Annotated in this window: 71 protein-coding genes (2 of these 71 only partly in view); 65 read left to right on the top strand and 6 right to left on the bottom strand. The window is 66.3% G+C overall.

Going from position 1 to position 53661, the window contains the following annotated elements:
• The 36 genes from E3O46_RS10235 to E3O46_RS10055 form a co-directional block, all read left to right on the top strand.
• On the top strand, window positions 1–18 hold the final stretch of the coding sequence (locus E3O46_RS10235; RefSeq protein WP_338145024.1) for a prepilin peptidase. 852 nt of this gene lie to the left of the window's left edge; only the last 18 of its 870 coding nucleotides appear in the window; its start codon lies beyond the left edge, outside the window; it ends in the stop codon at window positions 16–18.
• A 37-nt stretch (window positions 19–55) separates the two neighbouring features.
• On the top strand, window positions 56–1105 hold the full coding sequence (pilM, locus tag E3O46_RS10230; protein WP_134561642.1) for a type IV pilus assembly protein PilM: 1050 nt from the start codon (window positions 56–58) through the stop codon (window positions 1103–1105).
• Window positions 1102–1767, top strand: coding sequence for a hypothetical protein (locus E3O46_RS10225; RefSeq protein WP_134561641.1), 666 nt, complete (start codon window positions 1102–1104; stop codon window positions 1765–1767). Before pilM ends, E3O46_RS10225 begins: the two co-directional genes overlap by 4 nt.
• Before the next feature lie 2 nt (window positions 1768–1769).
• On the top strand, window positions 1770–2501 hold the full coding sequence (locus E3O46_RS10220) for a hypothetical protein (RefSeq protein WP_134561640.1): 732 nt from the start codon (window positions 1770–1772) through the stop codon (window positions 2499–2501).
• Window positions 2502–2621: 120 nt separating this feature from the next.
• The gene (locus tag E3O46_RS10215; RefSeq protein ID WP_134449879.1) at window positions 2622–3563 is read left to right on the top strand and encodes a hypothetical protein; all 942 of its coding nucleotides are present in this window, start codon (window positions 2622–2624) and stop codon (window positions 3561–3563) included.
• A 77-nt stretch (window positions 3564–3640) separates the two neighbouring features.
• Window positions 3641–4129, top strand: a complete 489-nt coding sequence (locus E3O46_RS10210; protein WP_134449880.1) for a DUF6121 family protein — start codon at window positions 3641–3643, stop codon at window positions 4127–4129.
• Window positions 4130–4179: 50 nt separating this feature from the next.
• Window positions 4180–4836 (top strand): spermidine/putrescine ABC transporter substrate-binding protein, encoded by a 657-nt coding sequence (locus tag E3O46_RS10205; RefSeq protein WP_134449881.1) that lies wholly within the window; start codon window positions 4180–4182, stop codon window positions 4834–4836.
• A 366-nt stretch (window positions 4837–5202) separates the two neighbouring features.
• Window positions 5203–5577: a 30S ribosomal protein S12 gene (gene rpsL / locus E3O46_RS10200; protein ID WP_055787040.1), complete on the top strand. Its 375-nt coding sequence runs from the start codon at window positions 5203–5205 to the stop codon at window positions 5575–5577.
• Window positions 5577–6047 carry a 30S ribosomal protein S7 gene (gene rpsG / locus E3O46_RS10195; RefSeq protein WP_066597688.1) on the top strand — a complete coding sequence of 157 codons (471 nt, stop codon included), beginning with the start codon at window positions 5577–5579 and terminating at the stop codon, window positions 6045–6047. The genes rpsL and rpsG overlap by 1 nt, the downstream gene beginning before the upstream one ends.
• 102 nt (window positions 6048–6149) lie before the next feature.
• Complete coding sequence (fusA, locus tag E3O46_RS10190; RefSeq protein ID WP_134449882.1) at window positions 6150–8264, top strand: elongation factor G; 2115 nt, start codon at window positions 6150–6152, stop codon at window positions 8262–8264.
• Window positions 8265–8408: 144 nt separating this feature from the next.
• A complete protein-coding gene (gene tuf / locus E3O46_RS10185) occupies window positions 8409–9602 on the top strand; it encodes an elongation factor Tu (RefSeq protein WP_134449883.1) in 1194 nt (397 codons plus the stop codon).
• Between the two features lie 142 nt (window positions 9603–9744).
• Window positions 9745–9954, top strand: a complete 210-nt coding sequence (locus E3O46_RS10180) for an Rv0909 family putative TA system antitoxin (protein ID WP_174774565.1) — start codon at window positions 9745–9747, stop codon at window positions 9952–9954.
• 1013 nt (window positions 9955–10967) lie between these two features.
• Window positions 10968–11276: a 30S ribosomal protein S10 gene (gene rpsJ, locus E3O46_RS10170; RefSeq protein WP_035834607.1), complete on the top strand. Its 309-nt coding sequence runs from the start codon at window positions 10968–10970 to the stop codon at window positions 11274–11276.
• A gap of 8 nt (window positions 11277–11284) precedes the next feature.
• Window positions 11285–11944, top strand: a complete 660-nt coding sequence (gene rplC, locus E3O46_RS10165) for a 50S ribosomal protein L3 (protein ID WP_134449885.1) — start codon at window positions 11285–11287, stop codon at window positions 11942–11944.
• A 4-nt stretch (window positions 11945–11948) separates the two neighbouring features.
• On the top strand, window positions 11949–12599 hold the full coding sequence (gene rplD / locus E3O46_RS10160) for a 50S ribosomal protein L4 (RefSeq protein WP_134449886.1): 651 nt from the start codon (window positions 11949–11951) through the stop codon (window positions 12597–12599).
• Window positions 12599–12901, top strand: coding sequence for a 50S ribosomal protein L23 (gene rplW / locus E3O46_RS10155; protein WP_104100968.1), 303 nt, complete (start codon window positions 12599–12601; stop codon window positions 12899–12901). Before rplD ends, rplW begins: the two co-directional genes overlap by 1 nt.
• A 25-nt stretch (window positions 12902–12926) precedes the next feature.
• Window positions 12927–13766 carry a 50S ribosomal protein L2 gene (rplB, locus tag E3O46_RS10150; protein ID WP_134449887.1) on the top strand — a complete coding sequence of 280 codons (840 nt, stop codon included), beginning with the start codon at window positions 12927–12929 and terminating at the stop codon, window positions 13764–13766.
• Window positions 13767–13775: 9 nt separating this feature from the next.
• Window positions 13776–14057 carry a 30S ribosomal protein S19 gene (gene rpsS, locus E3O46_RS10145; RefSeq protein ID WP_134449888.1) on the top strand — a complete coding sequence of 94 codons (282 nt, stop codon included), beginning with the start codon at window positions 13776–13778 and terminating at the stop codon, window positions 14055–14057.
• A 26-nt stretch (window positions 14058–14083) separates the two neighbouring features.
• Entirely contained in the window at window positions 14084–14449 is a 366-nt protein-coding gene (gene rplV, locus E3O46_RS10140; RefSeq protein WP_134449889.1) for a 50S ribosomal protein L22, read from the top strand.
• Complete coding sequence (gene rpsC / locus E3O46_RS10135) at window positions 14449–15210, top strand: 30S ribosomal protein S3 (RefSeq protein WP_134449890.1); 762 nt, start codon at window positions 14449–14451, stop codon at window positions 15208–15210. Before rplV ends, rpsC begins: the two co-directional genes overlap by 1 nt.
• Before the next feature lie 2 nt (window positions 15211–15212).
• Window positions 15213–15632, top strand: coding sequence for a 50S ribosomal protein L16 (gene rplP / locus E3O46_RS10130; RefSeq protein WP_134449891.1), 420 nt, complete (start codon window positions 15213–15215; stop codon window positions 15630–15632).
• Window positions 15632–15976 (top strand): 50S ribosomal protein L29, encoded by a 345-nt coding sequence (gene rpmC / locus E3O46_RS18860; protein ID WP_134449892.1) that lies wholly within the window; start codon window positions 15632–15634, stop codon window positions 15974–15976. The genes rplP and rpmC overlap by 1 nt, the downstream gene beginning before the upstream one ends.
• 2 nt (window positions 15977–15978) lie before the next feature.
• A complete protein-coding gene (gene rpsQ / locus E3O46_RS10120; protein WP_134449893.1) occupies window positions 15979–16278 on the top strand; it encodes a 30S ribosomal protein S17 in 300 nt (99 codons plus the stop codon).
• A gap of 33 nt (window positions 16279–16311) precedes the next feature.
• On the top strand, window positions 16312–16680 hold the full coding sequence (gene rplN / locus E3O46_RS10115; RefSeq protein WP_134449894.1) for a 50S ribosomal protein L14: 369 nt from the start codon (window positions 16312–16314) through the stop codon (window positions 16678–16680).
• A gap of 3 nt (window positions 16681–16683) precedes the next feature.
• On the top strand, window positions 16684–17043 hold the full coding sequence (gene rplX / locus E3O46_RS10110; protein WP_134449895.1) for a 50S ribosomal protein L24: 360 nt from the start codon (window positions 16684–16686) through the stop codon (window positions 17041–17043).
• Window positions 17043–17642 carry a 50S ribosomal protein L5 gene (gene rplE, locus E3O46_RS10105; protein WP_134449896.1) on the top strand — a complete coding sequence of 200 codons (600 nt, stop codon included), beginning with the start codon at window positions 17043–17045 and terminating at the stop codon, window positions 17640–17642. Before rplX ends, rplE begins: the two co-directional genes overlap by 1 nt.
• 108 nt (window positions 17643–17750) lie before the next feature.
• Window positions 17751–18149 (top strand): 30S ribosomal protein S8, encoded by a 399-nt coding sequence (gene rpsH / locus E3O46_RS10100; protein WP_066597609.1) that lies wholly within the window; start codon window positions 17751–17753, stop codon window positions 18147–18149.
• A 6-nt stretch (window positions 18150–18155) separates the two neighbouring features.
• Window positions 18156–18692, top strand: a complete 537-nt coding sequence (rplF, locus tag E3O46_RS10095; RefSeq protein WP_134449897.1) for a 50S ribosomal protein L6 — start codon at window positions 18156–18158, stop codon at window positions 18690–18692.
• 2 nt (window positions 18693–18694) lie between these two features.
• Window positions 18695–19066 (top strand): 50S ribosomal protein L18, encoded by a 372-nt coding sequence (gene rplR / locus E3O46_RS10090; RefSeq protein WP_134449898.1) that lies wholly within the window; start codon window positions 18695–18697, stop codon window positions 19064–19066.
• A 35-nt stretch (window positions 19067–19101) separates the two neighbouring features.
• Window positions 19102–19773, top strand: a complete 672-nt coding sequence (rpsE, locus tag E3O46_RS10085) for a 30S ribosomal protein S5 (RefSeq protein WP_104101028.1) — start codon at window positions 19102–19104, stop codon at window positions 19771–19773.
• Complete coding sequence (rpmD, locus tag E3O46_RS10080) at window positions 19773–19955, top strand: 50S ribosomal protein L30 (RefSeq protein WP_174774564.1); 183 nt, start codon at window positions 19773–19775, stop codon at window positions 19953–19955. The genes rpsE and rpmD overlap by 1 nt, the downstream gene beginning before the upstream one ends.
• Entirely contained in the window at window positions 19955–20500 is a 546-nt protein-coding gene (gene rplO / locus E3O46_RS10075) for a 50S ribosomal protein L15 (protein WP_134449899.1), read from the top strand. The genes rpmD and rplO overlap by 1 nt, the downstream gene beginning before the upstream one ends.
• Before the next feature lie 94 nt (window positions 20501–20594).
• Window positions 20595–21917, top strand: coding sequence for a preprotein translocase subunit SecY (gene secY / locus E3O46_RS10070; protein ID WP_134449900.1), 1323 nt, complete (start codon window positions 20595–20597; stop codon window positions 21915–21917).
• Window positions 21914–22528, top strand: coding sequence for an adenylate kinase (locus E3O46_RS10065; protein ID WP_174775128.1), 615 nt, complete (start codon window positions 21914–21916; stop codon window positions 22526–22528). The genes secY and E3O46_RS10065 overlap by 4 nt, the downstream gene beginning before the upstream one ends.
• A 22-nt stretch (window positions 22529–22550) precedes the next feature.
• Window positions 22551–23381, top strand: coding sequence for a type I methionyl aminopeptidase (gene map, locus E3O46_RS10060; protein ID WP_134449901.1), 831 nt, complete (start codon window positions 22551–22553; stop codon window positions 23379–23381).
• A gap of 206 nt (window positions 23382–23587) precedes the next feature.
• A complete protein-coding gene (locus E3O46_RS10055; RefSeq protein WP_166788281.1) occupies window positions 23588–23917 on the top strand; it encodes a PTS sugar transporter subunit IIB in 330 nt (109 codons plus the stop codon).
• Window positions 23918–23937: 20 nt separating this feature from the next.
• Here E3O46_RS10055 and E3O46_RS10050 read toward each other — a convergent pair whose 3' ends face one another.
• A complete protein-coding gene (locus E3O46_RS10050; protein WP_134561639.1) occupies window positions 23938–25848 on the bottom strand; it encodes a BglG family transcription antiterminator in 1911 nt (636 codons plus the stop codon).
• A 154-nt stretch (window positions 25849–26002) separates the two neighbouring features.
• Between E3O46_RS10050 and E3O46_RS10045 the strand changes: the two genes are divergently transcribed.
• The 12 genes from E3O46_RS10045 (at window position 26003) to rplQ (ending at window position 34829) form a co-directional block, all read left to right on the top strand.
• Window positions 26003–26305, top strand: a complete 303-nt coding sequence (locus E3O46_RS10045) for a PTS sugar transporter subunit IIB (protein ID WP_134561638.1) — start codon at window positions 26003–26005, stop codon at window positions 26303–26305.
• Between the two features lie 42 nt (window positions 26306–26347).
• On the top strand, window positions 26348–26656 hold the full coding sequence (locus tag E3O46_RS10040) for an HPr family phosphocarrier protein (protein WP_134561637.1): 309 nt from the start codon (window positions 26348–26350) through the stop codon (window positions 26654–26656).
• Complete coding sequence (gene ptsP, locus E3O46_RS10035; protein WP_134449906.1) at window positions 26653–28353, top strand: phosphoenolpyruvate--protein phosphotransferase; 1701 nt, start codon at window positions 26653–26655, stop codon at window positions 28351–28353. The genes E3O46_RS10040 and ptsP overlap by 4 nt, the downstream gene beginning before the upstream one ends.
• 65 nt (window positions 28354–28418) lie before the next feature.
• On the top strand, window positions 28419–29909 hold the full coding sequence (locus E3O46_RS10030) for a PTS mannitol transporter subunit IIBC (RefSeq protein WP_134449907.1): 1491 nt from the start codon (window positions 28419–28421) through the stop codon (window positions 29907–29909).
• Window positions 29906–30346, top strand: coding sequence for a PTS mannitol transporter subunit IIA (locus E3O46_RS10025; protein WP_134449908.1), 441 nt, complete (start codon window positions 29906–29908; stop codon window positions 30344–30346). The genes E3O46_RS10030 and E3O46_RS10025 overlap by 4 nt, the downstream gene beginning before the upstream one ends.
• Window positions 30343–31494, top strand: coding sequence for a mannitol-1-phosphate 5-dehydrogenase (locus E3O46_RS10020; protein WP_134561636.1), 1152 nt, complete (start codon window positions 30343–30345; stop codon window positions 31492–31494). The genes E3O46_RS10025 and E3O46_RS10020 overlap by 4 nt, the downstream gene beginning before the upstream one ends.
• A 230-nt stretch (window positions 31495–31724) precedes the next feature.
• The gene (infA, locus tag E3O46_RS10015; protein WP_022883252.1) at window positions 31725–31946 is read left to right on the top strand and encodes a translation initiation factor IF-1; all 222 of its coding nucleotides are present in this window, start codon (window positions 31725–31727) and stop codon (window positions 31944–31946) included.
• 67 nt (window positions 31947–32013) lie between these two features.
• Window positions 32014–32127 carry a 50S ribosomal protein L36 gene (gene rpmJ, locus E3O46_RS10010; protein ID WP_035834639.1) on the top strand — a complete coding sequence of 38 codons (114 nt, stop codon included), beginning with the start codon at window positions 32014–32016 and terminating at the stop codon, window positions 32125–32127.
• Between the two features lie 160 nt (window positions 32128–32287).
• The gene (gene rpsM, locus E3O46_RS10005) at window positions 32288–32662 is read left to right on the top strand and encodes a 30S ribosomal protein S13 (protein WP_134449910.1); all 375 of its coding nucleotides are present in this window, start codon (window positions 32288–32290) and stop codon (window positions 32660–32662) included.
• A 44-nt stretch (window positions 32663–32706) separates the two neighbouring features.
• Window positions 32707–33105: a 30S ribosomal protein S11 gene (rpsK, locus tag E3O46_RS10000; RefSeq protein WP_022883249.1), complete on the top strand. Its 399-nt coding sequence runs from the start codon at window positions 32707–32709 to the stop codon at window positions 33103–33105.
• Window positions 33106–33279: 174 nt separating this feature from the next.
• Window positions 33280–34269, top strand: coding sequence for a DNA-directed RNA polymerase subunit alpha (locus E3O46_RS09995; RefSeq protein ID WP_134449911.1), 990 nt, complete (start codon window positions 33280–33282; stop codon window positions 34267–34269).
• Window positions 34270–34316: 47 nt separating this feature from the next.
• A complete protein-coding gene (gene rplQ / locus E3O46_RS09990; RefSeq protein WP_134557999.1) occupies window positions 34317–34829 on the top strand; it encodes a 50S ribosomal protein L17 in 513 nt (170 codons plus the stop codon).
• A 64-nt stretch (window positions 34830–34893) separates the two neighbouring features.
• Here rplQ and E3O46_RS09985 read toward each other — a convergent pair whose 3' ends face one another.
• Window positions 34894–36861, bottom strand: a complete 1968-nt coding sequence (locus E3O46_RS09985; protein WP_134561635.1) for an acyltransferase family protein — start codon at window positions 36859–36861, stop codon at window positions 34894–34896.
• Window positions 36862–36922: 61 nt separating this feature from the next.
• Between E3O46_RS09985 and truA the strand changes: the two genes are divergently transcribed.
• From truA to glmM, 4 genes are all read left to right on the top strand, one after another.
• Window positions 36923–37834, top strand: coding sequence for a tRNA pseudouridine(38-40) synthase TruA (gene truA, locus E3O46_RS09980; protein WP_134557997.1), 912 nt, complete (start codon window positions 36923–36925; stop codon window positions 37832–37834).
• Between the two features lie 191 nt (window positions 37835–38025).
• Window positions 38026–38472: a 50S ribosomal protein L13 gene (gene rplM / locus E3O46_RS09975; protein ID WP_134449915.1), complete on the top strand. Its 447-nt coding sequence runs from the start codon at window positions 38026–38028 to the stop codon at window positions 38470–38472.
• 49 nt (window positions 38473–38521) lie between these two features.
• Complete coding sequence (rpsI, locus tag E3O46_RS09970) at window positions 38522–39007, top strand: 30S ribosomal protein S9 (RefSeq protein ID WP_134449916.1); 486 nt, start codon at window positions 38522–38524, stop codon at window positions 39005–39007.
• 19 nt (window positions 39008–39026) lie between these two features.
• A complete protein-coding gene (gene glmM / locus E3O46_RS09965; RefSeq protein ID WP_134449917.1) occupies window positions 39027–40397 on the top strand; it encodes a phosphoglucosamine mutase in 1371 nt (456 codons plus the stop codon).
• Here glmM and E3O46_RS09960 read toward each other — a convergent pair.
• The 3 genes from E3O46_RS09960 to coaA form a co-directional block, all read right to left on the bottom strand.
• A complete protein-coding gene (locus E3O46_RS09960) occupies window positions 40394–41152 on the bottom strand; it encodes a YidC/Oxa1 family membrane protein insertase (protein ID WP_134561634.1) in 759 nt (252 codons plus the stop codon). The genes glmM and E3O46_RS09960 overlap by 4 nt on opposite strands.
• 83 nt (window positions 41153–41235) lie before the next feature.
• Window positions 41236–41529 carry a DUF6412 domain-containing protein gene (locus tag E3O46_RS09955; protein WP_134449919.1) on the bottom strand — a complete coding sequence of 98 codons (294 nt, stop codon included), beginning with the start codon at window positions 41527–41529 and terminating at the stop codon, window positions 41236–41238.
• Window positions 41530–41702: 173 nt separating this feature from the next.
• Window positions 41703–42659 (bottom strand): type I pantothenate kinase, encoded by a 957-nt coding sequence (gene coaA / locus E3O46_RS09950; protein ID WP_134449920.1) that lies wholly within the window; start codon window positions 42657–42659, stop codon window positions 41703–41705.
• A 33-nt stretch (window positions 42660–42692) separates the two neighbouring features.
• Between coaA and glmS the strand changes: the two genes are divergently transcribed.
• From glmS to E3O46_RS09900, 10 genes are all read left to right on the top strand, one after another.
• Complete coding sequence (gene glmS, locus E3O46_RS09945; protein ID WP_134449921.1) at window positions 42693–44543, top strand: glutamine--fructose-6-phosphate transaminase (isomerizing); 1851 nt, start codon at window positions 42693–42695, stop codon at window positions 44541–44543.
• Between the two features lie 37 nt (window positions 44544–44580).
• Entirely contained in the window at window positions 44581–44937 is a 357-nt protein-coding gene (locus tag E3O46_RS09940) for a holo-ACP synthase (protein ID WP_134449922.1), read from the top strand.
• Window positions 44931–46094, top strand: a complete 1164-nt coding sequence (gene alr, locus E3O46_RS09935) for an alanine racemase (protein ID WP_134449923.1) — start codon at window positions 44931–44933, stop codon at window positions 46092–46094. The genes E3O46_RS09940 and alr overlap by 7 nt, the downstream gene beginning before the upstream one ends.
• Window positions 46091–46633 carry a tRNA (adenosine(37)-N6)-threonylcarbamoyltransferase complex ATPase subunit type 1 TsaE gene (tsaE, locus tag E3O46_RS09930; protein WP_134561633.1) on the top strand — a complete coding sequence of 181 codons (543 nt, stop codon included), beginning with the start codon at window positions 46091–46093 and terminating at the stop codon, window positions 46631–46633. The genes alr and tsaE overlap by 4 nt, the downstream gene beginning before the upstream one ends.
• Before the next feature lie 9 nt (window positions 46634–46642).
• On the top strand, window positions 46643–47275 hold the full coding sequence (gene tsaB, locus E3O46_RS09925) for a tRNA (adenosine(37)-N6)-threonylcarbamoyltransferase complex dimerization subunit type 1 TsaB (protein ID WP_134561632.1): 633 nt from the start codon (window positions 46643–46645) through the stop codon (window positions 47273–47275).
• Entirely contained in the window at window positions 47276–47815 is a 540-nt protein-coding gene (gene rimI, locus E3O46_RS09920) for a ribosomal protein S18-alanine N-acetyltransferase (protein WP_166791057.1), read from the top strand.
• Complete coding sequence (gene tsaD / locus E3O46_RS09915) at window positions 47812–48879, top strand: tRNA (adenosine(37)-N6)-threonylcarbamoyltransferase complex transferase subunit TsaD (protein WP_134449926.1); 1068 nt, start codon at window positions 47812–47814, stop codon at window positions 48877–48879. Before rimI ends, tsaD begins: the two co-directional genes overlap by 4 nt.
• A gap of 143 nt (window positions 48880–49022) precedes the next feature.
• Window positions 49023–49499, top strand: a complete 477-nt coding sequence (locus E3O46_RS09910) for a DUF4190 domain-containing protein (RefSeq protein WP_166791056.1) — start codon at window positions 49023–49025, stop codon at window positions 49497–49499.
• Window positions 49500–49584: 85 nt separating this feature from the next.
• On the top strand, window positions 49585–50172 hold the full coding sequence (locus tag E3O46_RS09905) for a hypothetical protein (RefSeq protein ID WP_166791055.1): 588 nt from the start codon (window positions 49585–49587) through the stop codon (window positions 50170–50172).
• 51 nt (window positions 50173–50223) lie between these two features.
• Window positions 50224–50631 carry a hypothetical protein gene (locus E3O46_RS09900; RefSeq protein WP_134449929.1) on the top strand — a complete coding sequence of 136 codons (408 nt, stop codon included), beginning with the start codon at window positions 50224–50226 and terminating at the stop codon, window positions 50629–50631.
• 46 nt (window positions 50632–50677) lie between these two features.
• Here the strand turns inward: E3O46_RS09900 and E3O46_RS09895 are convergent, their stop codons facing one another.
• Entirely contained in the window at window positions 50678–51892 is a 1215-nt protein-coding gene (locus tag E3O46_RS09895) for a class I SAM-dependent methyltransferase (protein WP_134561629.1), read from the bottom strand.
• 150 nt (window positions 51893–52042) lie between these two features.
• Between E3O46_RS09895 and groES the strand changes: the two genes are divergently transcribed.
• The 3 genes from groES to E3O46_RS09880 all read left to right on the top strand — a co-directional run.
• Complete coding sequence (gene groES / locus E3O46_RS09890; protein WP_092339382.1) at window positions 52043–52339, top strand: co-chaperone GroES; 297 nt, start codon at window positions 52043–52045, stop codon at window positions 52337–52339.
• 161 nt (window positions 52340–52500) lie between these two features.
• Window positions 52501–53430 carry an EamA family transporter RarD gene (rarD, locus tag E3O46_RS09885; RefSeq protein ID WP_134557992.1) on the top strand — a complete coding sequence of 310 codons (930 nt, stop codon included), beginning with the start codon at window positions 52501–52503 and terminating at the stop codon, window positions 53428–53430.
• Between the two features lie 43 nt (window positions 53431–53473).
• Window positions 53474–53661, top strand: partial view of a hypothetical protein gene (locus tag E3O46_RS09880; RefSeq protein ID WP_134449932.1) — the 5' end (the start) only. Its footprint extends 577 nt past the window's final position; only the first 188 of its 765 coding nucleotides appear in the window; the start codon lies at window positions 53474–53476; its stop codon lies off the right edge, out of view.

Below are 53661 nucleotides of genomic sequence, written 5' to 3'. Positions count from 1 at the left end.
ATGGGAATCGGACAGTAGTCGTGGCACACATCATCGGTAACAAGGGAGCAACATCGTGACATCAAGCGTCGTCGGGATAGACATCGGTAGCGCCGTTCTGCGCGCCGTCGAGGTGGGCGACCCACATTCTGCCAAACCGATCCTGCTCCGCTACAGCCAGATCGGGCTGCCGGAGGGTGCGGTGGACAGCGGCGAAGTCATCGAGCAGAACACGGTCGCGGCGGCGCTCAAACAGCTCTGGGCCATCGGCGGATTCAAGTCGAAGAACGTCGTGCTCGGGATGGGTAACCAACGGGTACTCGCCCGCGACTTGACCGTGCCGAAGATGTCGCTCGCCCGCATCCGGGAGACCCTGCCGTTCGAGGTCCAGGAGATGCTCCCGATCCCTGTTGCCGAAGCGCTTCTTGACTTCTACCCGATCTCCGAATCCGAGGGGGAGAACGGTCCGGTCGTCAACGGCCTCCTGATCGCCGCAGTGAAGTCCGCCGTGATGGCGAACGTCAAGGCCACCCAGCTTGCGGGCTTGACGACCGTCGACGTCGACCTGATTCCGTTCGCACTCAGTCGCATTCTCGTGAGCAGGCCGGGCATCACCGGGACCGTCGCCCTGGTCGATATCGGCGGCAGCACTACGAGCGTCGTAATCGCGACAAACGGCGTGCCGCAGTTCGTGCGCATCATCGCCACCGGAGGCGACGATATCTCCCGAGCGCTCCAGGCCGAGCTCAAGTCCGAACTTGAGCACGCCGAAGCGGCCAAGCGGGGCCTCGGCCTGGCCACCGGAACGGTGCCGGAGGCGGACAAGCGCGCCGTCGAAGTCATCTACAAGATCGCGAGCGAGCAATTGACGAGCCTCCGCAATACCATCAGCTACTTCGTGAACACCCGACCGACCAACCCGGTGGTCCAGATCGTCCTCAGCGGGCGGGGCGCCCAGTTGGGCGGCCTGCCGGAGGCACTCGCCGAAATGACCAGGATGCCCGTGATCGTCGGCGATCCGTTCTCCACTGTCGGCCTCGCGCGCGACGTCGACGCAAGCGACCTTCGGGCCAGCGGCTCGACCTACGCCGTGGCGCTTGGCCTGGCCCTGGGAAGTGCAGCATGAGCCGCGCTGGCAAGGGCGTTCTTCTGGTGATCGGGGGGGAGCCCCGGGTCGACCTGCTGCCGCCGGAGATCTACAAGGACCGTTCCGCCGGCGTCCTCCGTCGACGCATCCTGATCGGTGTCGTCGGCGTCATCGCAATCGTGATGGTGGGCTCTGGCGCGTCGACCGTGCTCGCGATCCAGGCTCAGGGCCAGCTCGCGGACGAACAGAATCGTACGGCCGCTCTCCTGGCCGAACAGACCAAGTACGTCGAGGTCCGATCCGTGCAAGCACACGTCAATTTGGTCCAGGCCGCGCAACAGGTAGGCGTCTCGACCGAGATCGACTGGAAGAAGTATCTCGACAGCGTCCAAGCCACGCTGCCGTCGACAGTGGCGATCGACACAGTCAAACTGGACTTCGCTTCACCGATCTCCGCTTACGCACAGCCGACGGCGCCCCTGCAGGGAGCCAGAGTCGGAACCGTGACCTTCACTGCGAGGAGCGCGGTTCTGCCTGACGTCCCGACCTGGCTCAACGCACTGGCCACTCTCCCGGGATTCGCCGATGCACTGCCCGGTTCGGTGACTCTGGATGCGGCGACGAATGTCTACAAGGTGGAAATCACCATGCACGTGAACGATTCCGCGTACGCCAAGCGCTTCACAACTGTGGGGAAATGACCATGGATAAGAATCGAATGTGGATTATCGGCTCGGTCGTTGTCATGGTTGCGGTGATCGCACTGGGCTTCCTGCTCGGGATCCAGCCGCAACTGGCCGCAGTCGCGACTGCCAATGACGCGCGCGTCGCTGTGGAAGCCGCGAACAGCGGGCAGGCCGCGGTCCTGGCCAAACTCAAGAGCGACTTCGCCGGCATCGACGATCTCAAGGCGAAACTGGTTCCCCTGCAAACGTCGGTGCCGAGCGGAACCGAAATGCCGAGCTTCGTCACCCAGCTCGATGCGCTCGCCGGGTCAACGTCCGTGACGCTTTCGGGCATGACCGTGGCCGATGCGGTACCCTATGCGGCCCCCGTGGCACTCGCCGCCACCGGAACGGCAGACGCCACTGCCGGCACGTCCACGAGCACGACGCCGCTGACCAATGCGCAGATCACGGCGACGACATTCGCTTCGCTCGCCGTCCAGATCACGGTCACCGGAAGCTACGGCCATGCCCTCGACTTCATCAGTGGCCTGCAGAGTGGCCAGCGACTCTATCTGGTGACCGGAATCACGACGGCTCCGGTGGCCGAGGCGGCAGCAACCGAAACGACCAAGGCCACCGTTCCTGGTGACATCACGGCGACGATCACCGGCCTCGTCTACGTGCTCGTGCCGCCCGCGACCGCGGCGGCGACCGCGGCGGCCACTGCCGCCACTCCGACGGCCACCCCGACGCCCGCCGCGAAATAGACCCGGAGCCTCTGCCGCGCCGAAACCCGAATCGCGCCGCGAGGCTCCCAATCGGGGGCCGGGCATGTTGTTATGGTTGCTGCAGAGAGCTACGGCCACCCGGCCCGCGAGGAGTGCAGCATGAGCGACCCGACATCAGACGAGCGCAACACGACCCCCGAGACGGATGCCCCGACGGCCGCGTACGCGCGGTCCGAGACGGACCCGACCGACCAGCCGGCTCCGAGCGAGCCGGCGCACGCCGCCGCAGTGCCCGCTGACGAGTCGGTACCGGCCCCGCTCGCCGAGCCCGCGGCATCCGCCCCCGTCGCCCCTGTCGTCGTCCCCGAGCCGGTCGGCGAGCCGATCTCCTACGAGACCCCCACGGCCGTCTCGGCCGAGGCCGCACATGAGGACGCCCAGGTCGCCACGCAGGACCAGACGGCAGCGGAGCATGCTCCCGTCACCGACTACACCCCCGGCTACACGCCCGCGGTTCCCGTGCAGGCGCCCGCGGGCCCCATCTACATCCAGGCCCCGGCCCCGCCCGTCGACAAGGGCAACCGGGGTGCCGGAGTGCTGCTTGTGCTTCTCGCGACAGTTGTGTACTCCATCGTCTACGCGCTCGTCGCCTTCGGCATCGCCGGGGCCGGCAGCGGCTCGGTCGCCGACGCCGCCGCGAAGTTCACCGACTTCATCGTGCTTCCGGTCTTCTACGTGCCCGCCGTGTTCTTCTTCATCGGGTTCTCCCTGCTCGTGCTGATCGTCAACCGCGGCGGCTGGTGGGCATACGTGCTCTTCGGCTTCCTCGTGGCCGTCATCGTGTACTTCTCCTACATCGGAGCGGCGCTGCTGACCGTGCAGGCCTGGAACTTCACCCCGTCCGAAGCGGTCCGCTTCATCACCGCGCAGTGGCTCAGCCCGTACGCGATCGCCGCCGCCGTCGTCGCCCGCGAGGTGCCGATCTGGTTCGGCGCCTGGATCGCCCGCCGCGGACGCACCGTCACGGCCCGCAACGCCGCCGCCCGCCAGGACTACGACCGCCGCCTCGCCGAAGGGCCGCAGCTCTCCCGTCCGCAGTAATCCCGAACAGTCCGAAGCCGGCCGGCGGAATCGCCGTAGCGGTGCAGCCCCCGCAGCGGGGGAGTGAGGCCTGAGCGATGCGCGACTATCAGCGATACGCGGCCGTCGTCGCCGTGTTCGCGGCCGTGCTCTACGCGGCGCTGCTCGTCGCGGCCTTCGGCATGATCAGCCTGCTCGCCGACATCGAGGTCATCCCGGTGACGGATGCCGGCCCGCTCGTCGGTCCCGGAATGGCGGCGGCGGCCGTGCTGCTGGTTTTCGCTCTCCTGCTGTGGCTCGGGCTGCGGGCATCGCCGCGCCGCCAACGGGTGGCGCTCGGGTACGCGGCCGGAACCGGCATCGCCGCGTTCCTCGGGTTCGTCGCCGCCGGCTCCGTGCTCTATCCCCTGGGAAACGGGCAACTGTTCAGCGGGCTGACCTTCGCCGCGGCGGTGCTGCGCGAGCCGTTCGCGGCGACGACCGGCATCCTCGCCTTCGTCGTCACCCTGCTGTATTCGCTCGTGCTCGCCTCCCGCATCAACGAACACGGCCGGCCGCTGTGGCCCTGGGAACGCCCGGACGAATAGGGCGAAATCTCCCCGCCGAACACCTGCGGCATCGAGTAACCTTAATGTCCATGGATGGTTCCATCGAAGCACGCGTCGGCGATGTCGTCGACGACTGGCTGAGCTGGCTCCCCAAGTGGCGACCCGGCACGCACACCCGCAGGACGCGGCTGTGCCGCACCTGTTTCGGTTCGCCCGTCATCCGCGCCGCCGGCCTCACGACCGATGTCCCGCACGCGGTGCAGCACGCCCTCGCCATGCGCGTGAAGGCTGTGATTGACGGCTCCGTCGACGCGTACACCGAGTCCACCCTCCCGCTGCTCAGCCGGGAGATCCGCGCGAACGAGGAACGCAAGGCCGCCGTCGCGAGCTATCGCCCGGCCGACGGCCTCGACCCCGAGTTCGCCGGCCTCGAGCTCGACCCGCCCGCCGAACGTGAGGCGCCCTACCTCTTCACCTTCGCCGAACTCGCGCGCCCCGCCTCCCCGGCCGCGTTCGTCGCCGAACCGGCGCCACTCACCGCGGAGGAGAAGGCGGCAATTCGCGCCGAGCTGCGCCTCGCCGACGAGTACGCGGCCGAGGTCGGCGGCCAGGTCTGCATGGCGTTGTACCGCCATCGTGAGCGGATGCGGGCCGCGGTGAACGAGTTCGTCGAGCCCTGGGTGCAGTCCCTGCTCGCCGATCTCGACAGCACCCTCAACTCCCCGCTCTGGCCTCACGGCCTGTGAGTCGCGGACGAGTGGGGGACAAGCCGCGTGGGCCACGCGCGTGCCCGGCCCGCCGCATCCGCTCGACGGAGGCTCGCCATTTGACCGGGCTACCCGAGGGGAGTTAGTATTTCGGGGTGTGCGCTTCGTCGTGCGCTTGAGTCATGCCATCGCGATCTCGTCGTGCCGCACCTTGGGCGCCCAGACACGGCACGCATGCTGGGTTTGCTCACCGAGCAGCCCCCACGGCATACCCACTGAAACGCGCGGAACTTGTTCCGCGTGCGCCGGCGGGTCCAGATGAACTCGACAAGGACCGGAAACGGAACGAATCGAATGCTAACCATCAATGAGCTGTCACCGTGCAGCAATAACAAGGAGTAATTAGTGCCAACCATTCAGCAGTTGGTCAGGAAGGGCCGCAGCCCCAAGGTCACCAAGACCAAGGCTCCCGCCCTCAAGGCCAACCCGCAGCAGCGCGGCGTGTGCACCCGCGTGTACACCACCACCCCGAAGAAGCCGAACTCGGCTCTCCGCAAGGTCGCCCGCGTCAAGCTGTCGAACGGTACCGAGGTCACCGCCTACATCCCCGGCGAGGGTCACAACCTGCAGGAGCACTCGATGGTGCTCGTGCGTGGCGGTCGCGTGAAGGACCTCCCCGGTGTTCGTTACAAGATCGTTCGCGGCGCACTGGACACCCAGGCTGTCAAGAACCGCAAGCAGGCTCGTAGCCGCTACGGCGCCAAGATGGAGAAGAAGTAATGCCTCGTAAAGGCCCAGCGCCCAAGCGTCCCGTTATCGCTGACCCGGTATACGGCGCCCCCATCGTCTCCCAGCTCGTCAACAAAATCCTCCTCGACGGCAAAAAGGGCCTCGCCGAGCGCATCGTTTACGATGCACTCGAGGGCGTCGTTGCCAAAAACGGTGCGGATGCTGTCGTCACGCTGAAGAAGGCGCTCGACAACGTGCGCCCCACCCTCGAGGTGCGTTCGCGCCGCGTCGGTGGTTCCACCTACCAGGTGCCGGTCGAAGTCAAGCCGCACCGCGCCAACACCCTGGCTCTCCGCTGGTTGACCAGCTACGCCAAGGCCCGTCGCGAGAAGACCATGACCGAGCGCCTCACCAACGAGATCCTCGACGCGTCCAACGGCCTCGGTGCCGCGGTCAAGCGTCGTGAAGACACACACAAGATGGCCGAGGCGAACAAGGCCTTCGCACACTACCGCTGGTAGTCGCGATCCGGTGAGCGAGCGGGGCGGGTCACCCGCCCCGCTCGCCCACCGGCTTGTCTTGTTTCGCCCCACACACCCCCAAAAAACGTCCGGAGGACACCCGTGGCACTTGATGTGCTCACCGACCTGAGCAAGGTCCGCAATATTGGCATCATGGCGCACATTGACGCTGGCAAGACCACCGTCACTGAGCGCATCCTGTACTACACGGGTGTCAACCACAAGATCGGCGAGACCCACGACGGCGCCTCGACCATGGACTGGATGGCGCAGGAGCAGGAACGTGGCATCACGATCACCTCCGCTGCGACGACCTGTTTCTGGGCCGGCAACCAGATCAACATCATCGACACCCCCGGCCACGTGGACTTCACCGTCGAGGTGGAGCGTTCGCTCCGCGTCCTCGACGGCGCGGTTGCCGTGTTCGACGGCAAGGAGGGCGTTGAGCCCCAGTCCGAGACCGTCTGGCGCCAGGCCGACAAGTACGACGTTCCCCGCATCTGCTTCGTCAACAAGATGGACAAGCTCGGCGCGGACTTCTTCTACACCGTCGACACCATCGTCAAGCGCCTCGGCGCGAAGCCGCTCGTCATCCAGCTGCCGATCGGCGCCGAGAACACCTTCGAGGGTGTTGTCGACCTCGTCGAGATGCGTGCACTGACCTGGCGCGGCGACTCCAAGGGTGACGTCGAGATGGGATCCCACTACGAGATCGAGGTCATCCCGGCCGACCTCGTCGAGCAGGCCGCGGTTTACCGCAAGCTGCTCCTCGAGACCGTCGCCGAGACCGATGACGACCTCATGGAGAAGTACTTCTCCGGCGAAGAGCTCACCGTCTCCGAGATCAAGCACGCGATCCGCAAGCTCACGGTCAACAGCGAGATCTACCCGGTCCTCTGCGGCTCCGCGTTCAAGAACCGCGGCGTCCAGCCGATGCTTGACGCCGTCATCGACTACCTCCCCACCCCGCTCGACGTGCCGGCCATCGAGGCCCACGACGCGCGCGATGAAGAGGTCGTCGTCATGCGTCACTCTGATGCGTCCGAGCCGTTCACGGCCCTCGCGTTCAAGGTCGCGGTGCACCCGTTCTTCGGTCGCCTCACCTACATCCGCGTCTACTCGGGACACCTCGACTCCGGCGGCCAGGTCATCAACTCGACCAAGGGCAAGAAGGAGCGCATCGGCAAGATCTTCCAGATGCACGCCAACAAGGAGAACCCGGTGGCCTTCGTGACCGCCGGTCACATCTACGCGGTCATCGGCCTCAAGGACACCACCACCGGCGACACCCTGTGCGACCCGAACCACCAGGTCGTACTCGAGTCGATGACGTTCCCTGACCCGGTCATCGAGGTTGCGATCGAGCCGAAGACGAAGCAGGACCAGGAAAAGCTGGGTCTCGCGATCCAGAAGCTGGCCGAAGAAGACCCGACCTTCCGTACCGAGCAGAACCAGGAAACTGGCCAGACGGTCATCAAGGGAATGGGTGAACTTCACCTGGACATCCTCGTCGACCGCATGCGTCGCGAGTTCAACGTCGAGGCCAACGTCGGCAAGCCCCAGGTCGCGTACCGCGAGACGATCCGCAAGGCCGTCGAGCGTCACGACTACACCCACAAGAAGCAGACCGGTGGATCCGGCCAGTTCGCGAAGATTCAGATCGCGATCGAGCCGCTTGAAATCACTGCCGAAAAGGGTTACGAGTTCCTGAACAAGGTCACCGGTGGCCGCATCCCCAGGGAATACATCCCCTCGGTCGACGCGGGCATCCAGGACGCCATGCACGTCGGTGTTCTGGCCGGCTACCCGATGGTCGGCGTTCGCGCCAGCCTGCTCGACGGTGCCGCGCACGACGTCGACTCCTCGGAGATGGCGTTCAAGATCGCCGGTTCGATGGGCTTCAAGGAAGCCGTCCGCAAGGCGAACCCTGTTCTTCTCGAGCCGCTCATGAGCGTCGAAGTTCGTACGCCTGAGGAATACATGGGCGACGTCATCGGCGACCTCAACTCCCGCCGTGGTCAGATTCAGACCATGGAAGACGCGAGCGGCGTCAAGGTCATTCGTGCCTTCGTTCCGCTTTCGGAGATGTTCGGTTACATCGGCGACCTGAGGTCCAAGACCTCCGGGCGTGCCGTGTACTCGATGACCTTCGAGAGCTACGCCGAGGTCCCCAAGGCTGTTGCCGAAGAGATCATCCAGAAGAACAAGGGCGAATAGCCTGGGGCCCTCGGGCCTTTTCCGGGCCTTCGGGCCGAATCGCTTCGGCCTCCCGGCCCGAGTAACATAAGTACACAAATCCAGCAGTTTCACCGGCCGCAAACCAGCGGGCGGTGAAGCCGAGAGTCCTGAGGAGGACCCACAGTGGCCAAGGCCAAGTTCGAGCGGACTAAGCCGCACGTAAACATCGGAACGATCGGTCACGTTGACCACGGAAAGACCACGCTGACTGCAGCGATCTCCAAGGTCCTTGCCGACACGTTCCCTTCCAAGACCAACGTTCAGCGCGACTTCGCGTCGATCGACTCGGCTCCGGAAGAACGCCAGCGCGGCATCACGATCAACATCTCCCATGTTGAGTACGAGACCGAAAAGCGTCACTATGCGCACGTCGACGCACCGGGCCACGCTGACTACATCAAGAACATGATCACCGGTGCCGCACAGATGGACGGCGCGATTCTCGTTGTCGCCGCAACTGACGGCCCGATGGCTCAGACCCGTGAGCACGTTCTTCTCGCCAAGCAGGTCGGCGTGCCGTCCCTGCTCGTCGCGCTGAACAAGGCCGACATGGTCGACGACGAAGAGATCCTTGAGCTCGTCGAGCTCGAGGTTCGCGAACTCCTCACCGCCCAGGGCTTTGACGGCGACAACGCTCCTGTTGTCCGCGTGTCGGCGCTCAAGGCGCTGGAAGGCGACCCGAAGTGGGTCGGCAACATCCTGGAGCTCATGCAGGCCGTTGACGACTACTTCCCGGAGCCCGTCCGCGACAAGGACAAGCCCTTCCTCATGCCGATCGAGGACGTCTTCACGATCACCGGTCGTGGCACCGTCGTCACCGGCCGCGCCGAGCGTGGAACCCTCAAGATCAACTCCGAGGTCGAGGTTGTCGGCATCCGCCCGACGATCAAGACCACGGTCACTGGTATCGAGATGTTCCACAAGCAGCTCGACGAGGCATGGGCCGGCGAGAACTGTGGTCTTCTTCTTCGTGGCACCAAGCGCGAAGACGTCGAGCGCGGCCAGGTCGTCGTCAAGCCGGGTTCGGTCACGCCGCACACCGACTTCGAGGGCACCGCGTACATCCTGTCAAAGGAAGAGGGCGGCCGTCACAACCCGTTCTACGCGAACTACCGTCCGCAGTTCTACTTCCGTACCACCGACGTCACCGGCGTCATCACGCTGCCCGAGGGCACCGAGATGGTCATGCCCGGCGACACCACCGACCTGACTGTCGCGCTGATCCAGCCGATCGCCCTGGAAGATGGACTCGGCTTCGCTATCCGTGAAGGTGGCCGCACCGTCGGCGCCGGAACCGTGACGAAGATCATCAAGTAGTTCTTCACCACCTGCACCACTGAAACGGGTCGGTCCTTCGGGGCCGGCCCGTTTTTGCGTCCCCGCGAGACCCTTGTCGTGGGCGTGCCCCGGTTCTATCGTGGGTCGCGGTCGCACTGAAGCGGCCGGACTGGAGTGGATCATGGGACTGGACGACATCACGAAGAAGGCCCAGGAGTTCCTGGGCGACAGCAAGGTCACCGAGGCCCTGCACAGCGAGCAGGCCGAGGACATCAGCGACAAGCTGCTCGACGGCACGGCCGACGCGGTCAACAAGGTCACCGGCAACAAGTTCGAAGACCAGATCGAGCAGGCCCGCGCCGCCGCCGACACTCACGTCGGCACCGACTAGCGCTCGCGCGGCGAGCGTCCGCAGCGAGCGTCCGAGTCGGCCGCGGCGCTCAGGACGCACCACTCGAGCGCGGGTGTTTCGCCGTTCCGCGGGTGCTGTGCCAGGCGCTGAACGGCGGAACACCCGCGCTCGAGTCTGAACGCAGTCCTCCACAGGAGTGGATGTCGTCGGTAACGCACGAATGACGCCTTCGACCTTCAGATGTGCTCCGTGGGTCACAGGCTCTGCAGCATGACTGAACACATTCCACCGGACCACCCTGCGAACCACTTGTTGTCCGTAGCCGACTATCAGCATTGGGGGAGGCTGACGGGAAGATCAAGTACTTCGATCCCGTCATGAGGGACGGGCGTACGCCCGAGGAAGTGCTGTGGGATGAAAAGCGCCGTGAAGATGGGGTGCGTCGGCAGGTGCACGGCTTCACTCGCTGGGGTTTCTCCATTGCGTTGAGCAGGATGCGCTTTGCGCGGGCGTCTGCTGGAGCTTGGGCTGCCTGTTCGGAGACCGGGCCTCCGCACGTGGTGAATGGCGTGTCTGTATCGAGCGCGGGCCCCGGCAGAGGGAAACGAGCGCGAAACGGGCAGCGAAGCGCTGGAAACGGGGCGAAAGGGGGCCGAAACGCGCGACACGCCGGTCGCGACACGCCCGGGTTGCACAAAGACCTACCCCTGTGGCAGACTCTTCTAGTTCAACACTTTCGACTGCCGCGCTGCACGCGGTGTCGGGATCACTGCCAGGCAGTGCATAGCCGGTGTCCACAGGACGCACGGTTAGGCCGCGGGTAGCAGAACAGAGCTTAAACCAACAGCCGGGAAAGCATGGGAAATCCATGCCTTCCCCCATGCCCCGGTATGGAGAAGCGGTTGGCTCGGTTCAAAGTCGTGCGGCTGGAAGGCTGCGAGACGAGGAATCGAAATTGACAGATGAACAGTGGTGCGACAGCAGCAGTGCTACTACGGCGTCCAATGCAGCCTTCGGGATGTACGAAGCCTTGACAAGAAAGAGAGTTCGACATGGCGGGACAGAAAATCCGCATTCGGCTTAAGTCTTACGACCACGAGGTCATTGACATCTCGGCGCGCAAGATCGTCGACACCGTGACCCGTGCGGGCGCGACAGTCGTCGGCCCCGTGCCGCTTCCAACCGAGAAGAACGTGGTGTGTGTCATCCGTTCCCCTCACAAGTACAAGGACAGCCGGGAGCACTTTGAAATGCGCACCCACAAGCGTCTGATCGACATCATTGACCCCACCCCGAAGGCCGTCGACTCGCTCATGCGTCTCGACCTTCCGGCGGACGTTAACATCGAGATCAAGCTCTAGGGCCCGCGATGTCTTACTCCGATACCAAGACCACCAAGGGTCTCCTCGGCAAGAAGCTCGGCATGACCCAGGTCTGGGACGAGAACAACAAGCTCGTTCCCGTCACCGTCATCGAGATCTCGCCGAACGTTGTCACCCAGATCCGCAGCAAGGAAATCGACGGCTACGCCGGCGTCCAGATCGCTGCAGGCGCCATCGACCCGCGCAAGGTCAACAAGCCTTCCGCCGGACACTTCGAAAAGGCGGGCGTCACGCCTCGCCGTCACCTCACCGAGCTCCGCACCGCGGATGCCGCTGACTACACCCTGGGACAGGAACTCACCGTTGACGGTGTCTTCGTTGCCGGCTCCAAGGTTGACGTCATGGGCACGAGCAAGGGTAAGGGTTTCGCCGGTGTTATGAAGCGTCACAACTTCAAGGGTGTCTCCTCCTCCCACGGTTCCCACCGCAACCACCGCAAGCCCGGTTCCATCGGTGCTTCCTCGACCCCGAGCCGTGTCTTCAAGGGCATGCGCATGGCCGGTCGTATGGGTGGCGAGCGCGTCACCGTGCTGAACCTCAAGGTTCACGCCATTGATGCCGAGAAGGGCCTCATGCTGGTCAAGGGTGCCGTTCCCGGTGCCAAGGGCCGCCTCGTATTCGTCCGCACTGCCGTGAAGGGAGCGTAACCGCATGGCCACCACGCTCGATCTCATCGATGCAACCGGCGCAAAGTCCGGTTCCGTTGAACTGCCCGCCGAAATCTTCGACGTCCAGACCAACATCCCCCTGATCCACCAGGTCGTCGTCGCGCAGCTCGCTGCCGCACGCCAGGGCACGCACAAGACCAAGCGCCGCGGAGAAGTTTCCGGTGCCGGTCGCAAGCCCTTCAAGCAGAAGGGAACCGGTCGCGCTCGTCAGGGCTCGATCCGCGCGCCCCAGATGACCGGCGGTGGCATCGTCCACGGACCGACGCCCCGCAACTACGAACAGCGCACCCCCAAGAAGATGATCGCGGCAGCACTGCGCGGATCGCTTTCCGACCGCGCCCGCGGCGACCGTCTCCACGTCGTCACCGCACTGTTCACTGCAGAGACGCCCAGCACCAAGGGCGCCATCACGCTGCTCACCCAGATCGCCAGCAGCAAGCACGTGCTGGTCGTTCTCGAGCGCACCGATGAGCTGACACTGCGCAGCATCCGCAACCTCCCGACGGTGCACGTGCTGTCCTGGGACCAGCTGAATGCCTACGACGTTCTCGTCAGCGACGACATCGTCTTCACCCTGGGCGCGTTCGACGCGTTCGTGGCGAGCAAGACCAAGAAGGAAGAGGTGTCCGCATAATGGCTACCCCGATCAACAAGGATCCCCGCGACGTCATCATCGCTCCGGTCGTCTCTGAGAAGAGCTACGGCCTGATCGACGAGGGCAAGTACACCTTCATCGTGGACCCGCGCTCGAACAAGACCGAAATCAAGCTCGCGATCGAAAAGATCTTCAAGGTGGAGGTCGCTTCGATCAACACCATGAACCGCATCGGCAAGACGCGTCGCACGAAGTTCGGTCAGGGCAAGCGCAAGGACACCAAGCGTGCCATCGTCACGCTCAAGTCCGGTTCCATCGACATCTTCACGGCCGTCGGCTAAGCGGCGCGGACTAGAGGAATAAGAAATGGCTATTCGTAAGTTCAAGCCCACGACTCCTGGTCGTCGCGGTTCATCTGTTGCGGACTTCGCAGAGATCACCCGTTCGACCCCGGAGAAGTCCCTGCTTCGCCCCCTGTCCAAGACCGGTGGCCGTAACAACCAGGGTCGCATCACCACCCGTCACATCGGTGGTGGACACAAGCGTCAGTACCGTCTCATCGACTTCCGTCGTAACGACAAAGATGGCGTCAACGCCAAGGTCGCTCACATCGAGTACGACCCGAACCGCACGGCGCGCATCGCGCTCCTGCACTTCGTTGACGGCACCAAGCGCTACATCATCGCCCCGAACAAGCTGAACCAGGGCGACATCATCGAGTCGGGTTCGGGTGCTGACATCAAGCCCGGCAACAACCTGCCGCTGAAGAACATCCCCACCGGTACCATCATCCACGCGGTTGAACTGCGTCCGGGCGGCGGTGCCAAGATGGCCCGCTCCGCCGGTTCGTCGGTTCGCCTCGTTGCGAAGGATGGCATCTACGCCCAGCTGCGCCTGCCGTCCGGAGAAATCCGCAACGTCGACGCCCGCTGCCGCGCCACGATCGGCGAGGTCGGCAACGCCGAGCAGTCGAACATCAACTGGGGCAAGGCCGGCCGGATGCGCTGGAAAGGCGTTCGCCCGACCGTTCGTGGTGTTGCCATGAACCCGGTCGACCACCCGCACGGTGGTGGCGAGGGAAAGACGTCCGGTGGACGTCACCCCGTCAGCCCCTGGGGCCAGAAAGAAGGCCGTACCCGGCACCCGAACAAGGAAAGCGACAAGCTCATCGTTCGTCGCCGTACTGTCGGCAAGAAGCGTAAGTAGGAGTAGACGATGCCACGCAGTCTCAAGAAAGGCCCTTTCGTTGACGACCACCTGCTTCGCAAGGTTGTCCGGGCGAATGAAGCCAGCAGCAAGAACGTAATCAAGACCTGGTCGCGCCGTTCGATGATCATCCCCGACATGCTCGGGCACACCATCGCGGTTCACGACGGACGCAAGCACATCCCGGTGTTCGTCACCGAGAGCATGGTCGGGCACAAGCTCGGCGAGTTTGCGCCCACCCGCACCTTCCGTGGTCACGTGAAGGACGACAAGAAGGGCCGTCGCCGCTAACGCGGTGACGTGAAGGAGGAGAAGAAATGGTGGAGTCGATCGCACGCGTGCGTCACATCCGCGTTACCCCCCAGAAGGCTCGTCGCGTCGTCAACTTGATCCGCGGCAAGCAGGCCCACGAGGCCCTGGGAATCCTGAAGTTCGCAGCGCAGGGCGCCAGCGACCCGGTGTACAAGCTGGTGGCCTCGGCCATCGCGAATGCACGAGTCAAGGCCGATGCAGCGAACACATACCTGGACGAGCAGGACCTCTTCGTGAGCCAGGCATTCGTTGATGAGGGTACAACCCTCAAGCGTTTCCAGGCCCGCGCACAGGGTCGCGCATTCCAGATCAAGAAGCGTACGAGCCACATCACTGTTGTGCTCGCCACTCCTGAGGAGGGTACGAAGTAATGGGTCAGAAAGTAAACCCGTATGGCTTCCGTCTGGGAATCACGACCGACCACGTGTCGCGTTGGTTCTCTGACAGCACGAAGCCGGGCCAGCGTTACAGCGACTTCGTCGCTGAAGACGTCAAGATCCGCCGCCTGCTGAGCACGACCCTCGACCGCGCGGGAGTTTCGCGCATCGAGATCGAGCGCACCCGTGACCGCGTTCGCGTCGACATTCACACCGCCCGTCCGGGCATCGTGATCGGTCGTCGTGGCGCCGAGGCCGAGCGGATCCGCTCCGACCTCGAGAAGCTCACGAGCAAGCAGATCCAGCTCAACATCCTCGAGGTCAAGAACCCTGAGGTCGACGCCCAGCTCGTTGCCCAGGGCATCGCAGAGCAGCTCTCCGCTCGTGTGGCTTTCCGCCGCGCGATGCGCAAGGGCCTGCAGGGCGCCCAGCGCGCCGGCGCCAAGGGTGTTCGCATCCAGGTGTCCGGTCGTCTCGGCGGCGCTGAGATGAGCCGCTCGGAGTTCTACCGCGAGGGACGCGTGCCACTGCACACCCTGCGTGCGAACATCGACTACGGCTTCTACGAAGCCAAGACCACCTTCGGCCGCATCGGCGTGAAGGTCTGGATCTACAAGGGCGACATCACCAACAAGGAACTCGCCCGCGAGCAGGCCAACGCTAAGTCGTCCCGCCCCGAGCGTCGTGACGACCGACCCCGCCGTGCGCCCCGCGCAGAGGCCGCGGCGCCGGTTGCAGCAGGAGTTGAGGCATAACCATGTTGATTCCACGCAGAGTCAAGCACCGTAAGCAGCACCACCCGGGCCGCACCGGCCACGCAACCGGTGGCACCGAGCTGTCGTTCGGCGAGTACGGCATCCAGGCCATCACCCCCGCGTATGTGACCAACCGTCAGATCGAGTCCGCTCGTATCGCGATCACCCGTCACATGAAGCGCGGCGGCAAGGTCTGGATCAACATCTATCCTGACCGCCCGCTCACCAAGAAGCCGGCCGAAACCCGCATGGGTTCCGGTAAGGGTTCTGTGGAGTGGTGGGTCGCCAACGTGAAGCCGGGTCGTGTGCTCTTCGAAATCGGCGGTGTCACTGACATCGTCGCCAAGGAAGCGCTCACCCGCGCCATTCACAAACTGCCGTTGAAGGCACGCATCATCAAGCGCGAGGAGGGCGACGCATAATGGCGATCGGATCCAAGGAGCTCGCCTCAGTCGAGCTCGACACTTTTGAAAACGAACGACTGTTCGACGAGCTGAAGAAGGCCAAGGAAGAGCTGTTCAACCTGCGCTTCCAGTCGGCCACCGGTCAGCTTGAAAGCCACGGCCGCCTCCGCGCGGTCAAGCGCGACATCGCTCGTATCTACACGGTTCTCCGTGAGCGCGAGTTGGGCATTCGCCCGACGCCCGCACCGGTCGAAGCGGCCGTCAAGGCCGACAAGGCAGAGAAGAAGCCCAAGAAGGCCCCTAAGGCTGCAGAATCCGAAACGGATGCTGTCGCTGAGGCCGTCGAAACGAAGGAGGCCTAGTCATGGCGAAGACTGACGAAACGGTCGTCGCAGCCGAGGCAGAAGCTCTCGTTCGCGGCTACCGGAAGACGCTGCGCGGCTACGTGACCAGCGACAAGATGGACAAGACCATCGTTGTCGAGGTCGAAGACCGCGTGAAGCACCCGTTGTACGGCAAGGTCATCCGCCGTACGTCCAAGCTGAAGGTCCACGACGAGGCGAACATCGCCGGCGTCGGAGACCTGGTCCTGATCAGTGAGACCCGTCCGCTGAGCGCCACCAAGCGCTTCCGCCTGGTCGAGATCCTCGAGAAGGCCAAGTAAGCCTCGCGCTTACTTGATAGAAGGGTATAAAAAGTGCTTCAGCAAGAATCACGACTCAAGGTTGCCGACAACACGGGTGCCAAGGAACTGTTGACCATCCGCGTCCTCGGTGGCTCCGGTCGTCGTTACGCAGGCCTCGGTGACACCATCGTCGCCACCGTCAAGGACGCGATCCCGGGCGGAAACGTCAAGAAGGGCGACGTCGTCAAGGCCGTCGTCGTTCGCGTCAAGAAGATGACCCGTCGTCCAGACGGTTCGTACATCAAGTTCGATGAGAACGCCGCAGTGATTTTGAAGAACGACGGTGACCCCCGGGGCACCCGAATCTTCGGACCGGTCGGTCGCGAGCTTCGCGACAAGAAGTTCATGAAGATCATCTCGCTGGCACCGGAGGTTATCTAAATCATGGCCAGACTCAAAAAGGGTGACCTCGTACAGGTCATCAGCGGCCGCAGCCAGGCACGCGGCGGCGACCGTGGCAAGCAGGGCAAGGTCATCGCCGTGCTCGTGGAGAAGAACCGTGTCCTCGTCGAGGGCATCAACTTCGTCACGAAGCACGTTCGTGTCGGCCAGACCCAGCGCGGCACCAAGACCGGCGGCATCGAGACCATGGAGGCGCCGATCCACGCGTCCAACGTGGCCATCGTCGACCCGGAGACCAAGAAGCCGACTCGCGTCGGCGTCCGCATCGAAGAGGTAACGAAGGACGGCGTCACCAAGACGGTCCGCATCCGTTACGCCAAGAAGTCAGGGAAGGACCTCTGATGACCGACACGATCGTTGCTGCGGGCGAAGCGCCCGTCAAGACGCTTCCGCGTCTCAAGCAGAAGTACCGCGACGAGATCTCCGCCAAGCTCTCCACCGAGCTCGGTTTCACGAACGTTCACCAGATTCCGAACCTCGTGAAGATCGTCGTCAACATGGGTGTCGGCGAGGCAGCTCGCGACGGCAAGATCATGGATGGCGCCGTCTCCGACCTCACCAAGATCACCGGCCAGAAGCCGCAGGTCACCAAGGCCCGCAAGTCCATCGCGCAGTTCAAACTGCGCGAAGGACAGCCCATCGGAACCCACGTCACCCTCCGCGGCGACCGCATGTGGGAATTCCTGGACCGGCTTCTGAGCCTCGCCCTTCCCCGTATCCGTGACTTCCGCGGCCTCTCGGACAAGCAGTTCGACGGTGCAGGCAACTACACTTTCGGTCTCACCGAGCAGGTCATGTTCCACGAGATCGACCAGGACCGGATCGACCGTCTTCGCGGTATGGACATCACCATCGTGACGACCGCCAAGAACAACGAAGAAGGCCGTGCGCTGCTCAAGGCGCTTGGCTTCCCCTTCCAGACGGCCGAGAACACCAAGTAGTACCGGCTAGTTTTAAACCCTGGGGCTGGACAACCGTCCAGCCCCACCACGACCAAGGTCGTCACCCGTGTAACGGATGAACGAAACCAGGCGAGAAAGGCACCACAAATGACAATGACAGATCCGGTCGCAGACATGCTGACCAGACTGCGCAACGCTAACTCGGCGTACCACGACACAGTGTCGATGCCGCACAGCAAGCTCAAAGCGCACATCGCAGACATCCTCAAGGCGCAGGGTTACATCTCCGCCTGGGATGTCAAGGATGCAGAGGTCGGAAAGACCCTCACGCTGAACCTCAAGTTCGGTCCGAACCGCGAGCGTTCCATCGTCGGCATCAAGCGGGTTTCCAAGCCCGGCCTGCGCGTGTACGCAAAGTCGACCGAAATCCCCACCGTTCTCGGTGGCCTCGGCGTTGCCATCCTGTCCACCTCCAGCGGTCTGCTCACCGACCGTCAGGCCGAGAAGAAGGGCGTAGGCGGAGAAGTTCTCGCCTACGTGTGGTAGTCGACAATGTCACGTATTGGAAGACTCCCCATCCCGATCCCCGCGGATGTCACGGTTGCCACTGAGGGCCGCCTCGTCAGCGTCAAGGGCCCGAAGGGTGAGCTTGCGCTCACCGTCGCCAACCCGATCCAGGTGTCGATCGAAGACGGCCACGTTGTCGTCACCCGTCCGGACGACGAGCGCGCATCGCGTTCGCTGCACGGCCTGACCCGCACCCTGATCGCCAACCAGATCATCGGGGTGACCGTGGGTTACACCAAGGGCCTCGAGATCGTCGGTACCGGTTACCGCGTCGCCCAGAAGGGCACCGCGGTCGAGTTCGCCCTTGGCTTCTCACACCCGGTCCTCATCGAGCCGCCCGTCGGCATCACCCTGACCGTCGAGGGCGTCAACCGCCTCACGGTCGGTGGCATCGACAAGCAGGCCGTCGGCGAGGTCGCCGCCAACATCCGTAAGATTCGCAAGCCTGAGCCCTACAAGGGCAAGGGTGTGCGTTACGCCGGCGAGATTGTTCGCCGCAAGGCCGGAAAGAGTGGTAAGTAACCATGGGTCTCGGAACTAGAGGTAAGAGCAAGGCCGCTGCCCGCGGACGCAGGCACACACGTCTTCGCAAAAAGGTCGTTGGGACGGAGCTTCGCCCCCGTCTCGTCGTCACCCGTTCGGCTCGCCACGTCTTCGTGCAGGTCGTCGACGACAGCAAGGGTTTCACCCTTGCGTCGGCATCCACGCTCGAGACGGACATGCGCACCTTCGATGGTGACAAGACCGCCAAGGCCCGTAAGGTCGGTGAACTCGTCGCCGAGCGCGCGAAGGCCGCCGGTATCGACGCCGTCGTATTTGACCGTGGCGGCAGCAAGTACGCGGGACGCGTCGCTGCCATCGCCGAGGGAGCTCGAGAGGGTGGATTGAACCTGTGACCGCTGAAACCAGTAACACAGCAGCCAAGGAGACCGTGGTGGCCGCTGAGGCACCCGTCGAAACCGCTGCGTCAACCGCTCCGGCACAGAACGAGCCTCGTGAGGCTCGTCGTGGTGGCCGTGAGCGCAACCCGAACAAGGATCGCGGAAGCCGCGACGCCGACAAGAGCCAGTTCCTGGAGCGCGTTGTCACCATCAACCGCGTTTCCAAGGTGGTGAAGGGTGGTCGTCGCTTCAGCTTCACCGCCCTCGTCGTCGTCGGTGATGGCAACGGACTCGTCGGCGTGGGATACGGCAAGGCCCGCGAGGTCCCGACCGCTATCTCCAAGGGCGTCGAGGAAGCGAAGAAGAACTTCTTTCGCGTTCCCCGCGTCGGCCTGACGATCCCGCACCCCGTCCAGGGCGAAGCCGCAGCGGGCGTTGTCCTGTTGCGTCCCGCCGCTGCCGGTACCGGCGTTATCGCCGGTGGCCCCGTCCGCGCCGTGCTCGAATGCGCCGGCATCCACGACGTCCTGAGCAAGTCGCTCGGTTCGTCGAACACCATCAACATCGTCCACGCCACCGTCGAGGCACTGCACCAGCTCGAAGAGCCGCGTGCCGTTGCCGCCCGTCGTGGCCTCGCGTACGAAGACGTGGCCCCGGCCCGTTTCCTGCGCGCCGACGCCGCGGCTGCTGCTGCAGCAGCGGCAGCAAAGGCAGGTGCCTGATGGCTCGCCTCAAAGTGACACAGATCAAGTCCAAAATTAGTGAGAAGCAGAACCAGCGCGACACGCTTCGCAGCCTGGGTCTCAAGCGCATTGGCGCTGTCGTGATCCGCGAGGACAACTCGCAGAACCGCGGCTATGTCAACACGGTTGCTCACCTCGTGAAGGTCGAGGAGATTGACTAATGGCTGACGAGAAGGACGCTGCCGCCAAGGCAGCAACCAAGCCCGCCACCGCAAAGAAGGCTGCCCCCAAGGCTGCCGCCGCGAAGACTGCACCCGCTGAGAAGCGCGAGCAGGTGCTGAAGGTCCACCACCTTCGCCCCGCTCCCGGTTCGAAGAAGGACCGTATGCGCGTCGGCCGCGGTGAAGGATCCAAGGGTAAGACCGCGGGTCGTGGCACCAAGGGCACCAAGGCACGCTACAACGTGCGCATCGGCTTCGAGGGTGGGCAGATGCCTCTGCACATGCGTACCCCGAAGCTGCGCGGGTTCAAGAACCCGTTCCGCGTCGAGTACCAGGTCGTCAACCTCGACCGTCTTGCCGAGCTCTACCCGAACGGTGGCGATGTCACCATCGCCGACCTGGTCGCCAAGGGCGCCGTTCGTGACAACGAAAAAGTCAAGGTGCTCGGTAACGGTGAAATTGCCGTTAAGCTGAACATTGCGGTCGACAAGGTCTCCAGCTCAGCTGAGCAGAAGATCGTCGCCGCGGGTGGCTCAATCAAGTAAGTCCGTAGACGCTGATCGAGCTTGTCGGGCGTCGCCATCGTTCATTCGATAGCGGCCCCGGCAGGCTCGTTTCACGTTAGTAACTGGAGGCCTTTTGTTCAGCGCCATAGCGCGGATCTTCCGCACGCCCGACCTTCGTAAGAAAATCGGATTCAGCCTCGGTATCGTGGCTCTGTTCCGACTGGGCTCGTTCATCCCCTCTCCCTTTGTGGACTTCGGAAACGTGCAAGCGTGTCTCGCGGCGAACCAGGGCACCAGTGGCCTGTACGAACTCGTCAACCTGTTCAGCGGTGGCGCGCTGCTGCAGCTGTCGGTCTTCGCGCTCGGCATCATGCCGTACATCACGGCCTCGATCATCGTGCAGCTCCTGCGCGTGGTCATCCCACACTTCGAGACCCTCTACAAAGAGGGCGCGTCCGGGCAGAGCACGCTCACCCAGTACACGCGCTATCTCACGATCGCCCTCGGCATCCTCCAGTCGACGACGCTCATCACGGTCGCCCGCAGCGGTGCGCTGTTCGGCACCTCCTCCAGCTCCGAGTGCTCGCAGCTCATCACCAACGACGCCTGGTACGCCATCATGCTCATGGTCATCACCATGACGGCAGGCACCGGCGTCATCATGTGGATGGGTGAGCTCATCACCGAGCGCGGCATCGGCAACGGCATGTCGCTCCTCATCTTCACGTCCATCGCGGCCCGCTTCCCGAACTCCCTCGGCTCGATCCTCAACCAGAAGGGCCTCGACACCTTCCTGATCGTGATCGCGGTCGGACTGCTGGTCGTCGCGGCCGTGGTGTTCGTCGAACAGTCGCAACGACGCATCCCGGTGCAGTACGCCAAGCGGATGGTCGGACGACGCACCTACGGCGGCAACAACACGTACATCCCGATCAAGGTCAACATGGCCGGCGTCGTCCCTGTGATCTTCGCGTCCTCGCTGCTGTACCTGCCGGCCCTGATCGCGCAGTTCAACCAGCCGGCTGCCGGACAGGCCCCGGCGGCGTGGGTCTCCTGGGTCACGAACAACCTGACCAAGGGCGACCACCCGCTCTACATGCTGATGTACTTCCTGCTCATCGTCGGGTTCACCTATTTCTACGTCGCGATCACCTTCAACCCGGAAGAGGTCGCCGACAACATGAAGAAGTACGGCGGATTCATCCCCGGCATCCGTGCCGGACGCCCGACGGCCGAGTACCTCGACTTCGTGCTGACCCGGGTGACCCTGCCCGGTGCGCTCTACCTCGGCCTGATCGCCCTGCTGCCGCTGATCGCATTCTCGGTGATCGGAGCCGACCAGAACTTCCCGTTCGGCGGCGCCAGCATCCTGATCATCGTCGGTGTCGGCCTCGAGACGGTCAAGCAGATCGACTCCCAGTTGCAGCAGCGTCACTACGAAGGGCTCCTCCGATGACCCGCTTGCTCGTGATCGGCCCGCCCGGCGCCGGCAAGGGCACCCAGGCGGTTCGCCTGGCCGCTGCCTTCGGTATCCCCGCCGTCTCGACCGGCGACATCTTCCGCTTCAACGTGACGAACCAGACCGAACTCGGCCTCAAAGCCAAGGCGTTCATGGACAAGGGCGCCTACGTGCCCGACTCGCTGACCAATGAGATCGTCGCCGACCGGCTCGCCCAGGCGGATGCCGCTGGCGGTTTCCTCCTGGACGGTTACCCGCGCACGCTCGAACAGGTGCACGAGCTCGACCGCCTGCTCGACGCCGAAGGCACCGCACTCGATGCCGTCGTCCAGATCTCAGCGGACACCGACGAGGTCGTCGCCCGTCTGCTCAAGCGCGCGGCCGAACAGGGCCGAGCGGACGACACGGCCGACGTCATCCGTCACCGTCTCGAGGTTTACTCGGAGCAGACCGCTCCGCTTATCGACGTGTACGGGGCCCGCGGGCTCGTTGTCACCGTTGACGGCCTCGGTGCCGTCAATGCGGTGACCGAGCGCATTCTGAGTGCCCTCGCGGAGCGCGAGCTTCACGCCGTCGACATCAACACGGACGCACCGAGCGCGTCCTGATCCGTTTGCGGGGAACCAGGCAATGAGCCTTCGTCGATCCATCTACAAGTCGCCGGCACAGTTGCGGCTGATGATCGCACCGGGCCTCGCGACCGCCGCGTCCCTCGACGCGGCCCGCGCTCTGATGCGGGCCGGTGTCACGACCCTCGAGCTCGATGCGGCCGCAGAGGCCGCAATCGTGGCCCGCGGCGGCCTGCCGAACTTCAAGCTCGAGCAGGGTTACTTCCACACGGTGTGCGCGAGCGTGAACGAGGACGTCGTCCACGGCATCCCGGGCGCCCGTGTCCTCGCCCCTGGCGACATCGTCTCGATCGACAGCGGCGCGATCCTCGACGGCTGGAACGGTGACGCCGCCTTCAGCTTCGTGATCCCGGACCCGAGCAGGCCTGAGGTCGTGGCCGAACGCCAGAAACTCTCCGACGTCACGGAGCAGTCCCTGTGGCACGGGATCGCCCGCCTCGCTGAGGCGCGGTACCTCAACGAGGTCGGCGACGCCATCGAGGACTACATCGAGTCGCAGGGCAGCTACGGCATCCTGACAGACTACGTCGGCCACGGCATCGGCCGGTCCATGCACGAAGCCCCTCCTGTCTTCAACTACCGGGTGCGCCAGAAGGGACCGGAGGTCAAGCCCGGACTCGTCGTCGCCATCGAGCCGATGGTTGTGCTCGGATCGATCGACACCTTCGTCCGCGACGACGACTGGACCGTCGCGACGAGTGACGGCCTCGCGGCCGCGCACTGGGAGCACAGCGTCGCCGTGCACAAGGACGGCATCTGGGTGCTCACCGCCGAGGACGGCGGCGCAGCCCAGCTCGCCCCCCTCGGCGTCATCCCCGTCCCCATCCCCTAACCACCCCTCCGCCGCCCCGCCGCCCCAACACGCGCGCGTACCTCCGCGAGAGCGCATTTTTGGCCCTTAAGACCCGGTCTTAAGGGCCAAAAGTGTACTCTCGCGGGCGGGAGACGGCGCGCCGGGGCGCGGCATCCGCTAGCCAAAGGCCCTGATTAGCGGGAAGATGGAAGTGGGCAGAGCCCGCCGAAGAAATGAGCAGGTCAATGAGGATTCTCGTAGTTTGCGGTGCCGGGGCGTCCAGCGCCTTCGTCGCCCATCGCATCCGCCACACAGGTGAGGCCAGGGGCCTCGAACTGACGGTTCACGCCGGCAGCGAATCCGACCTTCCCGGGTCATTGGACCCGATCGACGTCTTGCTCGTCGGCCCGTATCTGGCCCCGCGTTACGAGAAGATCCGCGCGGAGGCGATCAAGCGGGGCGTCGGCGTCGCGCTCCTGCCCGACACCGTGTTCGCATCCCAGAACGGCGACGAGGCACTCGACCTCGCCATCTACGCGTTCAAATCGCGCGGCTGGGCGGAACTGCGCGCCTGATCCCGGTTTCCCCGTGAGGGCTACTGGTCCATCAGGTGCACGAGCTCGTCGATGAAGGATGCGAAGTCGACCGACCTGCGGACCAGCCGCTGCACGTCGTTGCGGTCGGAGAAGACCTCGACGAACTGGTCGAAGACATCCTGGAAGCTCTTGCGCCCCGCGGCGCTGAACGCCACGAGCGCGACGACGTTGACCCGAGCCTCGCCCCAGTCCATCGGGGTGTCGTTGATCACGATCGCGATCGACGTGCGGTTCGCGGTCATCGACATCGAGTGCGGCACGGCCAGGTTGTCGGTGAACGCCGTCGAACTCATCAGCTCGCGCTCGATCGCGCCGACGATGTACTCCGGCTCGATGATGCCCTGCGCGGCCATCCGGTCGCCGAGCGCGCGGATCATGGCGTTTTCGTCGTTCGCGTAGAAGTTGTGCGAGAACAGCGAGGCGTCGAAGAACTGCAGCAGGTCATCCTTGAGATGCGCGCGCCTGCGCAGCCGGCGCACCCGGCTCGCAGCCTTCCGGACCCGCTCGATGTCGGCTTCGGTCAGGAACGGCTGGATGACGATGATCCCGTCGCCGAGGCTGCCCGGATCGATCGTCGTGAGCACGAGGTCGGCCTCGAGCCCGCTCCAGTCCACGTCGCTCCTCGTGACGACGGAGACGACCTCGAGCTCATCGCCGAGGACACGTTCGATGCGTTCCCGCAGCAGGACGTGCATGTCGTAATAGTTCGGGCAGACGATAGCGCAGCTGACGAGGTCGACCCGGCGGGACTGCTGCTGCAGGTGCGCGCCGACGTGCATCGCGATGTACGCGATCTCGTCGTCGTTGATCACGATCCGCTCCTGGCGCTGCAACTGGCTCGCGATGTACACCGCGAGCTCGTAGATCATCGGGTAGCCCGTCTTGATGGACCGGGTGAGCGGATTGTGTGCGAATGACCGGTCCTGGGCGCGGTTGATCAGGTTCCGAACGTGCAGGGTGAGCCGCACGATGAACGTCTCCTCGGTGAGGTCGACGAGGAATTCCTCGCTCGCCTGCGTCACGATCTGCCTGACCGCGTCGAGGTCCTCCGGGCGCACGAAGTTCTCGATGAGCTTCTTCGCCGGCTGGTCGTGACCCGGCGTGATCACCCGGGTGGTGAGGAGGAGTCCGATGTAGTCGAGGTCCCCGAGCGCGAGCTCGACGTCGAAGTGCCGCTTGATGAGCACGGCGAGGGCCCTGGTCATCTCGTCAGGGGGAGTGGGCTCCGGCTCGGCGGGGAGCGGCGCGGCGCGCTTGGTGACGCGGTCGACGGCGATCGCCACGTGCAGGAGCACGTCGTTGGTGCCGTACTCGTTCACGAAATAGCCCTGGGCGTCGAGCATGGCGATCAGGTCGGTCTTGAACGCGCTGAGGCTCTTCGACGCGAACTCGCGCTGGATGGTCTCGAGGTTGAGCATCCCGCGGTCGGTCTCCTCGCGGAACATCCGGCTGAGCAGCCGGCGCCGGTCCGTCTCCGATCCGGCCAGGGTCACGACGCTGCCGCGCCTCCCGAGCGTGAGCCCGGTCTCCGGCAGCAGCGACCGCACCCGGGCGAGATCGGCCTCGATCGTCGAATCACTCACGAAGAGCTCCGCCGCGAGGCTGTACACGTCGAGGCCGCTGTCCGACTCGGTGAGCCGCCTGACGAGGGCATAGAGCCGGTTCTGCCTGGTGTCCGGCTCGACCGGCTTGCGGCTCGACCGGAACACGGCGTACGCCTCGAGATCCAACCGGTACCCGGCCGTCCCCGATTCGATCACGTCGAGCGGATGCGCCGCCGCCTTCACGTTCGTCACGTAACTGCGCACGGTCCGAGGGGTCACCCCGAGGTGGTCGGCGAGTTCGCCGGCGGTCACCCAGACCGGCGTCTGCGACAGATACTCCAGCATCCGCGTTTGTTTGTCGCTCATCGCACAAAACTCCACATTGTCGTAGCTAGTCAATCATGCTGCACCCCTCCGGTATTCCCGCGCCGTGTTTCCGGGGGTGCGGAAACAGCTCTACTGGCCGGGGCCAGGCCATCGGACGAAACTGAAAGAGTCGAAACACCGAAAGGCTGAGTCAATGAGGATTCTTGTGATCTGTGGTGCGGGCGCGTCCAGCACCTTCGTCGCGCTGCGGATGCGCCGGACCATTTCCGAGCGTGGCCTGGTCGCCACGGTCGCCGCGGCCAGCGAAACAGAACTCCCCGATGCCCTCGACGGCATCGACGCCCTGCTCGTCGGCCCGCACCTGGCCGCACGATTCCCCGAGATCCGGGCGCAGGCGGCCGAACACGGCGTGGGCTGCGCTCTCCTGGCCGACACGATCTTCACGGCCCGCGACGGAGCCGAAGCACTCGACGCGGCGCTCGCAGCCGTGGCATGACCCAGTACAGCACTCCACTCTCCACCGGAAGGAACCCCACCGATGATTGAACGCACAGTTCGAATCGGCTCGGCGAACGGCCTGCACGCCCGCCCCGCGAAACTCTTCACCAAGGCGGCAGCCGACTCCGGCGTCAAGGTCACCATCGAAAAGACCGGCGGCAAGGCGGTCAACGCCGCCAGCATCCTCGCCGTGATCTCCCTCGGCCTCGGCAACGGCGACGAGGTCACCATCGCGACCGTCGACGACGGGGCCAGTGCCACCCTCGACACCCTCGTATCCCTGCTCGCCGCCGACCACGACCTGCCTGCCGCGGACGCGGCGACCTCCGAAACGCGGGTCGCGGTATGAGCCTCGCGACGGCATCCGCCACGTCCGGCACAGACCTGACCGGAACCGGCATCGGCCAGGGCGTGGCCATCGGCCGGGTGCTGCGGATGCCCGAACCGCTCCCGGAACCGACCGACACCCCCAGCGCACTCACCCCGGAGGACGAAGGCGCCCGAGCCGCGGCCGCGCAGCGTTTTGTCGCCGTCGACCTCGAAGGCCGCGCCGAACGCGCAGGCGGAGCGGCCCAGGAAGTCCTCGAAGCCCAGGCCATGATGGCAGAGGACCCCACCCTCGTCGACGACCTCACCGAACGGCTCGCGACCGGCAAGACCGCGGAACGCGCCGTGTTCGAGGCCTTCTCCACTTTCCGCGACCAGCTCACCGAACTCGGCGGGTACCTCGCCGAGCGTGCGGCAGACCTCGACGACGTGTCCCAGCGGGTCATCGCCCAGCTCGGCGGCCGGGCAGCCCCCGGCGTGCCGGAGCAGGAAGAACCGTTCATCCTCGTCGCCCATGACCTCGCCCCCGCCGACACCGCGCTGCTCGACCTCACCCGCGTGCTCGGTCTCGTCACGAGTGACGGCGGCCCGACCTCCCACACCGCGATCCTCGCCCGCGACAAGGCGATTGTCGCGATCGTCGGCGCCACAGGGGCAACCGACCTCGCCGACGGCACCCTCGTGATCGTGGACGCCGCAGCCGGCACCGTGACCGTCTCCCCGACGGAGGCCGAAGTCGAAACGGCCGAAGCCCGCATCCGTGCCCGCGCCCTGCGCGCCCAGGCCCCGACCGGCCCCGGCCGACTCCGGGACGGTACCCCGATCCCGCTCCTCGCGAACCTCGGTTCCGCCGACGGCGCCGCCAGGGCCGTCGAACTGGGCGCGGAAGGTGTCGGCCTGTTCCGCACCGAGTTCCTCTTCCTCGGCTCCCGGAACGCACCGACGATCCTCGAGCAGGCGGAACAGTACGCACGCCTGCTGCATGCCTTCCCCGGCAAGAAGGTCGTGGTGCGTGCGCTCGACGCCGGAAGCGACAAGCCGCTCGCGTTCCTCAACGACGCAGCGGAGGAGAACCCCGCACTCGGCCTCCGCGGCCTCCGGGCCCTGCGCGCCTCCGAAGACATCCTCCGCGAACAGCTGACCGCGCTCGCCGAAGCGGATGCCGCGACCGACGCCGACGTCTGGGTGATGGCGCCCATGGTCGCAACGGTCGAGGAGACCACCTACTTCGTGGAACTCGCCCACAAGCTCGGGCTCAAGACGGCCGGCGTCATGGTCGAGATCCCCTCGGCAGCACTCCTGGCCGACCGCATCCTGCAGCACGCGGACTTCGCGTCGATCGGCACCAACGACCTCACCCAGTACACCCTCGCCGCCGACCGTCTCCTCGGTTCCGTGGCGGGCTACCAGAACCCGTGGCACCCCGCGGTCCTGCGCCTGATCGGAGAGGTCGGCCAAGCAGGCCGCTCCAGCGGCAAACCGGTCGGGGTGTGCGGAGAGGCGGCGGCGGACCCGCTGCTCGCCGTCGTGCTCGTCGGACTGGGGGCCACGAGCCTGTCCATGTCCTCTGCGGCACTCTCCGACGTCCGGGCGGAACTAGCCCGGTTCAGCGCGGAGGAGGCCGGGCAACTCGCCGCGGTCGCCCTCGCGGCAGACGGCGCGGCATCCGCTCGCGCCGCGGCGACGAAGCTCGCCGCCACCTTCTCTCACACGGACTAGTCCGTGCGAGTCGTTTCACCGCTCACCCGCAATCACAACCCGAACACACAACGAAAGGCAGAGAAATGACGACGACGTCAACTGACACGAAGAGCGGAGGCGGAGCGCGCGTCCACGTGCAGCGCTTCGGCACCTTCCTCAGCGGCATGATCATGCCCAATATCGCGGCGTTTATCGCGTGGGGCCTCATCACCGCGTTCTTCATCCCGACCGGCTGGACCCCGAACGAGACCGTCGCCAAGATGGTCGACCCGATGATCTTGTACCTGCTCCCGCTCCTGATCGCCAACACCGGTGGCCGGATGGTCTACGGCGTCCGCGGTGGCGTCATCGCCTCGATCGCCACGATGGGCGTCATCGTCGGCAGCGCGATCCCGATGTTCATCGGTGCGATGATCGTCGGCCCGCTCTCCGCCTGGCTCCTCAAGAAGCTCGACAGCCTGTGGGCGGGCAAGATCCGCCCCGGTTTCGAGATGCTCGTGGACAACTTCTCCTCGGGTATCCTCGGCGCCATCCTCGCCCTGGGCGCGTTCTTCGGAATCGCTCCGGTCGTGACCGGCTTCAGCACCATGCTGGAGGGCGGAGTCAACTGGCTCGTCTCCAACAACCTGCTGCCGCTCGCGAGCATCCTCGTCGAGCCCGGCAAGGTGCTGTTCCTGAACAACGCCATCAACCACGGCGTGTTCACCCCGATCGGCGTGCAGCAGGTTGCTGAATCCGGCAAGTCGCTGCTCTTCCTGATCGAGGCGAACCCCGGCCCCGGCCTCGGCCTGCTCCTCGCGTTCTCCTTCTTCGGGGTCGGACTGGCCAAGGCCAGTGCACCCGGCGCGATCATCATCCAGTTCCTCGGTGGAATCCACGAGATCTACTTCCCCTACGTCCTGATGAAGCCGATCCTCATCCTCGCCACCATCGGCGGCGGCATGACCGGCGTCGCGATCAACGTCGCGTTCCACACCGGTCTCCGCGCCCCGGCCTCGCCCGGCAGCATCTTCGCCGTGCTTCTCCAGACCGCACCGGACAGCTACGTCGGCGTCGTCCTCTCGGTCATCGGCTCCGCGGCCGTGTCGTTCCTGATCGCGTCCGTCATCCTCCGTGCGAGCCGCAAGCGCGACATCGCCGCCGGACTCGACAACGACCTCACCGAGGCCGTCGCGAAGACCGAAGCCCTCAAGGGCAAGTCCTCGAGCGTCCTCGGCAACCTCGCCGCTGCGGGCACCACGGATGCCGCCACCGCGGCCGCCGCAGGCCACCAGCTGAAGAACATCGTCTTCGCGTGCGACGCAGGCATGGGGTCAAGCGCCATGGGCGCCTCCGTCCTGCGGAACAAGATCAAGAAGGCCGGTATCGAAGGAATCACGGTGACCAACCAGGCCATCGCGAACCTCGACGGCACCGCCGACCTGGTCATCACCCACCAGGACCTCACCGCGAGGGCCCAGCAGAAGTCACCGGCATCCGTGCACGTTTCGGTGTCGAACTTCATGAACAGCCCGAAGTACGACGAGGTCGTCGAATTGCTCCAGAGCAAGGCGGACTCAGAGGCCACACTGTGACCGATCAGATCCTCGAGCCCGGCAACGTGGTGGCCGCGGGAACGGCCACCACGAAGAACGACGCCATCAAGGAGGCCGGCGCACTGCTGGTCGCCGCGGGTGCAGTGACCCAGGCGTACGTCGATTCGATGTTCGACAGGGAGGCGAGTGTGTCGACCTACATGGGCAACTTCCTCGCCATCCCGCACGGCACGAACGAGGCGAAGGAGTCGATCCTTCATTCGGCGCTCTCCCTCGTCCGCTATGACACGCCCATCGACTGGGACGGCAACCCGGTCCGGTTCGCAGTCGGGATCGCGGGGCTCAACAACGAGCACCTCGCGATCCTCTCGAAGATCGCCATCGTCTTCTCGGACGAGGACGAAGTACAGAAACTGATCGATGCAGGAAATGCAGGAGAGATTTACGCTCTCCTCGAGGAGGTCAACGCAGAATGAAAGCAATTCACTTCGGTGCAGGCAATATCGGTCGCGGATTCGTCGGCCTCCTGCTTCACGACGCCGGATACGAGGTGGTCTTCGCCGATGTGAATGCTTCCCTGATCGACGCCCTCAAGGCCGCGACGACCTACTCGGTGCATGAGGCGGGGGAGGAGTCGACCACTCGCGTGGTCGACAACTTCCGCGCCATCAACAGCGCGACCGACGAGGCCGCCCTGATCCAGGAGATCGCGACGGCCGACATCGTCACGACCGCCGTCGGCCCGACCGTGCTGCGCTTCGTGGCCCCGGTCATCGCCGCCGGACTCGAGGCCCGCGACGCGTCGCTGCCCCCGCTCGCCGTGATGGCGTGCGAGAACGCGATCAACGCGACCGACGTGCTCGCGGAACAGGTCTGGCTCCACGTGGCAGAGGGAGATCACGCGGCCGTCAACGCCCGCGTCGCCTTCGCCAATACAGCCGTCGACCGGATCGTTCCCGGGCAGGCGGACGGCAGTGGCATCGACGTCACCGTCGAGGCCTTCTACGAGTGGGTCATCGAGCGCGGCGCCTTCAACGGCGCCGTGCCCGTGATCCCCGGTGCGACCTTCGTCGACAACCTCGCGCCCTACATCGAGCGCAAGCTGTTCACGGTCAACACCGGCCACGCAACGGTCGCCTACCTCGGCTCCGTTGCCGGCGTCACGAAGATCTCGGACGCCCTCCTGGTACCCGAGGTGCTTGACGGCGCCCGGCGCGTCCTGGAGGAGACCAGCGCCCTCCTGGTGGCCAAGCACGGGCTCGACGAAGCCGCCCAGCGCGCCTATCGCGAGAAGATCCTGGTTCGGTTCAAGAACCCGGCCCTTCCCGACACCGTGCAGCGCGTCGGACGCCAGCCGCTCCGCAAGCTCAGCAGGCACGAACGCTTCATCGGCCCCGCCGCGGAGATCGCCGAACGCGGCACCCGCCCGACGGCACTGCTCGAGGCGGTCGGCGCAGCCCTCCGCTTCGACGTGGCGGACGACGAGCAGAGCGTCGAACTCCATGCCAAGCTCCGCAGCCTCACGGCCGCGGGCTTCGTGACGGATGTCTGCGGGCTCGACGCGACGCATCCGCTCTTCTCGGACGTCGTCACCGTCGTCGAAGGCGTGCAGCGCACGCTCTAGGCCCGTCAGGCTCAAAAAAGCACAATCGGCACTGAAGCGACACAACAGCACGATTCCGCACTGAAACGGGCGGCGGCAGCAGCAATTGCCAAGGGATTATAGGGAAGAATTGCCAAAAGGCAACTTCATACCATAGAGTAAATCCTTGGTGTCTGATGCCGTCGCCTGCGGCGTGTCTAGAGCACCATATCCCCGCACGACCAGCAATCAATACCTAGTGATAGTGAGTTATGGCCAAAAAAGACGGTGTCATCGAAATCGAGGGCGCAGTAGTCGAAGCTCTTCCCAATGCGATGTTTCGCGTTGAGTTGACGAACGGCCACAAAGTTCTTGCCCACATTTCGGGCAAGATGCGTCAGCACTACATCCGCATCCTTCCTGAGGACCGCGTGATCGTGGAGCTGAGCCCTTACGATCTGACTCGCGGCCGGATCGTCTACCGCTACAAGTAAGAAGTTGCTGTAAGTAACGGCCCGCGGCATTCCGCGGGTACGAAGACAGCGAATACAAGGACACACCATGAAGGTCAAGCCCAGCGTCAAAAAGATCTGTGACAAGTGCAAGGTCATCCGCCGCAACGGCAACGTGATGGTCATCTGCGAGAACCCGCGTCACAAGCAGCGTCAGGGTTAGCCGGTGGGAGTCTGTCACCCGACAGGCTCACCCTGGTGAACGATTCAACTGAATACAGAAAATAGCAGTGCCAGGAACCCCGCGAGGGGGGACACCATCGGTTGGAGGCCGATGAACGGGCACTGCTACAGACCTCCACTCATATACAGGAGAAGCCATAATGGCACGTCTAGCCGGCGTTGATATTCCCCGCGATAAGCGCGTGGAAGTTGCACTGACTTACATCTTTGGTGTTGGCCGCACGAGGGCACTCAAGACCCTCGCCGACACTGAAATCGATGGAAACATCCGAGTCAAGGACCTGACCGACGAGCAGCTCGTCGCCCTCCGTGACTACATCGAAGGAACCTTCAAGGTTGAGGGTGACCTCCGCCGTGAGGTTGCCGCCGACATCCGCCGCAAGGTCGAGATCGGCAGCTACGAGGGAATCCGCCACCGCAAGGGCCTGCCCGTCCGCGGCCAGCGCACCAAGACCAACGCTCGCACCCGCAAGGGCCCGAAGCGCACCGTAGCCGGCAAGAAGAAGGCGCGCTAGGCCTCGGCCTGGCCCGTCTCGCCTTTAGGATTCAGGAGAAATTCATGGCAGCACCCAAGTCGGCCGTTCGGAAGCCGCGCAAGAAAGAAAAGAAGAACGTCGCCGTGGGCCAGGCCCACATCAAGAGCACGTTCAACAACACCATCGTCTCGATCACCGACACCACCGGTGCGGTCATCAGCTGGGCGTCCTCAGGTGGAGTTGGCTTCAAGGGTTCGCGTAAGTCGACCCCGTTCGCCGCACAGCTGGCAGCCGAGTCGGCCGCCCGCCAGGCGCAGGAGCACGGTATGAAGAAGGTTGACGTGTTCGTCAAGGGACCCGGCTCAGGCCGCGAAACCGCGATCCGCTCCCTTCAGGCCGCCGGCCTCGAGGTTGGCTCGATCAACGACGTGACGCCCCAGGCTCACAACGGTTGCCGTCCGCCGAAGCGTCGCCGCGTCTAAAGCACCCGCACTGGCCGGGTTCGTCCTCGTGACGACCCCGGTCGCCGCGGATCGCCGGGCCTGGACTGCTCCTCACGGAGCGGTCCAGGCCCCGCGCGATTCTTTTTTCTTTCACACTCAACACCTCGCCTCGCAAGTGTCATATAGCGGACACTTTGCCGAAAGGAATCAATAGTGCTTATCGCACAGCGCCCCACGCTCACCGAGGAGAACATCTCGGAGTTCCGGTCCCGGTTCATCATTGAGCCGCTCGAGCCTGGCTTCGGTTACACCCTCGGCAACTCCATGCGCCGCACCCTGCTCTCCTCGATCCCCGGAGCCGCTGTCACCAGCATCCGTATCGACGGCGTGCTGCACGAGTTCAGCACGGTTCCCGGTGTCAAGGAAGACGTCACCGAGATCATCCTGAACATCAAGGGACTCGTCATCTCGAGCGAGCACGACGAGCCGATCACCGCGTACCTGCGCAAGCAGGGTGCCGGCCAGGTCACCGCCGCCGACATTTCGGCTCCGGCCGGCGTCGAGGTGCACAACCCCGAACTGGTCATCGCCACCCTGAACGACAAGGCGAAGTTCGAACTCGAACTGACCATCGAGCGTGGCCGCGGCTACGTGTCGGCCACCCAGAACCGCAACGAGTACTCCGAGGCCGGCCAGATTCCGGTCGACTCGATCTACTCGCCCGTGCTCAAGGTGACCTACCGCGTCGAGGCGACCCGTGCCGGTGAACGTACCGACTTCGACCGCCTCGTCGTCGACGTGGAGACCAAGTCGGCGATCTCGCCTCGCGACGCCATCGCATCCGCCGGTCGCACCCTGACCGAGCTGTTCGGTCTGGCCCGCGAACTGAACACCGCGGCAGAGGGCATCGAAATCGGCCCCGCGCCGGTCGACGCCGTGTTGTCGACCGAACTGTCGATCCCGATCGAAGACCTCGATCTGTCGGTTCGTTCGTACAACTGCCTCAAGCGTGAAGGCATCAACAACGTCAGCGAACTGGTCGCCCTCTCGGAGACCCAGCTGATGAACATCCGCAACTTCGGACAGAAGTCGGTGGATGAGGTCAAGGACAAGCTCGTCGAGCTTGGCCTGTCACTGAAGGACTCGGTGCCCGGATTCGACGGCGCCCACTTCTACAGCGGCTACGACGAAGAAACCATCTAAAAGCAGTCTCCCGACTGACTTTTGACTTTTGATACTGGAGATTACTAATGCCCACGCCCACTAAGGGAGCCCGCCTCGGTGGCGGCCCGGCACACGAGCGCCTCATGCTCGCCAACCTTGCCGCCTCGCTGTTCACCCACAAGTCGATCAAGACGACCGAAACGCGGGCCAAGCGCCTTCGTCCGGTCGCCGAGCGACTGATCACGTTCGCGAAGAAGGGCGACCTGCACGCCCGTCGTCGCGTTCTGGCCACCATCGGCGACAAGACCGTCGTGCACGAGCTTTTCACTGAGATCGCACCCCAGGTCGCCTTGCGCGAGGGCGGCTACACCCGCATCACGAAGCTCGGCTTCCGTAAGGGCGACAACGCTTCGATGGTCCAGATGGAGCTCGTCCTCGAGCCCGTCACCCCGAAGGTCAAGTCCGCGAAGACGTCCGCCGCTGCAGCTGCTGCCGTCGCGCCGGTCGTCGTCGAGGCCCCCGCCGAGACCGAGGCCGTCGTCGACGCCCCGGCCGAGGACGAGGTCGTTGCCGAGGCTCCCGTCGAGGAAGCCAAGTAACCCACGCTTCACCCGCTTCACCTGGAAGGGCCCGACTTCGGTCGGGCCCTTCTTTTTTGATCTCCTAGGACACTGGGCGGAGGACGACGGGGTCCTGGCCGAGCCGGTAGGGGTCCCGGCCGTGCAACGGATGCTGGGGGGCGAGCCAGTCCAGCGCGGACGCGATGCAGTCGGCGTAGATCCGCCCTCCCGTGGGACCCGGGTGGATGTTGTCCCCGGCCAGGACGTCGGTGTGCGGCGCGATCGCGTCGTGCCAGCCGGCGATGCCCACGAGTCGGTGGTGGGCGGCGAAGCCGACGAGCGCCTCGTTCACGCCGGCCGTCCAGTCCCGGTCGGCGAAGGCGGTCACGAGCACGAGCTTCCGGTCGGGGCCGATCGCAGCCTCGATCGCGAGCAGCTCATCCGTGGTGATCGGCCCGTTCGTGCCGAGCCCGACGACGACGACCGGACGCAGCGTCCCGGCGGCGGCCTGGGCGGCAAGGATGTCCGGAGCCGCGCGCATGCCCCGGGACACGGCGGCGTCGATCAGGATGCCCGGGAACCGGTCTTCGAGCTCGGGTGCCGAGGCGAGCATCACGGAATCGCCGACGGCCGAGATCAGGTCGCCCGGTGCGACCGGCGCGGGCGCCGCGGTCGGGTCGCTCTTCCGCTCGGCGTCCTCGCGCTTCCGGTCGGCCTGGGCGGCTTCGAGCATGTGCCGGCCGCTCGTGATCCGTGCCTGCGCACTCGTCTCGGCGGGTGCGACGACGACAGCGGCCGTCGTGCCGCCGACGAGGATCAGGCCGACCATCGCTGCGACGCCGACAACCGCGAGCCGGGACCACGACTCGGTCGCGAAACCCGACAGGGAGCGGATGCCGCCGCGCAGCCCCCTGCGCCGCACCGGCTGCTCGAGCCACCGGTACGAGGCTGCGGCCACAAGCACGGCGACGGCGGCGACGAGCAGGTGCACCTCGACGCCGGCGGCCGGCCAGGCGACGCCGGCGAGCACGAAGAGGGGCCAGTGCCAGAGGTAGATGCCGTAGGACCGTTCGCCGATCCACCGGAGCACCGGGGTGTCGAGCCAGCGGCCGAAGCGGGCGCCGCGCACGGCGGCCCAGATCACGACGCAGGACAGCAGGCTGATAGCGGCGAGTCCGCCCCGGTACGCCAACGGGCCCGCGGCGGGCAACCACGCCGCAGCCGCACCGATGCCGAGTAATGCGGCGAGGCCGAGCCAGGGGCGCAGCCGGGCGGGGGAGGCGAGCCGGGAGGCGAACCGGGTGAAGCCCGCTGGGCCGGTGCGGGCGGCACCGGCGTTGGCGTTGCGGGTCGGTGCGCCCAGGCCGTTCGGGTGCCGCAGCAGCAGCGCGAGGGCCGCGCCGGCGAAGAGCCCGAAGCTGTGCGTGTCCGAGCCGTAGTAGACCCGGGTCGGATCGGAGCCCGGGTGGAACAGGAACCCCATCCAGAGCAGGGAGAGGAGGCCGAAGGTGCACACGACCGCCAGGCGAATCCGGGCGCTCCGGATGAGCAGCACCGCGAGCAGCGCAAACGGCCAGACCAGATAGAACTGCTCCTCGACGGCCAGGGACCAGAGGTTCCGGAACAGCTCAGGACTCGTCGCCGAGAAGTAGCTCGCGGAGCCTGCGATCGACACCCAGTTGTAGCCGAACGTGACCGCGCCGAGGACTTGCCAGCCGAGGCCGACGAGCACGTCGCCCCCGAGCATCCACGCCACGGTGCAGCAGAGCAGCACGAGGGGAACGAGCGGCGGCACGAGCCGGCGCACCCGGCGGCTCCAGAACCGGCGCAACGAGATCCGGCGGGACCGGGCGTATTCGTCCACGAGGAGACCGGTGATCAGGAACCCGCTGATCACGAAGAACACGTCGACGCCGACGAAGCCGCCGGGCAGCACCTGTGGGAAGAAATGGAACACGAGCACAACGCTCACGGCGATGCCGCGCAGGCCGTCGAGGCCGGAGAAACGGCGCGAATCCCGAGTCTCAGAGTCCGGGCGCAGGGATGCGGGAGTGCGGTAACTGAGTTTCATAGCGGTGAGCGGAGCCGATCCGGGTTCTACGATACCCGGCCCGGCACTTACACTTACCTCCGTGAATCTTCCTGCCGCCCCTGTTGTCTCCCCGCTCCCGGAGAACACCCGGATCAGGCTGGACATCGCCTACGACGGCACCGATTTTTCGGGATGGGCGATTCAACCGGAGCTCCGCACCGTGCAGGGCCAGATCGAGGCAGGACTCGCCACGATCCTGCAGAGCTACCCGCCGTATCCGTCCCTCATCGTCGCCGGGCGAACGGATGCGGGGGTGCACGCCCTCGGTCAGGTCGCGCACTTCGACCTCACCCCCGACCAGGTCGGGGGCCTGCTCCGACGGGGAAGGGGCCGAACCCCTGCGACGCTCGCGGTGATGGTGCAGCGGAGGCTCGGAGGGATCCTGGTGACCCAGCCAGAGATCGTGATCAAGGCATCCGCCGTCGCACCCCCCGGATTCGACGCTCGGTTCTCGGCGAACTGGCGCCGCTACGAGTACCGGATCGCCGACTCGGTGCTCGGGCACAACCCGCAGGACCGGCTGCGCACGACCTGGCACGGCTTCGCGCTCGACCTGGAACCGATGCAGGTGGCCGCGGCGTCCCTGCTCGGGCTGCATGACTTCGCGACCTATTGCAAACCCCGGCCGGGCGCCACGACGATTCGCACCCTGCAGGAGTTCAGCTGGCGGCGGGACCCGGACGGCGTGCTCGTCGCGACGGTGCAGGCGGACGCCTTCTGCCACAGCATGGTGCGGGCACTCGTCGGGGCCTGCGTCGCGGTCGGAGAGGGACGGCTCGCAGGGGAGCGGCTCGCGACGCTGCGGATCAACCGGGCCCGCACGAGCGAGTTCAAGGTCATGCCGCCGCAGGGCCTCACCCTGCTCGCGGTCGACTATCCCGCCGACGACCGGCTCGCGGCCCGCGCCCTCGAGACCCGTGCCCGGCGCGCCCTCGACGAGGACGAAGAGTAGCGCAGCGCGCCGCCGAATCGCGCAGGCGAATTGCGCCAACGCTCCCGGCGGACTAGCATTGACCCTTGGTGTCTGTGCGTTGCAGCCAGGCACACGAACGTGAGCCCTCCATCGATCGTGTTCCCCGTCGGGGAACACACCCGGAGCGGGATTCACGAACACCTCCGTTCGAACAAGAAAGCAGCACAACAGTGACGCGCACTTATACTCCCAAAGCAAGCGAAGTCCAGCACGACTGGGTCGTCATCGACGCCACAGACATCGTGCTCGGTCGTCTTGCCAGCCACGCCGCCGTTCTCCTCCGGGGGAAGCACAAGGCAACGTTCTCTCCCCACATGGACATGGGAGACTTCGTCATCATCGTCAATGCCGAGAAGATCGCCCTCACCGGCAAGAAGCTCGAACTGAAGATCGCATACCGCCACTCCGGTTACCCGGGCGGCATTTCCGCCCAGAACTACTCGGAGATGCTCGAGAAGCACCCGACGCGTGCGGTTGAGAAGGCGATTCGCGGCATGCTGCCGAAGAACTCGCTCGGTCGCGCCCAGCTCGCGAAGCTCAAGGTCTACGCAGGCCCGGAGCACCCGCACGCTGCGCAGCAGCCCAAGCCGTACACCCTCTCCCAGGTCGCTCAGTAGCGCCGGCCACCAGACTTCTCGACTCTAAGAAAAAAGGATTCACACCATCGTGGCGAAGATCGCAGATCAGATTGACCAGGCTCCGGAGAGCTATTCCACCGAGACCCCGGCCGAAATCGTAACCAAGGCGCCCCGCGCCGTCCTCAACGTTCCCGGCGCAGCCGTTGGCCGTCGCAAGCAGGCCATCGCCCGCGTGCGCATCGTTCCCGGCTCGGGCACCATCACGGTGAACGGTCGCGAATTCGGGGACTACTTCCCGAACAAGCTTCACCAGCAGCTCATCAACGACCCGTTCAAGGTCCTCGACCTGATCGGCAGCTACGACGTCATCGCACGCATCACCGGCGGTGGCCCCTCCGGCCAGGCCGGCGCCCTGCGTCTCGGCATCGCGCGTTCGCTCAACCAGATCGACGAAGAGAACAACCGCGCCATCCTCAAGAAGGCCGGCTTCCTCAACCGTGACGCTCGCGTCAAGGAGCGCAAGAAGGCCGGACTCAAGAAGGCCCGTAAGGCGCCTCAGTTCTCGAAGCGCTAGATCGATAGTCGGCGCCGACATGCCTCGACTTTTCGGCACCGACGGTGTTCGGGGCCTGGCCAACCGTGATCTCACGGCTGGCCTGGCCCTGGGCCTCGCCCAGGCGAGTGCCGCAGTTCTCACCCAGGGTCGCCGCGCTGAATCGCGTCGAGCCGAAGGTCGCCGTCCGGTGGCCGTCCTCGCGCGTGACCCGCGCATTTCCGGCGAATTCCTCGCCTCGGCAGTAGCCGCGGGCCTCGCCAGTTCCGGTGTCGACGTCCTTGACGCCGGCGTCATCCCCACGCCGGCCGCGGCATTCCTGATCGCGGACATCGGTGCGGACTTCGGCGTGATGATTTCCGCCTCGCACAACCCCGCCCCCGACAACGGCATCAAGATCTTTGCCTTCGGTGGCACCAAACTTCCCGACGACGTCGAGGATCGTATCGAGGCCCACCTCGACCACGACAAGCTCACGCCGATCGCCGGCGATGTCGGCCGGATCTCACGCTTCGCGGACGCAGAAGACCGCTATGTCGTGCACCTCCTCGGCACCCTCCCGCACCGCCTCGACGGTATCCACGTCGTCCTGGACTGCGCCAATGGCGCGGCCGCGGGCGTGTCCCCACAGGTCTTCACGGATGCCGGCGCGCAGCTGACCGTCATCGGCGCCAACCCGAACGGGCTCAATATCAACGACGGGGTCGGCTCGACCCACCTCGACAACCTCGCGAAGGCCGTCCTCGAGCACGGTGCCGACGTGGGCATCGCCCACGACGGCGACGCCGACCGCTGCCTCGCCGTCGACCGGCACGGCAACATCGTGGACGGCGACCAGATCATGGCGATCCTCGCCGTCTCGATGGCCGAGCGCGGCGTCCTCAAGGACCGCACGCTCGTTGCCACTGTGATGAGCAACCTCGGCCTCCGGAGGGCCATGGCGGCCAACGACATCCGCATGATCGAGACCAAGGTCGGCGACCGCTACGTGCTCGAAGAGCTCAACGCGAACGGCCTGTCCCTCGGCGGGGAACAGTCCGGACATGTCATCATGACGGACTTCGCGACCACCGGTGACGGTATCCTCACCGGACTCCACCTCGTCGCCGAGATGGCCCGCACCGGCAAGCCGCTCCACGAGCTCGCCGCCGTGATGACCGTGTTCCCGCAGATCCTCGTGAACGTGCGCGGCGTCGATCACCACGCGCTGAAATCCGACGAGGTCATCGCCGCCGCCGTGCGCGAGGCCGAAGCCGAACTCGGAGACACCGGCCGGGTGCTGCTGCGTCCGTCCGGCACCGAGCCGATGGTGCGCGTCATGGTCGAGGCGGCCGACCAGGCCACCGCCGACCGGCTTGCGCACTCCCTCGCCGACGTCGTGCGCCTGCGCCTCGCCCTCGACTCCCTCTAGGACCCGGGCCCGGTCGGAGCGAACGAGCGGTGGAGAAGGCCGCGTTCGACGAGCGTCCAGGCTGTGCTCACCGTGAGGTAGAGCGTCGCGGCCAGCGGGACCACGCTCGCGAACACAAGCGTCAGGAACGGGAGCCAGCTGAGGGTTGCGGCGAGCCGTGCTGCAGCGGGCCGGGCTGTCGGCACGACCGGAGAGAAGTATCGCGCAGCCAGTCGTCGAGAGAGCCCCGCGGTCAGGGCGATGACGGCGAGGAGCGCTCCGAACAGCATGAGTCCGGGCCAGAAGACCGGGGTGGTGCCCAGAAGCGCAAGGAACGACGTGCCGAGCGGGACGCCGCCGAGCTCCTGAGCGAGGAGCGGATTCGGGTGTCCGTTGATGCTGGCGAGGACGAAGAGCGCGTACACGGTCGACACGATCGGCGCCTGCAGGAGCGTCGGCAGGCATCCGGCCAGGGGCGACGCCTTCTCGGCCGCGTAGAGCTCGGCTGTCCTGCGGTTCAGTAGCTCGGGGTCGGCCCGGTACCGGCGCTGCAGCTCCCGGAGTTTCGGGGCGAGGCGCCTGCGGACGAACTCGGCGCGCACCTGGGCGCGGCCGATCGGTACGAGACCTGCCCGCAACAGGAGCGTGACCAGGACGATGACGAGTGCGGTGCTGCTCGCACCGGAGATGGGTGCGAGCGCGGAGGAGAAGGTGGTGACGGCCGCCGAGGCGGCTTGGAGCAGGGCTGCGACGGGCGCAACGGAATAGAGGTCCACGGAGAATATCCCAACGGTCGGAGGAAGAGGGGCGCGTCTGCGGTCGCGCTGCCTCGCCCTGCGTTGGAGTTGCCGGCTGAGGACTAGGCGACCGCGAGCGGCCGGGCCGGTGCGCGCGGGCGTGGACGCCCGGCGGTGTTGGGATGACTCGGTGCGGCGAGTTCGCTGAGCACCTCGCGGTGTCGGTGGGAGCGGCGGCCGACTGTGATCTCGAGGGCGTCGGCGGCCGTGAGTCGACACTGGACCCCGATCACGAGCGCCAGGCCGAGTACGGCGACGCCGGCGAAGAACATCATCCCCGGTTCGGTCGGCACGAGGATGAGCGCGAGCAGCGGACCGGCCAGGTACAGCACCAGCGCGGTGTAGGCGGCTCTCACGATCGCGCCTCCAGGCGGGTCGGCCAGAACGATTGGTGAGTCGACTCTACGCCGCGGAGTGAACCAATTCGACGGAGATTTTCGGTTCTGAACCGGTCTACCCGGTCTCCCACGTGTCGGAAAGCCAAAAACCCCGTCGAATCGGTCAGGGCTGCGGGCGGATGCCGCACCGCTCAGAGCTTGCGGAGCAGCACCTTCGACACGGCGTGGTTCTCGTCCTTGCGGAGCACAAGGGTCGCCCGGGAGCGCGTCGGCAGGATGTTCTGCACCAGGTTGGGCTCGTTGATCTCGTCCCAGATACGGCGGGCCTCCCGGCGGGCCTCGTCCTCGGTCATCGTCGCGTACCGGTGGAAGTACGACTTCGGGTTGCTGAACGCGCCACGCTGCAGGCGCAGGAACCGGTCGACGTACCAGCGGGCGATGTCCTGGGTGCGGGCATCCACGTACACGGTGAAGTCGAAGAGGTCGCTGACCGTGAGCCCGTGCCCCGTTGTCGGCGGCGCGAGCACGTTGAGGCCTTCGACGATGAGGACGTCCGGCTGGCGCACCACGATCTGCGCGTCGGGAACGATGTCGTAGTTCAGGTGCGAATAGAACGGAGCCCGCACCTCGGCGGCGCCGCCCTTAACGGCGGACACGAATCGGAGCAGGGATCGCCGGTCGTACGACTCTGGAAATCCCTTGCGAGCCATCAGTCCCCGCCGGGCCAGTTCGGCGTTCGGGAAGAGGAACCCGTCGGTCGTCACGAGTTCGACCCGGGGAGTGTCCTCCCAGCGGGCCAGCAGTTCGCGCAGGAGCCGGGCGATCGTCGACTTGCCGACGGCGACGGACCCGGCGACGCCGATCACGAACGGGGTGCGCCGGGCACGTTCGCCGAGGAAGTCGCTCGTCGCCCGGTGCAACTGGCTTGCTCCAGCGGCATAGAGGTTGAGCAGGCGGCTGACGGGCAGGTAGACATCGGTCACCTCGCCGAGGTCGAGCGGCTCGCCGAGGCCGCGCAACTGCACGATCTCGGTCTCACGGAGGGGGAGCTGGGTGGTGGGTGCAAGGGCCGCCCAGTCCGCTCGATCCAGCTCGACGAACGGTGTGGTGTGGCCGTTGTTCCAGAGGCTCGCGGCTGGATCGGACATTCCACACAGCTTAGTCGGACTAAAATCGGGGCTATGTGCGGAATCGTGGGTTATGTCGGGGAAGATAAAAGCGTCGAGGTCCTGATGAGGGGGTTGCGGAGACTGGAATACCGGGGGTATGACTCGGCGGGGATCGCGGTCATCGACGATGACGGCGTGCTGAACACCAGGAAACGGGCCGGTAAGCTCGCCATTCTGGCCGGGGACCTCGAAGGCAACCCGATGAACAACGGCCGTACCGGCATCGGCCACACCCGCTGGGCCACCCATGGCGGACCGACCGACGCGAATGCGCATCCGCACCTTGGTGACAACGGCAAGCTCGCCCTTATCCATAACGGCATTATCGAAAACTTCTCCGTTCTCAAGGAGGAGCTCCTCTCCGAGGGCTTCACCTTCGAGAGCGAGACCGACACCGAGGTCGCCGCAGTGCTGCTCGGCCGCGAATACCAGCGCCTCGGCGACCTGAGCGCCGCGTTCCTGAGCGTCGTCGGCCGCCTGGACGGCGCATTCACCCTCCTCGCGGTGCACCAGGACCAGCCCGGTGTCGTCGTCGGCGCCCGTCGCAACTCTCCGCTCGTGATCGGTCTCGGCGACGGGGAGAACTTCCTCGGCTCCGACGTCGCAGCGTTCGTCGAGTTCACCCGCCGGGCCGTCGCCGTCGGCCAGGATCAGATCGTCACGATCACCCCTGAGGTCGTCACCATCACGGACTTCGACGGCAACGCCGTCGAGTTCGAGGAATTCGACATCGCCTGGGACGCCTCCGCCGCCGAAAAGGGCGGTTGGTCCAGCTTCATGGCCAAGGAGGTCTCCGAGCAGCCGGACGCCATCGCCAACACGCTCCTCGGCCGCATCCACGAGGGCCAGGCCGTCGTGCCCGAGCTCGAGGCCTTCGGCGACGACGTGCTCGCCGGCATCCGCCGGATCGTCATCGTCGCCTGCGGTACCGCGGCGAACGCCGGCTACGTCGCCAAGTACGCGATCGAGAAGTGGACCCGCGTGCCCGTCGACGTCGAGCTCAGCCACGAGTTCCGCTACCGCGACCCGGTGCTGAACCCGGAGACCCTGATCATCTCCATCAGCCAGTCCGGCGAGACCATGGACACCCTGATGGCGGTCAAGTTCGCCAGGGAGTCCGGCGCCAAGGCCATCTCGATCTGCAACACCCAGGGTGCGACCATCCCCCGCGAGTCCGACGCCGTGATCTACACGCACGCCGGCCCAGAGGTCGCCGTGGCCTCGACGAAGGGCTTCACCGCCCAGATCGCCGCCCTCTACCTCTTCGCCCTGCACCTCGCCCGCGTGCGCGGCAGCATGACCGAAGCGGATGCCGCGGCCCAGATCGTCGAGCTGCAGGCCATTCCCGCAAAGATCGCGACCACCCTGCTCCAGGAGAGCGCCGTGCACGAACTCGCCGCCTGGATGTCGGACACCCGTGCCGTGCTGTTCCTCGGCCGCCACGTCGGTTTCCCGATCGCCCTCGAGGGTGCGCTCAAGCTCAAGGAACTCGCGTATATCCACGCAGAGGGTTTCGCTGCCGGCGAGCTCAAGCACGGTCCGATCGCGCTGATCGAGCCCGGCCAGCCCGTCTTCGTCGTCGTGCCGAGCCCGCGCGGTTCCGCGCACCTGCACCCCAAGGTCGTCTCGAACATCCAGGAGATCCGCGCCCGCGGCGCTCGCATCATCGCGATCGCCGAAGAGGGCGACGTGGCCGTTCTGCCGTTCGCGGACACCGTACTGCGGATCCCGCTCGCCTCGCCGCTGTTCGAGCCGTTCCTCGCGGTCGTGCCGATGCAGATCTTCGCGATGGAGCTGGCAACGGTCAAGGGCCTCGACGTCGACCAGCCCCGCAACCTCGCGAAGTCGGTCACGGTCGAATAAGCGCGGACGGAGTGGGGACGGGCAGGCGGTCGCGGGCGTGATTCGTGGCATCGGCGTCGACATCGTCGACCTCGACCGGTTCGACCGGCAGGTTCTGCGCACGCCCGGACTCGTTCCCCGGCTGTTCGCGGCCGCAGAACGCGGCCTGCCCACCCACTCCCTCGCGGCGCGGTTCGCGGCCAAGGAAGCACTGATCAAGGCGCTCGGCGACAGCGCGGGCACGAGCTGGCAGGAGATGGAAGTCGTGAGCGACGCGCACGGTAACCCCGGATTCCGGCTGAGCGGGGTCATGGCCGAGGTGCTGCGTGCGCGCGGCGTCGACTCCGTGCACCTCACGATGACCCACGATGCGGGCGTCGCCTGCGCCTTCGTCGTGCTCGAGGGTGCATCGTGAGCGAGTTCCGCGAGGCCGTCATCGACCTCGGTGCGATCGCCGCGAACGTCGCCCACCTGCGCGCCACGATCGGCACCCCGCATTTCATGGCCGTCGTCAAGGCCAATGCGTATGGCCACGGCGCGGTCCCCGTCGCCCGCACCGCCCTCGCCGCGGGGGCCGACTGGCTCGGCGTCGCCGATCTCACCGAAGCGCACGCGCTCAGGGACGCCGGCATCGAGGCCCCGCTCCTCGCCTGGCTGCACGGGCCCGACACGGATTTCGAGGCCGCGATCGCCAGGGACATCGACCTGGGTGTCTCGTCCGCCTGCCAGCTGCGGACCATAGCGGATGCCGCCGGCCGGCTCGGCCGCGTCGCCAATGTCCACCTGAAGCTCGACACCGGCCTCAGCCGCAATGGCCTGAACGGGCCGGACTGGGCCGAGGTCTTCGCGCTCGGCTCCGGCTTCGAACGGGACGGCCTCGTGCACGTCCGCGGCATCTTCAGCCATCTCTCCAACGCCTCCCCGGCCGCGGACGACGAGGCCGTCGCCCGCTTCAGCTCCGGCCTCGACCTCGCCGCAGCGGCAGGGCTGACCCCGGAGCTCGCGCACCTCGCGTCGACAGCGGCCGCCCTGCGCCTGCCCGCCGCCCGGTTCTCCATGGTGCGGATCGGCATCGGCCTCTACGGGTTGTCCCCCTTCGACGACGCGAGCCCGCGGGAGCTCGGCCTTTCGCCGGCGATGACCCTCCGCGCGAGCGTCGCCGCCGTGCGCCGGGTGCCTGCGGGAGCGGGCGTGTCCTACGACTACCTGTGGCGTGCCCCAGAGGACGGCAATCTGGCCCTCGTCCCGCTCGGTTACGCGGACGGTGTGCCCCGCGCGGCGTCCGGCTCTGCGCGGGTGAACATCAACGGCCGCGGCTATCCGATCGTCGGACGCATCGCGATGGACCAGTTCGTCGTGAGTCTCGGCCAGGACGGTGTCGACGTCGGGGACGAGGTCGTGCTCTTCGGCGACCCCGACGTGCGTGGGGGAGAGCCGGAGCCGGTGCCGAGCGCTGCCGACTGGGCGGATGCCGCCGGCACGATCAACTACGAGATCGTCACCCGGATCGGGCACCGCGTTCCGCGCAGCTACCGGGCTGTCCTCAGCGAGAGCGGGGAGCCCGCGCGATGAACCGCCGGGTGATCCCCGACGCCGCTGCGATGCACTTCTGGGGCGTCCGCGTCGCCGCTGAGCTCCGCGCGGGCGACCTGCTCGTACTGACCGGTCCGCTCGGCGCGGGCAAGACCACCTTCACCCGCGGCCTCGGCGTCGGACTCGGGGTACGCGGCGCGGTGACGAGCCCGACCTTCGTGCTCGCCCGCACACACCCGAGCCTCGTCTGCGGCCCGCCGCTCGTGCACGTCGACGCCTACCGGCTGCAGGGCGCGATGGAACTCGACGACCTCGACATCGACTTCGAACACTCGGTCGTCGTGGTCGAATGGGGTCGCGGCCTGCTCGACGGCGTCACCGAATCCTGGCTCGACATCGAGATCGAGCGGCCGACGGGCGCATTGCAGACCGGGCCGGCGGGCGCGGCCGGCTCCGCCCGGGCATCCGCCGCACCCGGCCTGGACCTCGACGTCGACCTCGACGAGCCGCGCACCGTCACCATCACCGGGTTCGGCCCCCGCTGGGCCGCGTTCGAGGGCGCATGGCCCGGGGAATAGGCTGAACAGGTGCTTCTCGCCATCGATACCTCCGCCGGAACCAGCGTCGCGGTCGTCGACGGGGTCCGCGGCGTGCTCGCGGACATCGACACCGCAGACACCATGCGCCACGCGGAGGTGATCGGCAGACTCATCGCAGAGTGCCTCGACCGGGCGAACGTGCGGGTCGCCGACCTCACCGGTGTCGTCGGCGGCATGGGCCCTGGCCCATTCACCGGTCTCCGCGTCGGCATCGCCGCTGCCCGCGTCTTCGCTCTCGGCGCCGGCCTGCCCTTCCTCCCCGTGATCAGCCACGACGCCATCGCCCTGAGCCGCTTTCGGGCCGGCCACACCGGCGGCCTCGTCGTCGTGACCGACGCCCGCCGGCGCGAGGTGAACTGGTCGGCATACAGCGGGGCGGATGCCGCCGGCCTGCCCGTACGCCTCGCCGCGCCAGGGGTGGCGAAACCGGCCGTCCTGCTCGAGCCCGACTGGGTCTACGCGGGCCTGGTCCGCGCGGACGCCGTGACCGTTCCGGCCGCCGACCTCGGCAGGGTCGCTGAACTGCTGCTGGCCAACGACCGTGCCTTCGCGACCGACGCCGCCTTCTACCTGCGCTCGCCCGACGTCACCCTCTCCAACGGTCCGAAACGGGTGAGCTGAGTGACCTGGCAGCTGCGCCGCGCCCACGCGGGCGACCTCGACGGCATCATGGCCCTCGAGACCCGCCTCTTCGAGAACGACGCCTGGTCCGCGGAGGGCATGCTCCGGGACGTGACCGACCCGGACTGCTACTACCTCGTCGCGGTCCCGCCGGACGAACCCGACCGCATCGAGGCATACGCGGGGCTGCTCGCGCCGCGCGGGGCGCTCGAGGGCGACATCCAGACCATTGCCGTCACCGAGACGGCCCGCCGGCACGGTCTCGGCGCCACCCTCGTGCAGAGCCTCGTCACCGAGGCCCGCAAGCGAGGCATCCGCGAGGTGTTCCTCGAGGTCCGCGCCGACAACCCCGGCGCCCAGCGGGTCTACCTCCGGCTCGGCTTCGAGGAGATCGGTGTGCGCCGCGGCTACTACCAGCCGGACAACGTCGACGCGCTCGTGATGCGACTCGCAGTGCCGCCCGCGGAGGCGGCGCTCGCCGCGCCCGACCCGGTGCAGTCCCCGACCGACCCGACGGATGCCGCGGAGGCGACCGAATGAACCGCGACAACCCCCTGGTGCTCGGCATCGAAACCTCCTGTGACGAAACCGGCATCGGGATCGTCCGCGGAAGCCGGCTGCTCTCCAACACGATCGCCTCATCGATGGATGAGCACGCCCGGTACGGCGGCGTCGTACCCGAGGTCGCGGCGCGCGCCCACCTCGAGGAGCTCGTCCCGATGATCCGGGCGGCGACCGAGGACGCGGGCATCCGCCTCGAGGACGTCGACGCGATCGCCGTCACCTACGGCCCCGGCCTGTCCGGCGCGCTCATGGTCGGCGTCGGCGCCGCGAAAGCACTCGCGATCGCCCTCGGCAAGCCGATCTACGCGGTCAACCACCTCGTCGGCCACGTCGGTGCCGACGTACTCCAGACCGACGCCGATCCGGGCACGGAGCCCCTCGAATACCCGACGATCGCCCTCCTCGTCTCCGGAGGGCACACCTCGCTCCTCCTCGTGCGCGACCTCGTCTCCGACGTCGAACTGCTCGGCGAGACCATCGACGACGCGGCGGGGGAGGCCTTCGACAAGGTCGCCCGCATCCTCGGCCTGCCATACCCCGGCGGCCCGCAGATCGACCGCGTCGCGCTCGGCGGCGATCCGGCGTACATCCGCTTCCCCCGCGGCCTCAGCCATCACAAGGACATGGAACACCACCGCTACGATTTCTCCTTCTCCGGGCTGAAGACCTCGGTCGCCCGCTGGGTCGAGCAGACCCGCGACGCGGGGGAGACCGTGCCGCTCGCGGACGTCGCGGCGAGCTTCCGCGAGGCCGTCATCGACATCCTGCTCACCAAGGCCGTCGCCGCGTGCACCGACCTCGGTGTGCCGCGACTTCTCCTCGGCGGCGGGGTGATCGCGAACGCGCGGCTCCGCGAGCTCGCCGTCGAGCGAACGGATGCAGCAGGCATCGCCCTGCGCATCCCGCCGCTTTCGCTGTGCACCGACAACGGCGCCATGATCGCCGCGCTCGGCGCCCAGCTGATCATGGCGGGTCACGAGCCGTCCACCCTCGACTTCGGTGCGGATTCAACGCTCCCTGCTTCCGTCATCCAGGGCTAAAAACCGCGTCCCATCTCCGGTTCCTATGCATCCGCGATACGCTGGACGCAACAGACATGGCGCGTCATGGGCGTTGACACCCGTTCAATGAGGGTGCAACTATGGCACCGCCAGCTGATCGAAGCCCAAAGGAGCCGTTAGTCATGACCGACCCGAACCAGCCTCCGGTAACCCCGCCCCCGGTGAACCAGCCCCCGATCTACCAGGCGCCCGCCGCGCCCGAATACCAGGCACCCGCCGCGCCGGCGTACCAGGCACCTGCCGCCCCCGCGTATGGCGCACCGGACACGTACGGTCAGCAGCAGTACGGCCAGCAGCAGCAGCAGTACGGCCAGCCGCAGGCGTACGGCCAGCAGGCCTACGGCCAGCCCCTCGCCCAGGACAAGTACAACGTCCTCGCGATCGTGTCGCTCGTGTCGGCGTTCTTCGTCTCTCTCGCCGCGATCATCACCGGCCACATCGCCCTCAGCCAGATCAAGAAGACCGGAGAAAAGGGCCGCGGGCTCGCCATCGCCGGCCTCGTTCTCGGCTACCTGGGCATCGTCGCCGGCATCATCGGCGCGATCCTCTTCATCGTGCTGATCAGCACGGCCTCGACCAACGGGTACTCCAGCTACTGACCCACTGGATCGTCCCTGCCGGCCTGTCGTCACGACTGACCTGCCATCACCGTTGACCCGTCAATGAAGTGGAAAGGAACAGCTCATGAGTGATCTGAACGCCCCTGGTGCCTCGGGAATCCCTCCGGTTCCCGAGGTTCCGCAGGTGCCCGACGTGCCGCACGTGCCCGAGGTTCCCGAGGTCCCGCAGATTCCGCGCGGCGAGTCCACCGTGGCCGCTGCAGGGCTCCCCGGAACGCAGCCCGTGGCATCCGGCGGCGATGGGTTCGCCGGTCCGCCGTTCACGGATCCTCCGACCGCCGGTCCAGCGCCCGGCGGTCCTGCCTCCGCCGGACCGCCGTCGCCGCCGCCCGGTTACGGGTATCCGTACCCGCCCGCCCCGGGGACGCAGGCTTCGACCCGCCAGCCGCTGCTCAGCATCCTCTCGCTTGTCGCAGGTGTCGTCGGACTGCTGGGCCTCCCGATCGCCTTCATCCCCTTCGTCGGCGGGGTGCTCACCCTGCTGCTGCCGGCCGCGGCCATCGTGCTCGGGGCGCTCGGTCGCACGAAGGAACCGCGCGCACGTGCCCTGTGGCTCACCGGCCTGATCACGGGCATCGTCGGCGTCGCCCTTTCCCTGCTGAGCATCGTCGTCTGGATCATCGTCTTCGCAAGCATGCCGAGTACCTACTAATATCGCTGAGAGCCCGTTCCCCGGGCGAAGTGAACGGACCGGGAGGCCGCAGTGACGGATGCACGACGTCCCACCGCCGGTGACGACCTCCGCTTCGAACTGACGCGCCCGCCGGAAGAGGTCACCGGCGAACTCGACTACGCGTCGACCGTCACGGCTCCCACCGAATGGGTGCCGTACGTCTACACCGAGTCCGAGCTGCGCGCCCTTGCGCGCAGGCGCGCCCGCTCTCTCGCCTCCCTCTTCTTCGGCGCCGTCGGCCTCGCCGGCGCCGTCTTCGTGGTCTGGACCGCGCCGCTCTCGCTCGCGGCCGTCGTGCTCGCCGTCTGGGCGAGCCGCACCGAACGCGCGGCCGTCGCGATCTGGGCCTGGGGCCTCGGCACCGGTCTCGCGGGCCTCGTCATCGCCGCCGGCTGGATCGTGCTGATCAGCCAGGGCATCAGCCCCATCCCGCACTGAGCTCCCGGCGTTGAGTGCCCGGCGCTGGGTGCCCGGCGCTGAGTGCTCAGCGCGGCGGCTGCACCCGCTCCACGAGCAGAGCGAGCCTGTGGCCGCCCGCCCGGGTGAGCACGAGAGTGGCGGACTCGGACCCGTGCAGCTTCAGCCGGGTGCGCAGCACGGCCGGGTCAACGTCCACGCCGCGCTTCTTGATCTCGAGAGTCCCGATCCGACGCTCCTTGAGCGCGAGCCGGAGTTTCTTCTCGTCCACCGGCAGCGACTCGAGCACCCGGAACGCCGTCGCGAACGGGGTCTCGTGCAGCGACTCTGAGCTCAGGTATGCGATGCCCTCCCCGAGCATCAGCGCGTCCATGCTGCGGGCCAGGTCGCCGATCAGCCGCGCCCGGATCACGGCGCCATCCGGCTCATACAGGTAGCTCCCGGGCACGCCCGCCTCTCCGGGCACGGTCTCGACATCCGGACTGTCCGCGGCCGCGGTCAGCTCGTGCCGGCCGTCCCTGCCCAGGAGCAGGGCCGAACGGCGGATGCCCTCGCGAGCGAGAACGCCGAACCAGAGTCCCATCTCCACGAGCTTTCCGTCCACGGACACCCACTGCGCTTCCGCGGCGGCGGGAATGGCGTCACGGTCGTGACCCGGACCGAGCTTCACTCCGATCGGCATCCGCTCGCTCAGTCCGAAGACGAAGTCGAGGTTCGGCGAATAATCCTCCGGGCGGGTCAGCCGGGAGGTATTGCTGTGACCGGCCGTACGGCGGGCCGGGTCGAGCCAGGCAGCGTCGAAGCCGGTGAGGTCGAAGGTCTCCGCGTCGCCGTGCACGACGGCGGCATTGTCGAAGGGGGCGAGGTTGTAGCTCGCGACCGTGGCCGTGACCTCGTCCGTGTCCACGGCGGTCACCTGGATGTCGAGCGCGGCGAGGGCCATCGAGTCGCTGCCGATCCCGCTGCCGAGATCGGCGACCCGGTTCAGTCCGGCAGCGGCGAACCGGCCGGCGTGCAGCGCGGCGACGTTCAGGCGGGTGGCCTGTTCGAGACCGGCCTCAGTGAAGAGCATCCGCCCGGCGAAGTCGCCGAACTTGGCCACGGCCTTCGCCCGCAGCCGCGATTGGCCGAGCACCGCGGTCACGAGTCCCTGAGGATGGCCGGCCTTCCGCAGGTCGCTCACCAGCCGAACCACATCGGAGGCGTTGTCCCAGGGCGGAAGCGAGTCCAGCAGGCGCAGCCCCTCGGGGGACAACAGGTCAACAAGCTCGGAGCGTTCCATTGTCCAAACGATATCAAGCCATGGCCGCCGCGCCCGGAACGCCCGAGTCTGGCACTCACGTTGCGTGAGTGCCAGAAGCGCCCTAAACTCGCTGTTAGCACTCTCGCTGTGAGTCTGCCAACCAAGTCTTAGCTAAGAAAGAGGTCAACCGTGTCGGTCTCCATCAAGCCGCTCGAGGATCGCATCGTCATCAAGCAGGTCGACGCCGAGCAGACCACCGCATCAGGTCTGGTCATCCCTGACACTGCCAAGGAAAAGCCCCAGGAGGGCGAAGTTGTCGCCGTCGGCCCCGGCCGCATCGACGACAACGGCAACCGCATCCCGCTCGACATTGCCGTGGGCGACAAGGTCATCTACTCCAAGTACGGCGGAACCGAGGTCAAGTTCGGTGGCGACGACCTCCTCGTCCTCTCCGCACGCGACGTGCTCGCCGTCGTCGTCCGCTAGGGATTCGTTCCAGGCGCCACGCACGACCGCAGTACACGTACGAACAACACAAAATCCCGGATGGCCTGATCATCCGGGATTTTGTGTTGCCAGGTCCGCCCGAGCGCGGCCCGCACCACCCAACACGTCCAGGCAGGGCACGCCCGCGAAGGGGAATCGTTGTGAGCAGGACACGGAGCCAGTCGGCCGAACCGACCAGCGGACTCGCCTTCGCGATCTCCGCGTACGGCCTCTGGGGCCTGCTCCCGCTCTTCTTCCTGCTGCTGCACCCGACGGGACCCTTCGAGGTCGTGGCCTGGCGCGTGCTCTTCTCCCTGGTCTTCTGCCTCGCCCTGATCACCGTCACCCGTGGCTGGCCCGCCCTGCTCATAGTCCTCCGCCGCCCGAAGACGGTCTGGGTGATGGGCCTGGCCGGCCTCCTGATCTTCGTCAACTGGCAGACCTACGTCTTCGCGACGCTGACCGGGCACGTGGTCGAGGCCGCCCTGGGCTACTTCATGAACCCGATCGTCACGGTGCTGCTGGGCGTCTTCGTTCTGCACGAGCGGTTGCGGCGCATCCAGTGGATCGCGGTCGCGATCAGCGCGGCCGCTGTGCTCGTGCTGACGCTCGGCTACGGGGCACTCCCGTGGATCTCGCTCGTCCTCGCCCTGTCCTTCGGGTTCTACGGGCTGATCAAGAAGAACGTCGGACCCGGCGTCGGCGCGCTCACCGGCCTCACCCTCGAGACCGCCTGGCTGATGCCGATCGCGGTCGCGGAACTCCTCATCGTGGGCGCCGTCACCGGGCTCACCTTCGGCACCGTGTCGCCGTGGCACACCGTCGGCCTCGTCTCAACGGGCGTCGTGACGGCCGTCCCGCTGCTGTTCTTCGCAGCCGCCGCCCGCCGCCTGCCGCTCAGCCTGCTCGGCCTCGTGCAGTTCGTCGCACCGGTGCTGCAGTTCCTCGTCGGGGTCTTCATCCTCGGCGAGCCGATGCCGCCGGAGCGCTGGGTCGGCTTCGGGCTCGTCTGGGTCGCGCTCGTGATCCTCACGGCCGACATGGTCGTCACCGGACGCGCCCCGCGGCGAGCATCCCCCGAACCCCTCTGACCGGCGATACGCTCGAAGCATCCCACCTGTGAAAGGACCACGGATGCCCTTTCCAGCTCTGAACGTCACCTCGCGACCCCGGGGGCTCACGTCTGCCGGTCTCGCGCTCACCGTCGTCGCCGCCGCGCTGCTGCTTTCCGGGTGCACCGCAGGGGACGCCCCCGTCGTCGTGACCAGCACTCCGACCGTCGCCGCGACGGTCGCGCCGACCGGCGACGGCACGCTCCTGAT

Source organism: Cryobacterium glucosi (assembly GCF_004402235.1).
In the GTDB taxonomy this organism is placed as follows: domain Bacteria; phylum Actinomycetota; class Actinomycetes; order Actinomycetales; family Microbacteriaceae; genus Cryobacterium; species Cryobacterium glucosi.
This window is presented reverse-complemented; position numbering and strand designations above follow the sequence as displayed.

Excerpts from the sequence above, each read along its gene's own strand:
- E3O46_RS10225 (WP_134561641.1), top strand. The coding sequence starts at position 1,102 with ATGAGCCGCGCTGGCAAGGGCGTTCTTCTGGTGATCGGGGGGGAGCCC.
- E3O46_RS10220 (WP_134561640.1), top strand. The coding sequence starts at position 1,770 with ATGGATAAGAATCGAATGTGGATTATCGGCTCGGTCGTTGTCATGGTT.
- E3O46_RS10215 (WP_134449879.1), top strand. The coding sequence starts at position 2,622 with ATGAGCGACCCGACATCAGACGAGCGCAACACGACCCCCGAGACGGAT.
- E3O46_RS10210 (WP_134449880.1), top strand. The coding sequence starts at position 3,641 with ATGCGCGACTATCAGCGATACGCGGCCGTCGTCGCCGTGTTCGCGGCC.
- E3O46_RS10205 (WP_134449881.1), top strand. The coding sequence starts at position 4,180 with ATGGATGGTTCCATCGAAGCACGCGTCGGCGATGTCGTCGACGACTGG.
- rpsG (WP_066597688.1), top strand. The coding sequence starts at position 5,577 with ATGCCTCGTAAAGGCCCAGCGCCCAAGCGTCCCGTTATCGCTGACCCG.
- E3O46_RS10180 (WP_174774565.1), top strand. The coding sequence starts at position 9,745 with ATGGGACTGGACGACATCACGAAGAAGGCCCAGGAGTTCCTGGGCGAC.
- rpsJ (WP_035834607.1), top strand. The coding sequence starts at position 10,968 with ATGGCGGGACAGAAAATCCGCATTCGGCTTAAGTCTTACGACCACGAG.
- rplC (WP_134449885.1), top strand. The coding sequence starts at position 11,285 with ATGTCTTACTCCGATACCAAGACCACCAAGGGTCTCCTCGGCAAGAAG.
- rplD (WP_134449886.1), top strand. The coding sequence starts at position 11,949 with ATGGCCACCACGCTCGATCTCATCGATGCAACCGGCGCAAAGTCCGGT.
- rplW (WP_104100968.1), top strand. The coding sequence starts at position 12,599 with ATGGCTACCCCGATCAACAAGGATCCCCGCGACGTCATCATCGCTCCG.
- rplB (WP_134449887.1), top strand. The coding sequence starts at position 12,927 with ATGGCTATTCGTAAGTTCAAGCCCACGACTCCTGGTCGTCGCGGTTCA.
- rpsS (WP_134449888.1), top strand. The coding sequence starts at position 13,776 with ATGCCACGCAGTCTCAAGAAAGGCCCTTTCGTTGACGACCACCTGCTT.
- rplV (WP_134449889.1), top strand. The coding sequence starts at position 14,084 with ATGGTGGAGTCGATCGCACGCGTGCGTCACATCCGCGTTACCCCCCAG.
- rpsC (WP_134449890.1), top strand. The coding sequence starts at position 14,449 with ATGGGTCAGAAAGTAAACCCGTATGGCTTCCGTCTGGGAATCACGACC.
- rplP (WP_134449891.1), top strand. The coding sequence starts at position 15,213 with ATGTTGATTCCACGCAGAGTCAAGCACCGTAAGCAGCACCACCCGGGC.
- rpmC (WP_134449892.1), top strand. The coding sequence starts at position 15,632 with ATGGCGATCGGATCCAAGGAGCTCGCCTCAGTCGAGCTCGACACTTTT.
- rpsQ (WP_134449893.1), top strand. The coding sequence starts at position 15,979 with ATGGCGAAGACTGACGAAACGGTCGTCGCAGCCGAGGCAGAAGCTCTC.
- rplX (WP_134449895.1), top strand. The coding sequence starts at position 16,684 with ATGGCCAGACTCAAAAAGGGTGACCTCGTACAGGTCATCAGCGGCCGC.
- rplE (WP_134449896.1), top strand. The coding sequence starts at position 17,043 with ATGACCGACACGATCGTTGCTGCGGGCGAAGCGCCCGTCAAGACGCTT.
- rpsH (WP_066597609.1), top strand. The coding sequence starts at position 17,751 with ATGACAATGACAGATCCGGTCGCAGACATGCTGACCAGACTGCGCAAC.
- rplF (WP_134449897.1), top strand. The coding sequence starts at position 18,156 with ATGTCACGTATTGGAAGACTCCCCATCCCGATCCCCGCGGATGTCACG.
- rplR (WP_134449898.1), top strand. The coding sequence starts at position 18,695 with ATGGGTCTCGGAACTAGAGGTAAGAGCAAGGCCGCTGCCCGCGGACGC.
- rpmD (WP_174774564.1), top strand. The coding sequence starts at position 19,773 with ATGGCTCGCCTCAAAGTGACACAGATCAAGTCCAAAATTAGTGAGAAG.
- rplO (WP_134449899.1), top strand. The coding sequence starts at position 19,955 with ATGGCTGACGAGAAGGACGCTGCCGCCAAGGCAGCAACCAAGCCCGCC.
- E3O46_RS10065 (WP_174775128.1), top strand. The coding sequence starts at position 21,914 with ATGACCCGCTTGCTCGTGATCGGCCCGCCCGGCGCCGGCAAGGGCACC.
- map (WP_134449901.1), top strand. The coding sequence starts at position 22,551 with ATGAGCCTTCGTCGATCCATCTACAAGTCGCCGGCACAGTTGCGGCTG.
- E3O46_RS10055 (WP_166788281.1), top strand. The coding sequence starts at position 23,588 with ATGAGGATTCTCGTAGTTTGCGGTGCCGGGGCGTCCAGCGCCTTCGTC.
- E3O46_RS10050 (WP_134561639.1), bottom strand. The coding sequence starts at position 25,848 with ATGAGCGACAAACAAACGCGGATGCTGGAGTATCTGTCGCAGACGCCG.
- E3O46_RS10045 (WP_134561638.1), top strand. The coding sequence starts at position 26,003 with ATGAGGATTCTTGTGATCTGTGGTGCGGGCGCGTCCAGCACCTTCGTC.
- E3O46_RS10040 (WP_134561637.1), top strand. The coding sequence starts at position 26,348 with ATGATTGAACGCACAGTTCGAATCGGCTCGGCGAACGGCCTGCACGCC.
- ptsP (WP_134449906.1), top strand. The coding sequence starts at position 26,653 with ATGAGCCTCGCGACGGCATCCGCCACGTCCGGCACAGACCTGACCGGA.
- E3O46_RS10030 (WP_134449907.1), top strand. The coding sequence starts at position 28,419 with ATGACGACGACGTCAACTGACACGAAGAGCGGAGGCGGAGCGCGCGTC.
- E3O46_RS10020 (WP_134561636.1), top strand. The coding sequence starts at position 30,343 with ATGAAAGCAATTCACTTCGGTGCAGGCAATATCGGTCGCGGATTCGTC.
- infA (WP_022883252.1), top strand. The coding sequence starts at position 31,725 with ATGGCCAAAAAAGACGGTGTCATCGAAATCGAGGGCGCAGTAGTCGAA.
- rpmJ (WP_035834639.1), top strand. The coding sequence starts at position 32,014 with ATGAAGGTCAAGCCCAGCGTCAAAAAGATCTGTGACAAGTGCAAGGTC.
- rpsM (WP_134449910.1), top strand. The coding sequence starts at position 32,288 with ATGGCACGTCTAGCCGGCGTTGATATTCCCCGCGATAAGCGCGTGGAA.
- rpsK (WP_022883249.1), top strand. The coding sequence starts at position 32,707 with ATGGCAGCACCCAAGTCGGCCGTTCGGAAGCCGCGCAAGAAAGAAAAG.
- rplQ (WP_134557999.1), top strand. The coding sequence starts at position 34,317 with ATGCCCACGCCCACTAAGGGAGCCCGCCTCGGTGGCGGCCCGGCACAC.
- E3O46_RS09985 (WP_134561635.1), bottom strand. The coding sequence starts at position 36,861 with ATGAAACTCAGTTACCGCACTCCCGCATCCCTGCGCCCGGACTCTGAG.
- glmM (WP_134449917.1), top strand. The coding sequence starts at position 39,027 with ATGCCTCGACTTTTCGGCACCGACGGTGTTCGGGGCCTGGCCAACCGT.
- coaA (WP_134449920.1), bottom strand. The coding sequence starts at position 42,659 with ATGTCCGATCCAGCCGCGAGCCTCTGGAACAACGGCCACACCACACCG.
- glmS (WP_134449921.1), top strand. The coding sequence starts at position 42,693 with ATGTGCGGAATCGTGGGTTATGTCGGGGAAGATAAAAGCGTCGAGGTC.
- tsaE (WP_134561633.1), top strand. The coding sequence starts at position 46,091 with ATGAACCGCCGGGTGATCCCCGACGCCGCTGCGATGCACTTCTGGGGC.
- tsaD (WP_134449926.1), top strand. The coding sequence starts at position 47,812 with ATGAACCGCGACAACCCCCTGGTGCTCGGCATCGAAACCTCCTGTGAC.
- E3O46_RS09910 (WP_166791056.1), top strand. The coding sequence starts at position 49,023 with ATGACCGACCCGAACCAGCCTCCGGTAACCCCGCCCCCGGTGAACCAG.
- E3O46_RS09905 (WP_166791055.1), top strand. The coding sequence starts at position 49,585 with ATGAGTGATCTGAACGCCCCTGGTGCCTCGGGAATCCCTCCGGTTCCC.
- E3O46_RS09895 (WP_134561629.1), bottom strand. The coding sequence starts at position 51,892 with ATGGAACGCTCCGAGCTTGTTGACCTGTTGTCCCCCGAGGGGCTGCGC.